The sequence below is a fragment of the Halomonas organivorans genome, assembly GCF_014192055.1.
GTDB classification, from domain to species: domain Bacteria; phylum Pseudomonadota; class Gammaproteobacteria; order Pseudomonadales; family Halomonadaceae; genus Halomonas; species Halomonas organivorans.
This window is the reverse complement of sequence record NZ_JACHXM010000007.1, coordinates 1-57671: the sequence shown is the minus strand read 5'-3', so window position 1 is coordinate 57671 and position 57671 is coordinate 1. Positions and strand designations below refer to the sequence as shown.

Genomic DNA, 57671 nt, shown 5'->3' with positions numbered 1-57671 from the left:
GACGGCTGTCATCCACGCCGATTTCTCGCGGCCGGCGCTTTCCAGTATCATGTGCGCTCATTGCCGCCGGCCGCGGCCCCCGTCTTTACTGCATTCTGCTAGTTTCAGAGGCCCCAGGATATGCTCGAACTGCGTGGCGCGCCCGCCCTATCCGCCTTCCGTCATGCCAAGCTGCTCGAAGCGTTGCACGCCGTGGCTCCCCAGGTCGAGGCGCTCGGCGCCGACTATGTGCACTTCGTCGACCACGAGGGGGAGCTTGGCGGAGAGGACCTGCGCCTGCTCGAGCGGCTGCTGGATTACGGGCCGGCTCATGACACCGGTGCCCAGGACGATGGTCGCCTGTTCCTGGTGGTGCCGCGCATCGGCACCCAGTCCCCCTGGTCGTCCAAGGCCACCGACATCGCCCGCAACTGCGGCCTTGCTCGGGTGCGCCGCCTGGAGCGCGGTATCGCCTATCGGGTGCGCTTCGCCGGTGAGCTTTCCGAGGAGGCCTATGAGGCCGTCGTCGCTGCGCTCCACGATCGCATGACCGAAACGGTGCTGTTCGACGCCTCCGATGCCGCTCGGCTGTTTGCCCATCACCAGCCGGCACCGCTGGGTCAGGTGGATATCCTCGGCGGCGGGCGTCCGGCGCTGGAGGAGGCCAACGTCGCCCTCGGCCTGGCGCTCGCCGAGGATGAGATCGACTATCTCTGCGAGGCGTTCCAGGGGCTCGCGCGCAACCCCACCGACGTCGAGTTGATGATGTTCGCCCAGGCGAACTCCGAGCACTGTCGTCACAAGATCTTCAACGCCGACTGGGTGGTGGACGGCGAGGCCCAGCCGCGCTCGCTGTTCAAGATGATCAAGAACACCTTTGAGGCCTCACCGGACGACATCCTCTCCGCCTACAGCGACAACGCCGCGGTGATCCGCGGCAGCGAGGCGGGGCGCTTCTTCGCCGCGCCGCTGACCGGTGCCGCCGCCGAGAAGGCCGTCTACGGCACCCACCGGGAGTCGGTCAACATCCTGATGAAGGTGGAGACCCACAACCACCCGACGGCGATCGCCCCGCATCCGGGTGCGGCCACCGGCGCCGGCGGCGAGATCCGCGACGAGGGGGCCACCGGCATCGGCGGCAAGCCCAAGGCCGGCCTGACCGGTTTCACCGTCTCCAACCTGCGCATCCCCGAGTTCGTCCAGCCCTGGGAGGCGTTCGACTACGGCAAGCCCGAACGCATCGTCTCGGCGCTCGAGATCATGCTCGAGGGGCCGATCGGCGGGGCGGCCTTCAACAACGAGTTCGGCCGCCCCAACCTGGCCGGCTACTTCCGCAGCTACGAGCAGGATGCCCTGGGGGCCGACGGCGTCGAGCGCCGCGGCTTCCACAAGCCGATCATGCTTGCCGGCGGTTACGGCAACATCCGCGAGGGGCACGTCCAGAAGGGCGAGATCCCGGTGGGCGGCAAGCTGATCGTGATGGGCGGTCCGGCGATGCTGATCGGCCTGGGCGGCGGCGCGGCTTCCTCCATGGCCTCGGGCACCTCCAGCGCCGACCTGGATTTCGCCTCGGTGCAGCGCGACAACCCCGAGATCGAGCGCCGCGTCCAGGAGGTCATCGACCGCTGCTGGGCGCTGGGTGACGACAACCCGATCCGCTTCATCCACGACGTGGGCGCCGGCGGGCTGTCCAACGCGCTGCCGGAACTGGTCAAGGACGGCGAGCGCGGCGGGCGCTTCGAGCTGCGCGAGGTGCCCAACGCCGAGCCGGGCATGAGCCCGCTGGAGATCTGGTGCAACGAGGCCCAGGAGCGCTACGTGCTCGCCGTGGCCCCGCAGGATCTCGACACCTTCGACGCCCTGTGCGCTCGTGAGCGCTGCCCCTATTCGGTGGTCGGCGAGGCTACCGAGGCCCACCATCTGGAGGTCCGCGACGGCCATTTCGATTCCAGGCCGGTCGACCTGCCGATGAGCGTGCTGTTCGGCAAGCCGCCCAAGATGACCCGCGAGTTCACTCGCGAGAGCCGCGAGCTGCCGGGCATCATGCTCGACAATCTGGATCTGCGCGAGGCCATGGACCGGGTGCTGAGCCTGCCCACGGTGGCTTCCAAGAACTTCCTGATCACCATCGGCGACCGCTCGATCACCGGGCAGGTGGCCCGCGACCAGATGGTCGGCCCCTGGCAGGTGCCGGTGGCCGACGTGGCGGTGACCACCGCGACCTTCGACACCCATGCCGGCGAGGCCATGGCCATGGGCGAGCGGCCGCCGGTTGCGCTGATCGACCCGGCGGCCAGCGCCCGCCTGGCGGTGGCCGAGACCATCACCAACCTGGCCGCGGCGCCGATCGCCAAGCTCGGCGACATCAAGCTCTCCGCCAACTGGATGAGCGCGGCCAGCCACCCGGGCGAGAACCAGGCGCTTTACGACGCCGTCCACGCCGTGGGCATGGATCTGTGCCCGGCACTGGGCATCGCCGTGCCGGTGGGCAAGGACTCCATGTCCATGCGCACCGCCTGGCAGCAAGAGAATGACCAGGGTGAAGACGAGGAGAAGAGCGTCACTGCGCCGCTGTCGCTGGTGACCACCGGCTTCGCCCCGGTCACCGATGCGATGAAGACGCTGACCCCGCAGATCAACCTGGAGCAGGACGAATCGGACCTGATCCTGATCGACCTGGGCGGCGGCAAGAATCGCCTGGGCGGCTCGGCGCTGGCCCAGGTCTACGGGCAGGTAGGCGACGAGTGCCCGGACCTGGACGATCCGGAGGATCTCAAGGCGTTCTTCTCGGTGATCCAGGGGCTCAACGCCGACGGCAAGCTGCTGGCCTACCACGATCGCAGCGACGGCGGCCTGCTGGTCACCCTGCTGGAGATGGCCTTCGCCGCCCATGCCGGCCTGGAGATCAAGCTCGACTGGCTGATCGACGAGACTCCCGAGGCCTTCAACGCGCTGTTCGCCGAGGAGCTCGGTGCGGTGATCCAGGTGGCCCGCGAGCACACCGAAGAGGTGCTGGCGCAGTTCGCCGGCGCCGGGATCGAGACCTGTGGTGTGATCGCCCGGCCGCGTTACGACGACCAGGTGCGCGTGACCCTGTTCGAAGAGCCGCTGCTCGAGACCACCCGACTGCTGGCCCAGCGCACCTGGAGCGAGACCAGCTACCGGATGCAGGCGCTGCGCGACAACGCCGAGTGCGCCAAGAGCGAGTTCGACGGCCTGCTCGACGGCCGCGACCCGGGCCTCTCCGCCCAGCCGAGCTTCGACGTGAACGAGGACATCGCCGCACCGTTCGTCAACACCACCAGGCCGGCGGTGGCGGTGCTGCGCGAGCAGGGCGTCAACGGCCACCTGGAGATGGCCTGGGCCTTCGACCACGCCGGCTTCGAAGCCGTCGACGTGCACATGAGCGATATCCTGGAAGGGCGCGTCGGCCTGGACGACTTCAAGGGCCTGGTCGCCTGTGGCGGCTTCTCCTACGGCGACGTGCTGGGCGCCGGCGGCGGCTGGGCCAAGTCGATCCTGTTCAACGACCGGGCCCGCGAGCAGTTCGCCGGCTTCTTCGGCCGCGACGACAGCTTCGCCCTGGGCGTATGCAACGGCTGCCAGATGCTGGCCCAGCTCCGCGAGCTGATCCCCGGCGCCGAGGCTTGGCCGCGTTTCGTGCGCAACGAATCCGAGCAGTTCGAGGCCCGCGTGGCCATGGTGCGCGTCGAGGAAAGCCCGTCGATCCTGTTGTCCGGCATGCAGGGCTCGCTGCTGCCGATCGCCGTGGCTCACGGCGAGGGCCGCGCCGAGTTCCGCGACAGCGCCCACCTGCGCAACATCCAGAGCAGCGCCCAGGTGGCGCTACGCTATGCCGACAACTATGGCCAGGTGACCACCCGGTATCCGGCCAACCCCAACGGCTCGCCCTCGGGCATTACCGGGCTGACCACGCCGGACGGCCGCGTGACCGCCATGATGCCGCACCCTGAGCGTGTGGTGCGTGCGGTGACCAACTCCTGGCGCCCCACCGAGTGGACCCGGGACGGAGCCTGGATGCGCCTGTTCCGCAACGCCCGGACCTGGCTCGGCTGAGGCCGGATACCGTGACGCGAGGCGCCCGGGCATGGCCCGGGCGCTTTCGTTTCCGGAGGTGGATCAGGGCGCGCCGTTGTTCGAGGGCTCGTGTTCCTTCAGGTGGGCTTCGAGCTCATCGAGAACATGACGGAACTGCGCCTGGAAGTAGTCGAAGCGGCCGAAATCATGGCCGCATCCGTCGCAGTAGACGTGATACTGGTCTTCGCGCCCCGGGGGGAAGCGTTTCACACGGCTGCCACACTTGGGGCATTCGGGGCGGGTCTGCACTTTCATGGGCGGCTCTCCTTTACTCGGCGATGGGCGATCCGTTCGCGCGACTGTCCTTTAGGTATCATGGTTGCCCATGATGAGGTCAAGTCACGACGGTTGAATGACAGTTAATGGAAAAAATTTCCACAAGTAGTTGCCTGGTGGGCCGCATCGGACTATAAGAGCGCTTCGAGGCGTCGGCATGGGAGCCGAACGCCCGGGATGGAGCGCGTTAAGGATGCATGAGGGGCTGAGTCTGCTGTACGTGGGGGCGGTGCTGGTGCTCAACGGTTTGTGGCTGTCGGGGCGCATCGAGGACCGCGAGATCCAGGTGATCAACTTCTTCGCTGGCGGGGTCAGCCTCGCCGTGGCCGCCTATGCGGCCTTCGGGCCCGGCGCCGATGCGGCCAGCGTCCGCACTGCCGCCATGACCCTGTTGTTCGCCTTCACTTACCTGTGGGTGGCGATCAATCGCCGTAACGGCAGTTCCGGCCATGGCCTCGGCTATTTCTGCCTGTTCGTGGCCCTCACCGCTCTGCCGACCGGCCTGCTGCGTCTCGCCGTGGCCGAGGGGATCTGGGGCTGGTGGTCCGGCGCAAATTGGCTGGCCTGGGCGGCGCTGTGGTTCGGCTTCTACCTGATGCTCTGCTATCGCCCGCGCCTGCAGCCGTTGATGGCTCGGGCGTCGCTGGCCCAGGGTCTGGTGACGGCCTGGGTACCGGGCTACCTGCTGCTGCAGGGATTGCTTGGCTGAGTGCCGGCGTTCCCTGTCTCTACGCTCGGTCATCGTCTGTCTTGGCGTGCCTTGAGCACAGGTCCAGGATCATCCTCCCTCTGCATAGGGGGGCAAGGGCGTGGGCGGCAGGTCGAGATCGCCTTGCCAAGGGGCAGGGAAAAACCGCAGATAGAATTGCACGGCATTCGGAGAATAGCCCTCCGACTCCTGGGCATCGAGGGCCAGGCCGACACGCCAGTGGGTGGAGAGGCGGCGTTCGACGGCAGCGGCGGCGGAAAAGCCGGTTCCTCCCCCGAGGCTGCTTGCGTCTCGGGCTGTGGCATCAGGCAGTGAGGCCGAGTAAGCACCGTCGAGCGGGTAGCGGTTGCGGGGGCCGCTCTCGGTCCAGGAGTGGGAAACGGCGGCCTCCAGGGACCAGCTCCAGTCGGATGTACGCTGTCGATAGCCGATCGGCAGGCTGAGCGACAGGTAGCGGCGCGGGCTGTAGTAGCCGCCCTGGCCGAGCGAGTAACCGCCGAGATTCTCGCGGTAGTGCATGGCCATGGCATTGAGCCCGATGCTCAGGCGCTCGTGGGACGCGTTGATCAGCTTGCGGTAGATGCCGCCCATCAGCCGGACACGTTGGTTGTCGGGCACGTTCTCGCCGTCCAGATGGTGAAGGCCGACGTTCGACCAGACGCCGTTGGGCCCGCCCTGATCGTAGCCGAGGCCGACATCGACGCCGGTGGTGCGGACGCCACCCCAGGTGATCCCCGTATTGGGGTCCTCGGTACCGGCGTAGCTGAGCAGCGAGTCGGCGAGCGGGCGTCGTGAGAGGCCGGCTGTCGTCCAGAGTGGGCCGAGCTCGCCGCTGTATTCGATGCCACCGACCCAGTCGGTCACGGCGAAGCCCAGCGGAGTGGTGCCGACGTCGATGCGCCAGGTGTCGTCATACCAGCCCACGCCGATGCTGACGCCGCGGTCTTGCTGGTCTAGGCCGCCTCGACAGCCCACGGCGGCGCAGGTGCCGAACTCGTCGCGATTGAGGCCGTCGGCGTCACGTCCCAGGCGACCGGCATTCAGCGTGACGCGATCGAAGCGTACGAAGCCGCGTCCTTCGCCAAGCGGGGTATCGACGTCGAGCATGTCGGTCGTGGTGGTCAATGCAGAGACGCCGTCGGTGCCGTTCTCGTTCTGGACCAGGCGGTCGGCGCGGACCCGCGTGTGGCGTGAGCGATACAGCTCTGCGGCGTCCGCGCGCAGGCTTGAGGCCAGCCAGTCATCGTCTTCCCGAGTACGCAGTGCCCGGGTGAATCCCGCATCGCTGGACAGCGTGCTCGGCTCGGCCAGCTCGGCGGCCGCCAGCGCCTGGCGATAGCGCGCCAATGCCGTCGTGTGGTCGCCGGCCATGGCCGCGATACGTGCCGTATCGCGTAACAGCAGCGCATCATCGCTCGCCCCGGACGTCGCGGCGAGGGCGTCGGCCTGGCGCTGTGCGTGGTCAAGCTCGCCCAGTGCCGCCCAGGCATTGGCAGTATGGCGCCGGGCATCGAGATCATCGGCGGGAGGATCGACGCCAGCCAGGAGGGTTCTGGCGGCAGCGTCATCTCCCTGGGCCAGCGCTGCATCCACCAGCCCCAGCCGGGCAGCGACGCTATCGGGAGCCAGCGTCAGTGCCTGCCGGTAATGACGCTCGGCCACCATGGGCTGGTCGTCGGCCAACGCCCAGTCGCCCAGTCGTCGCTCGATATCGGCGTCGTCGGGCTGGGCGGAGAGCAGGCGTCGTGCCTGTTCGGTTTGACCGGCCTCGCGCAGGCGGTCGGCGCGGGCAAGGACCTGGGCCAGAGCGAGACGCCGCTGCAGGGCGCGCATGTCGGCGTCGCGCTGGGCTGCCGGAATCCGTCCCAGGATGGCCAGGGCTGCCTGATCGCGTTCATCGCTGGCCAGGTAGAGCGCCTGGGCATAGTGGCCCTGGGCCATCGCTTCCGGAGTCTCGAGGCGCGTCAGCAGGTCCGCGAAGGCGTCGTCGGCACGAGCCGTCCGTGCCTGCTGTCGCAGTGCCTGGGCCAGGCTATAGGTCAACCAGACGTCGTCGGGTACCAGGGATCGGGCCTCGGTGAAGCGTTGTGCCGCCGCTTCCCAGCGCCGTTCGGCGGCCAGCCGATCGCCCTCGGCGCGCAGGGCGGCGACGCGTAGCCGGGTGCGAACGTCGGCTAGCAGGCGTTGCTGGGCGGCAGGCAGGCCATCGATGAACTCCACCCCGCGCTGTGGTGACTGTGAGGCATAAAGCTCGGCCAGCCTCGTCAGTACGTTGGCCGAGCCGGGAGCCCGACTCAGGGCCTGGCGGTAGGCGCGCTCGGCGGCTCCCGTCTTGCCTCGCCGTTGCGCCACGTCGCCCAGCCCCAGCCAGGCCTGGGGATCGTCCACGAGCACTTGGCTGGCGCGTCGATAGGCCTGTTCGGCTGGCTCGAGCGCATCGTTCGCCAGTGCGGCATCGCCTTGTCGAATCTGCTGCCAGTAGCGGGCGGTGTCGATCAACGCGGACCATTTGTCGCCGCTCAGGCTGCCGGTATCCAGGGCCTGGGCGCGCTCGAACTGGGCCAGGGCTGCCTTGTGACGGCCCTGTCGCAGGCGAATGATACCCAGCGCGCCGATCAGTTCGACGTCGTCGGGATATGCCGCCAAGGCGCGCTGGATATCGGCTTCGCCGGCGCTGCCCTGCTGCTGGGCAAGACGCGCCAGGCCGCGCTGTCGCGCCCGATAGGCGGGATTGGCCAGCAGGCGTCGCTGCTCGGCCAGGGTTTGCCGTGCCTCGTCGGCATATTCGGTATTGCCGAAGTGGCTGAGAAAGCGCTCCCAGGCGGCCACATTGGCGTCGCTGGCCGGGGCGTCGCGTAGTGCATCGCGCCACAGCCGGGCCGCGGCGAGACGCGAGCCCGAATCCTCGGAGAGGCGGAACAGATAACGCTCGGCCTCGGCGTTGCGCCCTTCGGCGAGCATCAGGCGTGCCAGGGCGAATTCCAGCTCGGCGCTTTGCGGATAGCGTGTATCCAGCGACTGAAGTTCACGGATGGCACGGTTGGCGCCGCCCGGCAGGCGTGCCACCAACTGCCAGTACTCCAGCGCAAGCGCCAGGGTGGGAAGCCCCTCGGCGAACAACGCATCGTAGGCATCCTTGGCCTCCGCGAGCCGGCCCGCCGTGGCAAGCAGGCGGGCCTGCCCCAGGGCGCTACGGGCCTCTGGGCGTGCCAGCGTCAGATTGAGGCGCGCCAGTCGGTACGCCTCGCTGTCCGGCGCCACTCGGCCCAGGCGCTCTACCAGCCGCGAGGCCTCGTCGACATCCTGGCGGCGCAGGGCCTGTCGGGTTCTGGCCTCCAGCACACGGGGATCGTCCGGGGCGATGGCGCTCAACCGCTCCAGGGCCTGGTCGGTGATCGCCTCATTGTGCCGTGCCTCGCCGAGGCGTACCTGCTCGAGCAGCCAGGCGGCGGGCGCGACACGGGTCTCACGAGGCGCGTCGTCGGGCAGCGGTTGTGCCGACAGGGGCGATGCCATGCCACCCAGCAGGAGACACAGCACGGCGGAGGGCACCAGGTCGGTATCTCTCATGGTGCCTCCCAGGCCGGATGCAACGAACCGTCCGGGGCGAAGCGGTAGCGTCCCTGGTCCCAGCCGACGCCGAACAGCATCAGGACCTGGCTGTAGTAGGCGTCGTCGTCGGGAGGGGCGCCAGCGATACGGCGTCGCTGCGCCGCCGCCAGCGGAGCGTCGTGATCCTGGGCGGTGGCCACCAGGAACGGCAACAGGGCGGCGGAAAAGCTCACGTTGGCGATGCCTGTTGACTCGCCGCTGCGGGCATCGATGTGTTCCGGCGGGACGCCCAGGGAGGCGGTCAGGTCGCGCATGGGCTGGAAGTGCGCGAGCAGCGTCTCGCGGTAGGGAGCATCGTGGGCGAGCATGCCCAGCCACAGGTAGACGCGAATGGCATCGTAGTCGCCGGCGGCGCCATGCTCGGGGTCCGGCTGCCAGCCACTGTCTGTCCGCCAGGCCACCCAGTCCGGTGCCAGGCCCCGGGGGGCGCTGCCCAGGAGCAGCTTGGGAACCAGCTTCGCTACCTCGGGCCAAGGGCCGCCCAGTGCGCTCAGGCGGGTCAGCAGCTGGGGCGGCAGATAACTGGGATTGACGCGCCAGCTGGCGTCGCCCACGAATCCCGTGCGCCCCGGCAGCAACATCTTGCCGAAACCGGGCAGCTCGGCGACTTCCTGCTCGGCAATGCGCCCGGCCAGGCGCTGGCCCAGCACGCGATAATCGCGACGCTGCCACAGTCGGCCGGCTTCCAGCAAGGTGTAGGCGAGCCACAGGTCGGAGTCGGCGGCGCTGTTGGCGTCGATCACGCCCCAGCGGTCATCGTCGCCTCGTCCCCAGAGCCAGGCGGGAAGCGTTGCCCCCAGGTCGCCCTTGGCCAGGTTGTTCTGCGTCCAGTCGAGCACGCGCTGAAAGGTATCGCGATCGTCGGCCACCAGGGCGAATAACAGCGCGTAGCTCTGGCCTTCCGAGGTGGTGATCCGGCGCTCATCGGACGGGTCGATGACGCGCCCGTCTTCACTGATCAGGTTAGCCTCGAAGCGGCTCCAGGCGGGCCAGTCGTGCTCGGCGGCCTGGAGCGGAAGCGCCATGAGCTGCATGCTCATTGCCAGTAACAAGGTTCGCAGCATGGCCTATTCTCTGCCGGCCGCCAGACGACGGGCGCCGAGGCGTCGCAGGATGCGCCATAGCAGGAAGGCGACCAGCAACACGGCGAACACGGCCACGCCGGCGATCAGCCAGGGATGCGTGGACAGGTGGTACCACAGCCAGGTGGTCCATGGCAGGTGACCGATGTAGTAGCGTTCGCCCACCATCTGGCTGTTCACGCCCGAGTCGCGGATCAGGCTGACCGAGCCATGAATCTGGGCGATGCGTGCCGGGTCGTTCAGGGCCGCATTGAGCAGGCGCTGGTCGGCGGGCTGCGGTGCCAGCATGGCGACAACGCTGCGCTCATCGAAGTACGGCGAGGGCATCTCGAGAATGGCGGCCAAGGCGCCGTGGGCGCGTACGCTGACGTCGCTGTCGGCCTGGACTTCCTTGGCGCCGAGGCCGTCGCGAGTCATCGCGTCGCTGGCGATACGCAGACGACTCCGGGCGTCGGTGCCGAGGGCCACGATCGGCTGAGGATCTTCCAGGGTGTCGGGGAGGCTACCGATGGCCAGGATGTCGGCGTCGATGTCACTGGCGGAGTGCCAGTCGTCGGTCAGCCTTACCGCGACGCCGGGGTAGCCGGTCTGGGCGCCGATCCGGCCCAGGTTGTCGAACAGCGCCGACAATTCATCGGCCGAAGGGGCCGCAGGCATCACGACCAACGTCTGCGACAGGTCGGCGAGGCGACTGAACGGGAAGCCGGCATTGGCAAAGGTTCGCAGTGCCGGCATCGCCAGATAGTGGGGGAAGCCCGAGAGGTCGATGGTCGACTGTTCATCGATGCTGACCTGGTGTGCCACTGGCAAGACGGTGCTGCACTCGTCGTGGGACGTGCCCCCCACGCGATTGGCATAGGCGAAATCGAAGCGCAGCTGGTTGAGGGCACCCAGGGTGAGAGAGGGGATGTCAACGCGACGCTGTCCGCCTAGCCAGTCCTGCAACAGCGGCACCTGGAAACGATCGGTTTCGGCGTTGCCGCCATCGGTCTTGAGCGGAAACGACTGCAGGTACTCGCCGTTGATGCTCACGTCGAGACGCGAGCCGGCATCCACTGACGGCGGGCTATAGCGGTAGCCGAGTTCGAGGTCGACCTGCTCGTCGTTCCAGACGAACAGGTCCGGGGGAATGCGCAACGCCAGGTTCAGCGGTGCGGGCTCCATGCCATCGGCATGGAGCTGGGAGGGATAGTCGATCAGCTCGTCGAAGCGCACGGGGCGGTCGGTGGGAATCCAGGCTGGTGCATCATAGGGCTGGCGGGGGGCCAGGGTATCCAGGGCCTCGACGCTGGCGCTTTGTCCGCGCAGCAACACGTCGCCCAGGGCAAGGGCGCGGGCGGCCTCGACAAGGTCGTCATCATCGCGGCCCAGTACCAGCAACATCTTGGCATAGGGCGATTCGGGATGGCTGATCAGTTCGAGGGTCGGGCCGTCGACCGCTGGATAATCGGCGAGGAAGTCGGGGCGTCGATCATTGGTGGCCAATACCACCGAGTGCCGCCGTGGAGGCGTATCGAAGGACACCGGGAAATGCTGCCCGCGCCAGTCTGCATGGATGCCGAACCAGGAGGCGATGATGCCGCCGGCGCGTTGCATCTCGAGCGTCGGTTCGGCGGGCAGTACGAAGGGAACTTCCAGCGATGCGTCGTCGCGCGGATAGAAGAACGGGCGAGGAAGGCGTGCCAGATCGTTGGCCAGGGGCAGTGACTGCTCTTCCAGCGTCAGCGTGCTATCGCTGCCCAAGGCGAGCCAGATGCTGGAATGGGAAGGATCTTCGCAGATATCCGTGTAGTGACCGACGAGTTCCAGCCGCAGGCGGTTGAAATCGCCGATGAGGCGAGGATCGAGATCGAGTCGTGCACGCTGGGCATTGCCTGGTGCTGCCGTGGATGACAGTGGCACTGAGCCCATCAGGTCGTCATTGAGATAGACCTTGAGATGCGAGACATCCCCGAGCAGGGACGGGGAGGGCGTGTAGCGCAGATCCAGGGTGGCCCGGGTGACTAGCCGGTCGCCGCGGACGCCGAACTCGAGCTGACGAGCCGGGCTCAGTCCGCTCAGCTCGAGCCCGCTTCGGGCAAGGTGCTCGAGGCGAAGGCTTCGCTCGGTGACCGGGGCGGCATCGTCGGCGAGCATGGAAGGTGCCTGCGATGCCTGAGGCTCCATGACCGGTGTCGTCTGGGCCTGGGCGGGCAAGGCAAGGGCGAGTAGCAGGGAGAAAAGCCAGCGATGGCGCATCGAAACACGATCCTTGTCTAACGGTATTAGCGCCCCCCGACAGGGGTGATGGTCACCCGTCGGGGGAGGAAAGAACCCAGCCAGCCGAGGGGGCCGCGAACCGACGCCGGGGCGTGCAGGAACAGGCGGCGATACCCCTCGAGCCCCAGCCCCAGTATGTCGCGAAGGCTTTGCATCGGCCGATCCGCAGCGATATCGTCGCGCCACAGCGTCCAGGTGTCGGCGCGGGCGAAGGTGCACTGGATATAGGCGATGTGCTGCGGCAGTGACATCGGCGCCAGTGCCAGGCCGGCGCGAGTGCCATTAAGGTTGACCACGCGGGCCTCGAAGGCATGCTCCTGGCGGCCGCGCCGGAGGAGCAGCGTGACGGTCTCGTCCGCTTCGAGCAAGCCCGGCCTGGGCAGGCTAAGGCCGACCCCGGCTTCGGCGTAGTCGTTGAGGATGCAGGGAAAGGTATGGCCGTCTTCGCGTGCCACGGCGGCATCCTGGGCCACTTGCACGCGATGGTGGCGACGCACCTGGCGAGCTTCGGCGGCGACGGCGACCGCTCCTCCCAGGATCATCAGGTTGTAGAGCGTCCAGCCCAGGCTCACCAGCACGGTGGGGATCTCGTCCGTCGGCCCGGCGTAGAGTCGCCAGCCTCCGGCCGCCACGCCGGCGATGTTGAGCAGGATCAGCAGCAGATAGGGGCGCGAGATCGTCCAGTCGAAGTATCGGCTGCTGACCAGGCCGCCCTTGGCGGTGACATTGAACTTGCCCTTGCGCGGATTGATCAGTGCCATCGTGGTCGGACGGGCGATGTACCAGGCGAGCACGGCGTCGTAGATCTCGCTCCAGAAACTGTGCCGATAGCGTCCCTGGATGCGCGAATTGGTCATGCCCGAGTGAAACATGTGCGGTGCGACGTAGAGCAGGATGGCGATCGCTGGCGCGTAGATGATGTAGGCGTGCAGCAGCAGGAAGGCCAGTGGGGCTGTGAGAAAGATCAGCCGTGGGATGCCGGCCAGGAAGTGCAGCATGGCGTTGACGTAGCACAGGCGTTGGCCCAGCGATAGTCCGCGCCCCAGCAAGGGGTTGTCGAGGCGGAAGATCTGCACCATGCCGCGCGCCCAGCGAATTCTCTGGCCGATATGCGCCGACAGGCTTTCGGTGGCGAGTCCGGCCGCCTGAGGGAGGCGCAGATAGGCCGAGGTATAGCCGTGACGATGCAGGCGCAGCGAGGTGTGGGCGTCTTCGGTGACTGTTTCCACGGCGAAGCCGCCGATGGCCTCCAGGGCACTGCGCCTGAGCACGGCACAGGAGCCACAGAAGAACGAGGCGTCCCACAGGTCGTTGCCGTCCTGCACCAGTCCGTAGAAGAGCGTGCCCTCGTTGGGCATCTCGCGAAAACGCCCGAGGTTGCGCTCGAACGGGTCGGGGGAAAAGAAATGGTGCGGCGTCTGCAGCATGCCCAGGCGTGGTTCCTTGAGGAACCAGCCCAGCGTCATCTGCAGAAAGGAACGCTGTGGCACGTGGTCGCAGTCGAAGACGGCCAGGAATTCGCCGTCGGTGACGCTTAGCGCGTGGTTGAGGTTGCCGGCCTTGGCATGGCGATTGTCGTCGCGGGTGATGTAGTTGATGCCCACCGATCGGGCGAAGTCGTGCAGGGCTTCACGCCGGCCGTCATCGAGCAGATGAATGCGTAGCTTGTCGCTTGGCCAGTCGATGCCCAGTGCGGCCAGCACCGTGGGGCGCACCACGTCGAGAGGTTCGTGGTAGGTGGGAATCATCAGGTCGATAGTGGGCCAGCGCGACGTGTCCTCGGGCAGCGGAACGGGGCGGCGATTGAGCGGCCAGATGGTCTGGAAGTAGCCGAGAATCAGGATCAGCCAGGTATAGGTTTCGGCGCCGAGGAGCAGGAGGCCGCACGTCATGTCCAGCGGGTCATTCCAGTTCAGCGTCGAGGTGTATCGCCACCAGAGGTAGCGGCACGACACGGTGACCGACAGCACGATCAGTACCAGGGTCGCCAAGCGCCCGGGAATGCGCCTCACGATCAGTGCGATCCCCCAGAGCAGCGCGACGAACACGGCCTGTGCCGCGAGCGAGAAGGGCTGGGTGATCACCAGCAGCATCAGCATGGCGGCCAGGGTGCCCATGGCCAGTAGTGGCCAGGACGATGCCTCGGCGGATGCCTGGAGGGGGCGTGACGCGGCGGGCATCAGATGCCGGGGGAGTGCACGAAGCGCTTCGCGATACGTGCCCCAAGCCTGCTTCGCCCATGAGGGCGCGCGCGACCTGGCGGCCTCTGCCGGCTGGGGGCGGCAGCGACGCGGGCGCAGCACGGCCAGCCAGACGATCTGGATCAGATAGCGCAGGGGATCGGCCAGCCCTGGACGGCGCCGGTGTAAATGGCGAAAGGCGTGCCCGTGGCTGGCGAACAGTCCTTGCCAGGCCGGTGACTCGAAACGCAACAGTCCCCAGCCGAGCAGCCAGAGTAGCGTCAGCAGCGAGGCGGTCAGTGGACCGGCGCCGCGCTTGTGGCGTAATGCCCGGTAATGATGCGACAAGGGCCTCATCAAGTTGCGGCGCAGCAGAGGGCTCATGAGGGCGAGGCCTCGTGCTGTGCCAGCAGCCAGGCCGCCAGTCGGTGGATGTCCTGGCTGGCCAGGCTGTTGGGGCGATGGCTGACCACGCCGCGTTTGTGGGCCAAGGCCTCGAACATGGCTTCGTCGCGATGAATGCTGAGAGGCACCAACCAGTCGCCATGCTGCCTCTGCCACAGGGCGTGCAGATCACCTTGAAGGGCGCTGCGGGCCGCGAGCCGATTGATCAGCAGATACTCGCCGACGCTGACGGTATGTGCCTCGAGCAGGGCATGGCAGGCAGGATCCGCCTGGGCGACCACCAGCCAGGTGTCCGCCGCACGGCGAGCCTGGCGTTGCGTGTCATGGGCGTGGGCGGGCACGTCGATCAGTACCCAGCGATAGGCATCGGCCTCGAGGGCCGCCAGTCGTTGCTGCCAGATCCCGGGATCGTCGTCGCGCGAGTCGCACTGCTGGTGATCGGTCGCGTCTAGCAGGCCGTGGGGGAGAAAATGTAACTGCGAACCCAGCACGAAGGCGGGTTCGTGCCAGGCGTCTCCCTCTTGTCGGGCCCTTGCCCATCCACGAGTGTCCTCCCAGGCATGGTTGAAATGCAGGCGCAACAGGTTGCGCGGGTCCATGTCGATGCACAGCACGGCTTCGCCGGCCTGGGACAAGGCTTCGGCCAGGCCGGCTACTACCGAGCTGGCGCCAGTTCCGCCTCGGAGTCCTTGCACGGCGACGACGTTCAAGTACCGTGCTCCGAGCGGGCCTGCGTTGTTTCGACCAGCAGCGGCCAACGGGCCAGGTCGGCGGCCAGTTGCTCCTGCTCGGCAATGTTGCGGTAGGGAAATCCGGTCAGCCCAGCCTTGTGGAGTAGCGCTTGGATGTCATCGTCGTAGCGCGGTGCGACGGGGGCATGATGCGGAATGATCAGATCGTGGGTCGACATGCATTACCTTGGTGGCTGGCGGTGTGACGTGGCGAGTCCAGAGCAGCAGAGAATCAATACTTTAATATGATAAGCTTATTATAATATGAGTATGAAAAGTAACAGCCATGGCATGCGTTCAGGCTAGGGAATTGATCCGTCATATCAAAGGAAGTGCTTAATGTCGATCTCGTCGGATCCGTCGCCCATGCGCACCGAGCGTCTCCACTACTCACTGGGCATCGAGGGGCTGTGGCCGGAGTTCGCTGCTTTGCGCTGCCCCGGCGTCTATTGGCTGCTGGCCGACCGAGCCGGGCATGCCGATGCCTTGATTCTCGGCATGCTGGCGAGCGCTGCGCCAGAGATGCGAGTCGACTGGGTCGCCGCCGTGGACCATGCCCGCCAGACCGCGGCGCGCCTGCCTCCTGAACGGGGGCCTGGGCGGCTGACTTTCTTCGCACTGCCCGAGATCATGAACGCCGAGGCCTGGCTTCGTCTGCCCGGGGAGCTCGCCCGTGGGCGCCGCTGGAGGCGCCAGTCATCCCGCATGCTCATTGTGGAGATCGAAACGCCTGATCTCGATGGTGCGCTGAGTGATGACGAAGAACTCGCCCTGTGGTGTCGGCAATGGCGTGATTGGGCCGTGGCGCATCGGGTCTGCGTGATGATCGTCAGCCATGGATCGCGTGGGCTGGCGCTGCGGGGTCGCCTGCACCCGTTCAACGATGCGCTGGATGGCCTGGCGCATCTGCAGCCTATCGGCGATGAGGGGCGTTTCCTCGTTCTCCACTGGCGAAGTGATCTGCTGGTGTGCGGGGGACGAGACCTGACCCTGACGGCCAGGGGGCTCGGCTGGCAGCTGCTGTCCTCGATGACGCAGGACGAGATCGTGGGCAGCGATGACCATGAATACCTGGTGCAGCGCTGTGTGCTGGAGGGTGCGCCGGCGTTGTCCGAGCACTGGCATGTGCATGACTCGGCACGCGCAGTGGTGGCCCAGGCAGTCAACGCCCAGGCCGCGACGGTTGTCCTGGGGCTGGAGCATGCCGACGAGATCGAGGCGGTGGCGCGCTGGATGCACGGCTTGAGGGTCCAGCGCGGCAACGCCATCAAGCTGGTCGTTCGTGAGCTGGTGCCCTGCCTACGCTATCGAGACGAACGTCTGCTGTCACTGTGCGGTGTGACGCTGGTGATCGGCGCGGCAGTACCGCTATCGCGGTTCTTGAGTCGCCTCGACGGGATCCAGGGACAGCGTTTCACGCGCCAGATCAGCCTCGATTTCGAGGGGGTCGTCGCTTCCCTGCATCCGGTCACGCCCGGAGGCGCGGTGTCGTCGGCGACCTTTCTCGACCGTATCGAGCAGTGGCTGGACAGCTCGGCTGCCGAGGCCGTCAGCAGCCTGATGGTGGCCCTGCAGCCGGCCGGCGGGCTGTCGCCCGAGCAGGCGCTGCACCAGTGCCGCCTGAGCCGATACGGTGACATGGCCACGCTCATGGAGGGGCGGCTCTATCTTTTCCTGTTCGGCTGTCGATCGACCGATCTCGAGCCCGCACTGAAGCGCTTGTTCGGATTGCCCGACGCGGCGCTGTTCGAGTCGCATGACGTTTTCGATGACCCCGAGGCGGTGGCGATCGAAGTGCATCGTTTGATCGGGCGAGGCTGGGATGGCGTGAGTCAGACGTTTGTCACTTCGGCGCCGATGGCCGTGGCAGAGCAGGAGCCAACCCGCGATCATGACGCCGCCTCTCCGCGTCCCCTCGCGCTCCTCCTGCGTGCTGATGCCGCACCGGAGGGGCCCCGTTCATGACCTGGACCATCGCGCTGGCCGGCCTGGCGGGTATCGTCATCGGATTGGCCGCGAGACCCTGCCTGCGGCTCATCTTCGCGTTTTCTTCACGCCGTCCGCGTCTCCTGGTGCGTCAGGGAGTGAGACGGCGTCCTTCGGTCGTCAAGGATGCGTCCCGGCATGAGTCACTCTGAATCGATCGCCGCTACATCGCCCTTCCCGGTCAGTCGCTACTGGCGCGGGTTCGGGCTCTGGAACCTGTACTTCATCTTCAAGCTGGCGCTTTACTGGCGAGGTGCGATCGATTTCGATGCCTTGGCCAACCTGGTGTTCGCCGCCTTCCTGCTGCTGCCACTGCCGCCACGCTGGCTGCACCGCCTGCGACATCTGGTAGCGATTCCGATCGGGGTGGCGCTCTTCTACCACGATACCTGGTTGCCGCCATTCGAGCGTCTGATCGCCCAGTCGTCCCAGGTCGGTGCCATGAGTCCGGCCTACCTGCTCGAGCTTGCCAGTCGCGTTGTCGACTGGCAGTGGTTGGGGGTGTTCTTCGTGCTCGCGGTGGGATATGGCTTCGTCGCCCCCTGGTTTCGGGTGACCGTTCCCGTGGTGCTGGCGCTCGTCTGGCTGGGGGTGGCACCGCTGCTTTCGCAGGGCGCGTCGGTGCCGGTTCGCCCTGGCCAGGCGGTATCGTCAGATGTGCCGGCAGGCACAGAGCGTACCGCGACGCGTGAGGAAACGGTCATTCCCGCCCCGGCCGAAGAGGCCAGCGACAGCGTCCTCGATGACCGCCTGCAATCCTTCTATGCCAGTGAGCGTGAGCGCTACACGACGTTCTCGGCGCGGCCTGCCGGGGCGGTGCCCTTCGATATCCTGTTTCTCAACATCTGTTCGCTGTCGTGGGATGATATCGCCGTGGCCGGGCTGGAGGATCATCCGCTGCTCGACTACCTGGACGTTGTCTTCGACGATTTCAATTCGGCGACTTCCTACAGTGGCCCGGCTGGGCTGCGCCTGCTCCAGGCCAGCTGCGGGCAGCGATCCCACGCAGCGCTCTACAACGACGTCCCCGCGCGATGCCATCTGTTCGAGAACCTGGCCGAGCTGGGATTCGAGCCGTCACTGGTGCTGAACCACGATGGGCATTTCGATGATTACCTGGCCTTGCTGCAGCGTGAGGGCGGATTGGACGTGCCCATGCTGTCCTTGTCTGGATTGCAAGCGCCGATGGTGGCTTTCGATGATTCCCCCGTATATCGCGACCTCACCATGCTGCAGCGATGGGACGAGCAGGATGCCCAGGGGGCCAATGCGGTGTTCTATAACACGGTGACGCTCCACGATGGCAACCGCTTCGTCGGGCAGCGCGGCTTCGCCGATTATGACGTTCGTCTTCGTCAGCTGTTCGATGACCTGCTGACATTCCTGCAGCAACTCGAGGCAGAGGAGAGACGGGTTGCCGTATTCGTGGTGCCGGAGCATGGCGCTGCCCTGCGGGGGGATCGCATGCAGTTCCCGGGCATGCGCGAGATTCCCAATCCGCTGATCACTCACGTGCCGGTGGGGGTCAAGCTGATCGGCCTGGACTCGCCACGCCATGGCGAACCGCTTCACGTCACCGCCCCGAGCAGCTACCTGGCGCTGTCGGAGCTGACTTCACGGCTGGTCGCCAACGACGTGTTCGGCCAACCGCGGCTGGATTGGTCGACGCTGGTGGCCGATCTGCCCGTGACGCAGCCGATCTCGGAAAACGAGGGAGTGGTGATGATGCCGTTCGGGGAGGAGCCCTATATCCGTCTCGAGGGACAGGGTTGGATGCCTTATCCACAGTAATCCGAAGCGGCTTGGGTGAGGCGCTTCGCCTGGGTATCATGCATCAGCACTTCGATGGCGAACTCCCATGCAGGCAGCATCCCCAAGCGTCTCACCTCCCGAGCTTCGCCCCTATCAGCGGCAGGCCGTTACCCGGGTGGTGGAGCACTTTCGCCAGACGGACGACCCCGCCGTGGTGGTGCTGCCCACCGGCAGCGGCAAGTCGCTGGTGATCGCCGAGCTGGCGCGCCTGGCCCGCGGCCGCGTGCTGGTGCTGGCGCACGTGCGCGAGCTGGTCGAGCAGAACCATGCCAAGTACCTGGCCTATGGGCTGGAGGCCGACATCTTCAGCGCTGGACTGGGTCGCAAGGAGGCCGGGCGCCAGGTGGTGTTCGGCTCGGTACAGTCGGTGGTACGCAACCTCGAGCGCTTCGGCGCTTCCTCCGAGGGGCGGGGCGACTTCACGCTGTTGGTGATCGATGAGTGCCACCGGGTCTCGCTGGACGAGGACTCGAGCTATCGGCGGGTGATCGCCCGCCTGCGCGAGCACAATCCGCGGCTCAAGGTGCTGGGCCTGACCGCCACGCCCTATCGGTTGGGCCAAGGGTTCCTCTATCACCGCCACTATCACGGCATGGTGCGCGGCAATGACGACTGTTTCTTTCGCGACTGTGTCTTCGAGCAGCCGCTGCGGCTGATGGTCAAGCAGGGCTATCTGGCCGAGCCGCGACTGGTCGATGCGGCCGTGGAGCGCTACGACTTCTCGGCGCTCGAGCCAGGCAGCGGTGGCCTCTTCCAGGAGGCGGAGTTGAACCGGGTGGCGGCCGGCAACCGGGCGACCCCGGGCATCGTCGAGGAGGTGATCGGCCACGCCGCCGAGCGCGCCGGGGTGATGCTGTTCGCCGCAAGCCGGGCCCACGCCGAGGAGATCCTCGGCTACTTGCCCGCCGAGGAGGCGGCGCTGATCACCGGCGCCACGCCCGCCGCCGAGCGCGAGGCGATCATCGCCGCCTTCAAGGCCCGTGAGCTCAAGTACCTGGTCAACGTGGCGGTGCTGACCACCGGCTTCGATGCGCCCCACGTGGACCTGATCGCGATACTGCGACCTACCGAGTCGGTGGGCCTCTACCAGCAGATCGTCGGCCGCGGCCTGCGCCTGGCGCCGGGCAAGTCCGATTGCCTGATCCTCGATTACGCCGGCAATCCCTGGGACCTCTACGCGCCGGAGGTGGGCAGCCCCAGGCCTGCGGGCGATACCGAGCCGGTGCAGGTCGAGTGCCCGCAGTGCGGCCACGCCAACCTGTTCTGGGGGCGGCGCGACGGCGAGATCGTCATCGAGCACTTCGGCCGCCGCTGTCAGGGGCTTGTTGAACGCGCCCGCCCCCACGCGAAGAGCACAAGATCCACCAGGGAAGCGCTGGCGATGGAGCAATGTTCGTTCCGCTTTCGCTTCAAGGTCTGCGATCAGTGCGGCGCCGAGAACGACACCGCGGCGCGGCGCTGCCACGGCTGCGAGGTGCTGCTGGTGGATGCCGACGACAAGCTGCGCGAGGCGCTGAAATTACGCGACGCCCGGGTGCTGCGCGTCTCGGGCATGCAGCTCGAGGCCACCGTCAACGGCCGGGGGCTGCCGCGGCTCAAGGTCGTCTATCACGACGAGGACGGTGCCACCCTGGCCGAATGGTTCGCCCTGGAGACGCCGGCCCAGCGCGGCGCCTTCGCCGCGGTCTTCCTGCGTGACCATCTGCGCGCTCCTGGCACGCGCTGGTCGCCGACCACGCCGGAGGAGGTGATCCGCGAGCAGCGCCGGCTGCGCGCGCCGGACTTCGTGATCGGCCGCAAGGTGGGGCGACACTGGCAGGTGCGGCGCAAGCTGTTCGACTACACCGGACGCTATCGCCTCGCCGCCGAGGCGGGGTAAGTCGCGGCTTACCCTGGGACGCGCCCCTTGGTAGACTGTGCGGTCGATCATTCGCCGCCCCACCAGCCCGGAGGCCAGCCCCCGCGTGAGCGAGACGCCCCCGTCCATCGACACACCCGACGACGACCCGGGTAGCCCCGCCGACCCGCCCGTCGCCGACGGGGCCGGGGAAAGCGACGCCGAGCGCGAGGCGATCTCCCAGAGCGCCGAGGTGCTCGGGCGGCTGTTCGACGAGCCGATCACCCAGTTGCCGGAGGATCTGTACATTCCGCCGGAGGCGCTCAAGGTCTTCCTCGAGGCCTTCGAGGGGCCGCTCGATCTGCTGCTCTATCTGATTCGCCGTCAGAACCTGGATATCCTGGCCATCGACGTGGCGGCCATCACCCACCAGTACATCGAGTACGTGGAGCTGATGAAGGCCATGGAGATCGAGCTGGCCGGCGAGTACCTGCTGATGGCGGCCATGCTGGCCGAGATCAAGTCGCGCACCCTGCTGCCCAAGCCGCCGAAAGAGGGCGGTGACGACGAAGAAGAGGATCCGCGCGCCGAGCTGATCCGTCGCCTGCAGGAGTATGAGCGGCTCAAGCATGCCGCCGAGGCCCTGGCCGAGCTGCCGCGGCTGGGCCGCGACTGGTTTCCGGCCCGGGCCGGGCTGCCGCCGCTGGAGTCCCGGGTCGTGCATCCGGACGTCGAGCTCGACGAGCTGCTCGGGGCGCTGGCCGGCATCCTGCGCCGTGCCGAGCTCAACCAGGCCCACCAGGTCAGCCGCGAGGCGCTGTCGACCCGGGAGCGCATGCTGGCGATCATGGACAAGCTGCACCACGAGCGCTACACCGCCTTCGAGGCGCTGTTCACCCTTGAAGAGGGCCGTGCCGGGGTGGTGGTCACCTTCATGGCCATCCTCGAGCTGGCCAAGGAGGCGATGATCGAGATCGTGCAGAACGCCCCGCTGTCGCCGATCCACGTGCGGGCCCGCGGTGGAGCGCAGGACGATGAGGAAGAAGAGGCCTACGCTGACGACGAGGTTGAAGGGGAGAGCCCCTTCGCGGATGACGACGACCAAGGGAGCGAGTCGCCATGACCGCCATGGAATTCCCCGATACCCTGGACGAGATCCTCGAGGCCGCGCTGCTGGCGGCCGGAGAGCCGCTGTCGCTGGATCGCCTGGAAGGGCTGTTCGATGACCACGAGCGCCCGCCGCGTCGGGCACTGCGTGAGGCGCTCGGACGGCTCGAGGTGCGCCACGAGCGCGGCGCCATGGAGCTGCTGGAGACCGCCTCGGGCTACCAGCTGCGCATCCGTCCGCGCTTGTCGAGCTGGGTATCGCGGCTGTGGGACGAGCGCCCCCAGCGCTACTCCCGGGCGCTGCTGGAGACCCTGGCACTGATCGCCTATCGTCAGCCGGTGACCCGCGGCGATATCGAGGAGGTGCGCGGCGTCACGGTCAGCGGCTCGATCATGCGCACCCTGGTCGAGCGCGGCTGGGTGAGGGTGGTGGGGCATCGCGACGTGCCGGGGCGCCCGGCGGTCTACGCCACGACCCGGGCCTTTCTCGACGACTTCGGGCTCAAGACCCTCGACGAGCTGCCGCCGATGCACGAACTCAAGGAATTCGCCGAGCCGGAGGAATCGCTCGAGGACACTCCGCCGCCGCCCCAGCATGAGCTGCTGGCCCAGGCGGATGAGCCCGGGCAGGATGAGCGGGTCGAAGAGGCCCAGAGCGAAGGCGAGACGGAGGGGAATGATACCGCCGACGATATCGCACAGGATCACCTCCTCGACGCGACCAGGGCCGCCTCGACGCCCAAGCCGGGTGAGGCGGCCGGCAAGACGACAGCCGGGACGGCTGACGATGACCACGCCGGGACGGCGTCCGAGCGGACGGGGTTGAGCTTCGCCGACCTGGAAGCTCGCCTGTCCGAACGTGCCCGGGGCCGCGTCGACGATGACGCTGCTCCGGGGGCGGAACCCACTACCAGTGAGACAGACGACTGATGAGCACCACCACCGAGAAACTGCAAAAGGTCCTGGCCAGGGCCGGCCTGGGCTCGCGCCGCGAGATGGAAGCCGCCATCGCCGATGGCCGGGTCAAGGTCAACGGCCAGGTGGCGACCCTGGGTGATCGCATCGAGACCCGCGACAAGGTTGCCTTCGACGATCGCCCGGTGACCCTGCGCGCCGCCGAGGAAGTGCCGCGGCGGGTGATCATGTACAACAAGCCGGAAGGCGAGCTGTGCACCCGCAAGGACCCGGAAGGGCGACGCACCGTCTTCGATCGCCTGCCACGCCTAAAGGGGGAGCGCTGGATCGCCATCGGCCGCCTCGACATCAACACCAGCGGCCTGCTGCTGTTCACCACCGACGGCGAGCTGGCCAACCGGCTGATGCATCCCTCGACCCAGATCGAGCGTGAGTACGCCGTGCGGGTAATGGGTGAGGTCCAGCCGCAGAACGTCAAGGCCATGGTCGAGGGGGTGATGCTCGACGATGGCCCGGCGCGCTTTACCGACGTTCAGGAGTTCGGCGGCGAAGGCATCAACACCTGGTTCCATGTGGTGATCATGGAGGGGCGCAATCGCGAGGTGCGCCGGCTGTGGGAGTCGCAGGGCCTGACCGTCAGCCGCCTCAAGCGAGTGCGCTACGGCAACATCTTCCTCGACAAGCGGGCCAAGGCCAGCGAATGGGTGGAGCTCAGCCAGGAGGAGGTCGACGACCTGGCCGAAATGGCCGGACTGCCATCGCGCAAGGTGCCTGAGCTGACGCCCGACGAGAAGAACCGCTGGAGTCGCGACAAGCACAAGCGCCGTCCGGTGCAGGCGATGCGCAAGCCCAAGTCGCGTCGCTGAGCCTGAGGGTGGCGCTGTCGGTGCTCGTGCTGACGGCAAGCACGAGCACCGCCGGTCCTGCTGCCGGGAAAGTCGATCAAAGGCAAAAAAGTCCTTGCCAGGCCGGGGGCATATCCGTATTATCTGCACCCGTTCGGAGGGGTCGTTAGCTCAGTTGGTAGAGCAGTTGGCTTTTAACCAATTGGTCGTAGGTTCGAATCCTACACGACCCACCATCCGAACCTGGATTCATGGCGACTGAGCCGCCATGCATCACGGGTCGTTAGCTCAGTTGGTAGAGCAGTTGGCTTTTAACCAATTGGTCGTAGGTTCGAATCCTACACGACCCACCAGATTCGACGCCCCTGCCTCCCCGAGGCAGGGGCGTTTTTCATGCGTGAGCGGTCGACGACTCGGCCGGCCGCGGGCCTTGCAAGGGGATCATGACGGCGTCATGATCGAGGGCTGTCATTTTTCTTGCACGGTGCGGGCGCGGCGCGCGCGTTCCGGCTAGAATGGAGACGGGTCGGCCACGGCGGTAGACGCGACGGTTGACCCACGGGTGTGTCGCGGCGTGCGGAGCGCACGTGCGTTGGCACCTGGTGCAATGCAGGGGGAGCCCCTGCCGGTCACAGTGGTAGACACGATGACGATCATGACTTCCCGCGCCGAGCTGCGTGAGCAGCTGGCACGTTCCTATTGCCCCACGCGTATTCCCGCCGAGGATCAGGCCCGCATCGAGGAGATCAAGCGTCTGCTCGCGGCCAACAACGCCGTGCTGGTGGCCCACTATTACACCGACGATGCCATCCAGCAGCTCGCCGAGGAAACCGGCGGCTGCGTGGCGGATTCGCTGGAGATGGCGCGCTTCGGCGCCCGTCATCCCGCCGACACCCTGGTGGTGGCGGGCGTACGCTTCATGGGCGAGACGGCCAAGATCCTCTCGCCGGAGAAGCGCGTGCTGATGCCCACCCTGGAGGCGACCTGCTCGCTGGACGTGGGCTGCCCGGCCGACGAGTTCAGTGCCTTTTGCGACCAGCATCCCGACCGCACCGTGGTGGTCTACGCCAATACCTCGGCGGCGGTGAAGGCGCGTGCCGACTGGGTGGTGACTTCGTCGATTGCGGTGGACGTGATCGAGCACCTGAAGGCACGCGGCGAGAAGATCCTGTGGGCGCCGGACAAGCATCTTGGCGGCTATATCCAGAAGCAGACCGGTGCCGACATGCTGCTGTGGGACGGGGCCTGCATCGTTCACGAGGAGTTCAAGGCCAAGGGCGTCGAGGACCTCAAGGGCCTGTATCCCGATGCCGCGGTGCTGGTGCATCCCGAGTCGCCGGCCTCGGTGGTCGAGCTGGCCGACGTCGCGGGCTCTACCTCGCAGCTGATCAATGCCGCCAAGGCGCTGCCCAACGAGGAACTGATCGTGGCCACCGACCGCGGCATCTTCTTCAAGATGCAGCAGGCGGTGCCCGAGAAGACCCTGTTCGAGGCGCCCACTGCCGGCAACGGTGCCACCTGCAGGAGCTGCGCCCACTGCCCGTGGATGGCGATGAATGCCCTGGACAACCTGGCCAGCGCGCTGCGCGAGGGCGAAGGTGAGATCCACGTTGGCGACGAGCTGCGTCAGGCGGCGCTCAAGCCGCTCACGCGGATGCTCGAGTTCAATCGCTAGGCGTCGCCGGGAGCTGGAAGAGCGCCCGCCGGGCTTCGCCCGGAGCTTGAAGTCATAAGCTTGAAGCTGGAAGAAAACCCTTGACCCGATGATGGCGGGGTTCATGCTGTCTTCCAGCTTCCAGCTTCCAGCTTCCAGCTTCCAGCTTCCAGCTTCCAGCTTCCAGCTTCCAGCTTCCAGCTTCCAGCTTCCAGCTTCCAGCTTCCAGCTGTCAGCTGTCAGCTGTCAGCGAAAGTCCTCCATCGTCTCCCGATAGCCGACGAAGGCCTCGCGGCGCTGCTCGACCTTGGCCAGGGCGTTGGCATCGCCGCTTTCCTCGGCGACCTCCTTGGCCACGTCGAGCTGCTCGATGCCGCGGTCGATGTGGCCGGTCAGCTGCAGCTGTTCGGCGCGGGCCAGGTGTCCCCAGGCACGGTGGCCGCTGCGCCCGGCGGCCTCGGCCAGCAGCGTGAACACCTGCGGATCCTCCGGTCGCCGGGCGGCCAGCTCACGCAGTATCCGGTAGGCGTCGTCGGGATCGCGCTGCAGCAGGGCCTCGCCCAGCAGCAGGCTGGCCGGGACGTAGCCGGGCATCAGCCGCAGCTGGTGTCGGCTGCGATCGATAGCGTCGTCCACTCGTCCTGCGTCAAGCGCCACCTTGGCGGCGGATGCCGGGATCAGGGCCAGATCCGGCAGCTGCGAGGCCAGGGCGTCCAGGGTCGAGAGCGCGGCATCGGTGCGGCCTTCCTGGGCATCGATCAGCGCCGTCAGGTAGCGCCGGGCCGACTCCGGCGCGCCGCCTCGGGCCAGTCTTGTCTGCGCCTGACGGGGGGCCTGATCGTGGATGGCCAGCAGGGCCCGGGCACGCACCAGCTGGAATTCGATGTCGTCGTGCCGCGGCGAGGTGACGGAGAGCTGGGCTACCCGCGCCTGGGCGTCGCTGATACGCGATTCGGTCATCGGGTGGGTGAGCAGGAATTCCGGCGGATTACCGCCCTGCAGGGCGACCATGTGCTGCATGGTGCGAAACATCTCGACCATGGCCTGGGGGTCGTAGCCGGCGTCGGCCAGGGTCTGCAGGCCCAGCCGGTCGGCCTCGCGTTCGAAGCGTCGCGAATAGGCCAGTTGATCCTGCACGAGCGCGGCCTGCGAGCCCATGGCGGCGGCGATACCGGCGTCGCCGCCGCCGCCTGCGGCGATCAGCATGCCGGCGAGCATGGCCGCCATGGCCGGGATGCGGGTCTGCTCGGCGCGCGCCTGGCCGCGGGCGAAGTGGCGCTGAGAAAGATGGCCGAGTTCGTGGGCGAGCACCGAGGCCAGCGGGGCCTCGCCCTCGGCGAAGGCGAACAGCCCCGCATTGACGCCGATCACGCCGCCGGGCACGGCGAAGGCGTTGAGGCGCTCGCTGGCGACCAGAGTGATCACCGGGTCGATGCCGCCGACGTGACTGTAGGGCAGTAGTCGCGCCACCAGCGAGGCCAGGTAGTCGGCGGCGATGGGATCCTGCCATAGCGGGGCGTGGGCGCGGAACTGGCGCAGCCAGGCCCGGCCCAGCCGGACCTCCTCGCCGCTCACCGCCTGGGTGCTGCCGCTGACCAGGCTCGGTAGCTCGAAGGTCGGCTGCTCGTCGAAGGCCGAGGTGGTCGTCGCCCGGTTGGGGAGATCGAGTGCCAGCTCCTGGTCGAAGGCCGAAGCGCTCAATGCCTGGCATAGAGCGAGGGCGGGCAGGCAGGGCAGGAGTCGACGCAGCATGGTCATCCTCGTCGGGCGCGAGCGGGAGCGGAATCCCTCCGACATTGATTCGGGGGGGAAAGTGCCTTTAAATCGCAGGCAATCATGCCACATGCGGCGACTGCCGCGTCGGCATGCCTCAGGCATTCTCCCGGGAGACATCATGGCTGTGCAACCCGACGACGTCCTCGATGCACGGGGACTTCCCTGTCCGCTGCCTTTGCTCAAGGCCAAGCAGGCGCTGTCGCGCCTTGCCCCCGGCCAGGTGCTGGAGGTGATGGCCACCGATGCCGGCTCCTGGCGCGACTTCGAAACCTTCATCGCCCAGAGCGGGCACGAAATGCCGGCCAGAGAGGAGCGGGGCGAGGTCTACCATTACTGGATCCTCAAGGCTGGGGAGGCGTCCCGATGACGCTGAGATCGGTACTGCGCGGCTGGGTCGACCATTACCTCTCCGACGAGGAGGCGGTGATCCTGCTGGTGGTCCTGGTGGTGGGCTTCGCGGTGGTGATCTGGCTGGGCAGGATGCTCGCGCCGTTCCTCACTGCCCTGGTCATCGCCTTCCTGCTGCAGGGCGGGGTCAATGCCTTGACCCGCCGCCGCGTGCCGCATTTCCTGGCGGTGATGCTGGTCTACCTGGCCTTCATCGGCGTGCTGCTGGCCATGGCGCTGATCCTGCTGCCGCTGATCTGGACCCAGCTGGTCAACCTGGTGCAGGAGACGCCGAGGATGTTCGCCAGCGGCCAGCAGTTGCTCGACAACCTCCAGACCCGCTATCCGCAGTTGATCACCCCGGACCAGATCCAGAACTGGGTGGGCATGGCCGGCCGCGAGGTGACCCAGCTCGGCCAGCGGGCGCTGTCGCTGTCGCTGGCCTCGCTGGGCAATATCGTGGGGCTGATCGTCTACCTGGTGCTGGTGCCGATCCTGGTGTTCTTCATGCTCAAGGATCGGGATCGGCTGGTGGGCTTCGCGGTGTCGCTGCTGCCGCGCCGGCGCGGGCTGATGACGCGGGTGTGGCAGGAGATGGACGCCCAGATCGCCAACTACGTGCGCGGCAAGGTTACCGAGATCGTGATCGTCGGTACCGTGGCGTTCTTCACCTTCGCCTTCTTCGGCCTGCCCTATTCGGCGCTGTTGGCGGTGCTGGTAGGGCTGTCGGTGCTGGTGCCCTACATCGGCGCCGCGGTGGCGACGGTGCCGGTAGCGGCGGTGGCCGGTTTCCACTTCGGTGTAGGCGAGCAGTTCCTCTATGTGCTGATCGCCTACGGCGTGATCCAGGCGCTGGATGGCAACGTCCTGGTACCGGTGCTGTTCTCCGAGGCGGTGAACCTGCATCCGGTGTCGATCATCCTGGCGGTGCTGTTCTTCGGTGGCGTCTGGGGATTCTGGGGGATCTTCTTCGCCATCCCGCTGGCTACCCTGCTCAAGGCGCTGGTCTACGCCTGGCCCCGGGGCATCCAGCAGCATCGCCAGGAGGAGGCGGCCACCCAGCCCGAGGCGATGGAAGAGTCCTGAGGCCGCCATGTCGGCGGCCTCAGGGTCCGCCGGCGGGCGCTCATGCCTGCCGTGCGTCGTGCCTCACTGGCCGCCGTGCAGCGCCTGGGCGGCCGCCAGCACCTCGTCGGCGTGCCCCTTGACCTTCACCTTGCGCCATTCGCGAGCCAGCTTGCCGTCGGCGTCGATCAGGAAGGTGCTGCGCTCGATCCCCAGGTGCTCCTTGCCGTAGAGCTTCTTGAGCTTGATCACGTCGAACAGCTTGCACACCACCTCGTCCTTGTCGGAGAGCAGGGTGAAGTTGAAGGATTGCTTGGCCTTGAAGTTCTCCTGGGCGCGGATGCCGTCCCGGGAGACGCCGACGATCACCGTGTTGGCGGCGTCGAAGTCATCCTTGCGGTCGCGGAAGTCGCCGCCCTCGGTGGTACAGCCGGGCGTGCTGGCCTTGGGATAGAAATAGACCACTACCTGGCGACCGCGCAGTTCCGAGAGGCTCAGGGTGGTATCGCCGGTGGCGGTGGCGGTGAAGTCGGGCACCGGCTGGCCGAGGCTGACGCTCATGGGCATGTCTCCAATCGGGGGGAATGAAGGGAACGATTACACGCAACCCGCCGGCGACTGTAAAGTCGCCGCTGTACAGGCTCTCGAGCCCTGAGTACCATTTGACCCTTGGCATCGAGCCCGCGGGTGAAAGCGGGTATCCCATGGCGACCGAGGCGCTGCGGTCGTCCGGCAGGTAGCGAGAGGACAAGAAGAGGATGATCACGGGTAGCATCGTCGCGCTGGCGACACCGATGAAGGTCAATGGCGATATCGACTGGGAGGCCCTGCGGGCCCTGGTCAACTTCCATCTGGACAACGGCACCGATGCCATCGTCGCGGCGGGCACTACCGGCGAGCCGACCACCATGTCGTTCGCCGAGCACTTCGACGTGATCCGTGCCGTGGTCGAGGAGGTCGGCGGGCGCATCCCGGTGATCGCCGGCACCGGCGCCAATGCCACCTCCGAGGCGGTGGAACTGGCGCGTTACGCCAGCGAGGTGGGGGCGGACTACTGCCTGTCGGTCTGCCCCTACTACAACAAGCCCACCCAGGAAGGCCTCTACCAGCACTTCAAGGCCGTGGCCGAGGGCAGCAACCTGCCGGTGATTCTCTACAACGTGCCGGGACGCACCTGCTCGGATCTTTACAACGAGACCGTGCTGCGGCTGGCCGAGGTGGATAATATCGTCGGCCTCAAGGATGCCACCGGCAACCTGGAGCGGGCAGAGGACCTGATCGCCCGACTCAAGGGCAGCGACTTCATGCTCTATTCCGGCGACGACGGCACCGCCTGCGACTTCATGCTGATGGGCGGCCACGGCGATATCTCGGTGACGGCCAACGTCGCTCCCCGCGCCATGCACGAGCTGTGCGCCGCCGCGGTCGCCGGTGAAGCCGACAAGGCTCACCAGATCAATACTCGCCTGATGCCGCTGCACACCAACCTGGGCATCGAGGCCAACCCGATTCCCGTCAAGTGGGCCCTCAACCGCATGGGGCTGGCCGAGGCGGGCATTCGCCTGCCGCTGACCTGGCTCTCCGAGAAATACCACTCCACCGTCAGCGAGGCCCTGCAGCTGGCCGGTGTGATCGACGATTGAGCGGTGCACGGCGCCGCAACCTGGACAACTTGAGCAAGGTGGACGCATGAGCTCTGCGCTGAAATGGATGCCGCTCGTGGCGGCGCTGGCCCTGGCCGGCTGTGCCCGCGATGGCTATTACGACGACCGAGGCGTCGATTACGCCGAGGCCGAGCCGAGCGCGCCCCTGGTATTGCCCGATAGCCGTGATAACCGTCGCTATCGCGATGCCATGCCGGTGCCCAAGGCGCAGGGCGCCTTCGTCTCACAGGGCGATGAGTTTCGGGTGCCGCCGCCTCGTGCCATGGGCGCCGGCAGCGGCGTGGAAGCCGGCGGTGTCGCCATGCGCGAAGTCGGCAACCAGCGTTGGCTGGTGGTGGGCGCCGAACCCGGCGTGGTGTGGTCGGAGCTCGAGGATTTCGTGGCCGAGCGCAACCTGGCGGTGACTCGCCGCGACGCCGATGCCGGGCTGCTGGTCACCGACCAGGCACGCTTCAGCGTTCGCCCCGGATTGCAGAGCGGTGCCAGCGAGCTGCGCTGCGAGCAGGGCGGGGGCCCCCAGGAAGGCTGCCTGCGCGCCCTGCAGCGTCGCTTCGAGGCACGCGGCGCCACCGCCAGTGCTTCCTCGCTGGCAGTTCAGCGCCCCGAGGATCGTCCCCGTCCCCTGCTCACCCAGCAGGCCGGCGAATGGCGCCTGGAGCTGCCCTTCGACCTGGAACGCACCTGGGCCGAGCTCAGCTATCAGCTCGAAGCGGATTTCGCATTGGAAGGACGCCGCGAGCTGCTCGAGCAGGATGTCGACGCGCATGTCTTCCTGGTCGACTACCTGACGCTGAGCGCGCGCAGCGAGGGCATGTGGGAGACCCTGACCAGCTTCGGCGGCGAGGATCCCCAGCGCATCCGTCTGTCGCTGGAGGCCGTGGGGCCCGAGCGTACCGTGCTGCATGCCCGCTCCGCGGACGATCGCGAGCTCACCGCCGAGGATCGGCGCGAGCTGCTCGAGCGGCTGGCGGGCCTGCTGGGCTGATGACGGAGGTCTCGGCCAGGGAGGTCCCTCCGGGGCGGCTGCATTTCGCCTCCCTGGGCAGCGGCAGCAAGGGCAATGCCACCCTGGTCAGCGATGGCGAGACGCGGCTGCTGGTCGACTGCGGCTTCGGCCTCAAGGAGACCGAGCGTCGCCTGGCCCGCTTCGATCTCCATCCCCGCCAGCTCGACGCCGTGCTGGTGACCCACGAGCACGGTGACCATGTGCGTGGGGTCGGTCCCCTGGCGCGGCGACATGGCGTGCCGGTGTATCTCACGCCCGGCACCTGGCTGGCGGGCAAGCTCGGCGAGGTGCCCCACCGGCACTGGATCACGCCCCAGGCGCGCTTCAGCGTCAAGGGCATCGAGATCGATCCGGTCACCGTGCCCCACGATGCTCGCGAGCCGGTGCAGTTCCGCCTGGGCGCCGCCGGGCGCCGGCTGGGCCTGCTCACCGACCTGGGTCACCCCAGCGAGCATGTCGTCGAGGCCTTCCAGGGGTGCGATGCCCTGATCCTCGAGTGCAACCACGACGTTCACCTGCTCGAGACCGGCCCCTATCCGCCCAGCCTCAAGCGGCGCGTCGGCGGCCGCTGGGGGCACCTGGCCAATGGCCAGTCCGCCTGGCTGCTGCAGCGCCTGGGGCTGGATCGCCTGCAGCACATCGTCTGCTCGCACCTTTCCGAACACAACAATCGCCCCGAGCTGGCGCTGGCGGCCCTGTCGCCCCTGCTCGATGGCGACGATTCACGCCTGACGGTGGCGGCCCAGGACCAGGGGCTGGACTGGCAGGCGATCACCTGAGATTCCAGAATTCCATCTGACAGTTGCCTGTGGAGGCTCCCCATGGAAAAGCGTCAAGAACTCTACGCCGGCAAGGCCAAGTCCGTCTTCGCCACCGACGACCCGGATCGCCTGATCCTGCACTTCCGCGATGACACCAGCGCCTTCGACGGCGAGCGCATGGAGTCGCTGGCGCGCAAGGGCAAGGTCAACAACCGCTTCAACGCCTTCATCATGGGCAAGCTCGAGGCCGCGGGCATCCCGACCCACTTCGAGGGACTGCGCTCCGATACCGAATGCGTGGTCAAGAACATGGACATGCTGCCGGTGGAGTGCGTGGTGCGTAACATCGCTGCCGGGGGCCTGGTCAAGCGCCTCGGCGTGGAGGAGGGCAGCGAGCTCAATCCGCCGACCTTCGAGCTGTTCCTCAAGAACGACGCCCTCCACGATCCGATGATCAACGAATCCCTGGCCGAGACCTTCGGCTGGGCGACGCCGGAGCAGTTGGCCGAGATGAAGGCGCTGACCTTCAAGGTCAACGAGGTGCTCAAGCAACTGTTCGCCGACGGCAACCTGCTGCTGGTCGACTACAAGCTCGAGTTCGGACTGTTCAAGGGCCAGATCGTGCTGGGTGACGAATTCTCCCCGGATGGCTGTCGCCTGTGGGACGCCGAGACCCGCGAGAAGCTCGACAAGGATCGCTTCCGCCAGGGCCTGGGCGGCGTGATCGAGGCCTATGAAGAAGTGGGCAAGCGGATCGGCGTCGACTTCGACTGAATTCGCGAGTTCGCGAGTTCGCGAAGCGGTCATGGGAAGGCGGCCCTCGGGCCGCCTTCCTGCGTTCTGACGGTGTCTGCAGGCCGGTTCCAGCCTCTTATTCTTTGGTCGCAATTCAGACTCTCGGGTAAATCAGCCGATGCTCGGGCCAAACTCCAGCCCGTCGGGCAAGGCCGAGTGATGCATAGCTCCTTAGACTCCTCTCCAGATGGCAACCGAATCCGACAAGGCCATCGTGGAGAGGTGAATGAACACTTTCGAGCCGACCAGATGGGAGGGGCAGTCGGGCCGGATTGGCCGGCGGCAGCAGCGTGTCGAGGACGATGCTCTGCTGCGTGGGCACGGCCGATATGCCGACGACCTGGCGGTGGCGCCAGGCACTCTGCACGCCGCGGTATTGCGCTCGCCCCATGCCCATGCACGCCTGCTCCAGGTGGATGCGTCAGCCGCGCTGGCCATGAGTGGCGTGCACGAGGTGCTCACCGGAGAAGACATCAAGCGCTGGGCGCGGCCGTTTCCGGTTGGTGTGCGCCAGCCCATGGAGCACTGGTGCCTGGCGGTCGACAAGGTGCGCCATGTCGGCGAGCCGGTTGCCGTTGTGATGGCCGAGAGCCGTTACCTTGCCGAGGATGCCCTGGAGGCCATACGCGTCGAGTACGAGATCTTGCCTGTCGCGGTGGACACCGAAATGGCCGTCGCCGAAGACGCTCCACTGCTCCACGAGTCAGTGGGAAGCAACGTGGTCAGCGAGCGCCACTTCCGCTATGGCGATCCCGAGCGGGCCTTTGCCGAGGCCGAGCATCGGGTCTCGCTCAAGGTATGCGTGCCGCGCAGCTCCTGCACGCCGATGGAGTGCTATGCAGTCCTCGCCGAGTATGAACCGGCCAGTGCCAGTTATGACGTGCTCTCCAACTTTCAGGGCCCCTACGCACTGCACTCGGTGATGGCACGTGCACTCAATGTGCCCGGCAACCGTCTTCGCTTGCGCACCCCACCGGACTCCGGTGGCAGCTTCGGCATCAAGCAGGGGGTCTTCCCCTATGTGGTGATGATGGGCCTGGCCGCGCGCAAGGCAGGCGCTCCGGTCAAGTGGGTGGAGGATCGTCTCGAGCATCTCCAGGGGGCCTCCTCGGCCACCAATCGCGTCACCGAGATCGAGGCGGCGGTGACCGGTGATGGCCGGGTCACCGCGATGCGTTGGGACCAGATCGATGACTGTGGCGCTTACCTGCGGGCACCGGAGCCGGCGACTTTCTATCGCATGCACGGCAACCTGACAGGTGCCTACGCCATCGAACATCTCCAGGTGCGCAACCGGGTGGCGCTGACCAACAAGACGCCCACCGGCCTCAACCGTGGCTTCGGTGGCCCCCAGATTTACTTCGCCCTCGAGCGGCTGATGCAGCGCATCGCCGTGGAGCTCGAGCTGGACCCTCTCGAGGTGATCCGCCGCAACCTGGTGCCGTCCGGGAGCTTCCCCTACCGTGCCGCGGCCGGGGCGTTGCTCGACTCAGGCGACTATCCCGCCTCGGTAGAGCAAGGCGTTCGTGACGGCGGGTTGGACGAGCTGTTGGCGCGCCGCGATGCAGCACGACGTGGAGGTCGACTCTACGGCATCGGCTACACCGTGGCGGTGGAGCCGTCGATCTCCAACATGGGCTACATCACCACCGCCATGACGCCCGAGGAACGGCGCAAGGCCGGCCCCAAGAACGGGGCGGTAAGCACCGCCACGATCAGCGTCGGTCCGCTAGGCGACGTCAGCGCCCATGTCTCCTCGACACCCCAAGGGCAGGGGCACCGCACTGTGGTCGCCCAGGTGATCGCCGAGGTGCTCGGGGTGCCGCTGGAGTCGATCCGCGTCAACGTCGAGCTCGATACCGGCAAGGATGCCTGGTCGATCGCCTCGGGCAACTACTCCAGCCGCTTCTCCGGCGCCGTGGCCGGCGCCGTCTACCAGGCGGCGATGAAGGTGCGCGATCGCCTGGCCGGCATCGCCGCCGCCCAGTGGCAGGTGGAGGCCGCACGCATCCGCTTCGCCGAAGGACAGGTGAGGGTGGACGGTAGCGAGTTGACGATGCCCTTCGGCCGCCTGGCCGGCGCCACGCACTGGGCGCCGGGCACCCTGCCCGAGGGCGAGCCGGGCGGGTTGCGCGAGACGGCCTTCTGGTCGCCGCCTCAGCTCGAAGCGCCGGACGATGACGATCGTATCAACAGCTCGCTCTGCTACGGCTTCATCTTCGACTACTGCGGCGTGGAGGTCGACCGCATCACCGGCAGGGTGACCCTCGATCGTTACGTCACCCTGCATGACGCCGGCCGCCTGCTCAATCCGGACCTGGTCGATGGCCAGGTGCGCGGAGCCTTCGCTCAGGGACTCGGTGCGGCACTGATGGAGGAGTTTGCCTACGGCGACGATGGCAGCTTCCAATCCGGCACCTTCGCCGACTACCTGGTCCCGACCAGCGTCGAGGTGCCTGAACCACTGATCCTGCACAGGGAGACGCCGTCGCCGTTCACCCCGCTGGGTGCCAAGGGGGTCGGCGAGGGCAACAACATGAGCACCCCGGTGTGCATCGCCAATGCCGTGGCCGACGCGCTGGGTATCGCGGACATCGAGCTGCCGCTGACGCCGTCCAAGGTGCGCACTCTGATCGGCATCGAGGAGCCTCCGCGGCCCCAAGGAGTGGGCGAGGATCAGATGGCGCCCGCAGCCGGTGGCGGCTCGCGGCTCACCGCCAGCGACTCGGTGACGCTGCCGGGCAGCCCTCAGGCGGTCTTCGACACCCTGCTCGATCCCGAGACCCTGCAGGCGATCATTCCTGGCTGCCATGCCTTGGAACTTACCGGCGAGAACGCCTACCGCGCCGATGTCACCGTCGGCGTGGGGATGATCCGGGCGCGTTTCGATGCGCGGGTGGCGCTCTCCGACCTCGACCCCCCGCACGGCCTGCGGCTCTCCGGGGCCGGCACCAGCGCCATGGGCTCGGCAGAGGGCAGTGCGCGGATTCGGCTGACCGAGATCGAGGGCGGCCAGACGCGACTCGACTATGACTACGACGCCACCGTGGGCGGCAAGGTTGCCTCGGTGGGCGGGCGCATGCTGCAAAGCGCCTCGAGGATGATCATTGGCCAGATTTTCGCGCGCCTGGCCCAGCGCATGGGCGGCGCCGCACCACGGCCGTCGCTGTGGCAGCGCCTCAAGATCCTGCTCACCGGCCGGGGAGGTCGCTCATGAAACCTGCTGCTTTCGATTATCTGCGCCCGTCAAGCCGTCGCGAGGCCTGCGAACGACTGCATGAGGCCGGGGACGATGCTCGACTGATCGCCGGGGGGCAGTCGCTGATGGCGGTGCTCAACATGCGCCTGGCGCAGCCTAAGTGGCTGATCGATATCGCCGGTATCGAGGACCTGCACTACATCGAGCGGCGTGACGATCATCTAGCGGTGGGCGCCGGGGTGACTCAGGCCGAACTACTCGAGTACCTCGGCCTCGCCGAAGCGGTCCCGTTGCTGGCGCAGGCAATGCCCTGGATCGGCCATTGGCAGACCCGTAACCGCGGCACGGTATGCGGTTCGATCGCCCACGCCGATCCCAGCGCCGAGTTGCCGCTGTGTCTGGCCACCCTGGGTGGTGAGGTGGTGCTCGAGAACCGACGCGGCAAGTCGCGCCGAGTCCTGGCCCGAGACTTCTTCCAGGGCGTACTGACCACCGATCGCCGTCAGGACGAGCTGATCACCGAGGTGCGTTTCCCCCTGGCGAGGCCGGACGCGGAGTACCGCTTCCAGGAAGTGGCCATGCGCCATGGCGATTTCGCAATCGTCGCGCTGGCGGGGGTGGTCGACAGCGACCGAGTCGTCCTCGGCGTGGGCGGCGTCGCCGACCGTCCAGTGTGTCGCGAGCTCGCCCGCCACGAGGACCCGGGTGAGGCCCTAAACACCCTCGCCTGGTCCTTGGGCGCCGAGGACGATGCCCATGCCACGGCGGCCTATCGCCGCCAGTTGATCCGTGAGCTCGGCCGGCAGTTGATCGCCGGTGGGCCAGGTGACGAGGAGATCGCCCATGCACGCCAAGGCTGACCAGCGCATTCGCGTGACCCTGACTCTCAATGGCCGCGAGCGCAGCGGCTACGCCGAGCCCCGTACCCAGCTGTGTGACTTCCTGCGCCACGAACTGGGGGCCACCGGCACGCACGTGGGGTGCGAGCACGGCGTGTGCGGGGCCTGCACGGTGCGCGTCGATAGTCGCGCCAGCCGCAGCTGCCTGATGCTCGCGGTACAGGCCGAGGGGCGGCGGCTCGACACCGTCGAGTCGCTGGCAGGAGAGGAGGGCCTTTCCGATCTGCAACAGGCGTTCCGGCGTCATCACGCCCTGCAGTGCGGCTTCTGCACCGCAGGCATTCTGATGTCCTGCGAGGAGTTCCTGGACCGTGTGGCCGACCCCAGCGAGGCCCAGGTGCGCGACATGCTGTCGGGTCATCTGTGCCGTTGCACCGGCTATACCGGCATGGTCCAGGCGGTACTCGAAGTGGCTCGGACGCGCCGCGAGGCGGCCGTGCCCGACAGTCAACTGGAGAACAACGATGTTTGATCTTGGTCGCAGTTTTCTTGCCTCGGTGGAACGTCGCCCTCGGGCGATCGCCATGTCCGATGGCGAGTTTCGCAAGACCTATGCCGAGTGGTTCGCCGATATCCAGAGTGTCGCCAGGAGCCTTGAGGCGATTGGCCTGGCCAAGGGGGATCGCCTGCTGGTGGTGATGCAGAATCGCTGGCAGATGGCGACCCTGCACTGGGCCTGCCAGTTCGCCGGGATCGTGGTCACCCCCCTCAACTGGCGATCCACGGCCCGGGATCTGAGTTACTGCATCGAGGATGCCGAGGTCAAGGCAGTCGCCTATGACGCTTCGGTGGCCGAAGCGGTGAACAGCTGTCCCGAGGCGCAGCGGCTGCCGCGCATCATTGCCGGAGAGGTCGAGGACATCGGCGCTCATGACTTCGACGCCCTGCTCGGTGTGGAAGGTGAGCTGGTGCTACGTGCCGGCGCCGAGGATGTCTCGCTGATGCTTTACACCTCGGGCACCAGCGGCAAGCCCAAGGGCGTGCCACGCTTGCATCGCGCCGAGCGCACCGCAGCGCTGGCCCATGTGGCCCAGAACCTCTATCGCCATGACGAGTGCACCCTCGGCGTGATGCCGCTCTATCACACCATGGGCGTGCGCTCGCTGCTGTCGATGGCGCTGATCGACGGCCACTTCGTCTGCGTGCCGAAGTTCGATCCTGCGGCAACGCTGGACGCCATCGAGCGTGAGGGCGTCACCAACCTCTATCTGGTGCCGACCCTGTATCACATGCTCATCGAGCACCCCGAGTTCTCGCCATCACGGGTAGCCAGCGTCGACAAGCTGGGCTTCGCCGGCGCGCCGATGAGTGCGGGGCTGATGGCCCGTGTTCAGGAAGCCTTTAAGCCCAGCCTGTTCGTCAACCACTACGGCAGCTCCGAGATCTATACCTTCACCATCGACCAGCGGACCAGTGACAAGCCGGGGTCATCGGGTCGGCCTGCGCTCAACCAACGCATCCGGGTGGTCCGGGTGGGCGCCGAGTCGCCGGACGAGATCCTGGGCGTGGGGGAAGAGGGCGAAATCATCGCCGATATGGCCGGCGACGAGGCCTTCCAGGGCTACTGGCACCGCCCCGATGCCGACCGCAAGGCGCTCAAGGAGGGCTGGTACTTCACCAGCGACACCGGTTACTTCGACGCCGATGGCGACCTCTTCGTCACCGGCCGGGTCGATGATCTGATCATCACCGGCGGCGAGAACGTCAGCCCGGTGGAGATCGAGAATGTGCTCTCGGTGCACCCTCAGGTGGAAGAGGTCGTGGTGGTGGGGCTGGCCGACGAGCAGTGGGGTGAGGTGGTCACCGCCTTCGTCAAAGCCCGGCAAGCCATCGACGAGGGCGAACTCGACCGGCACTGCGTCGATTCCGGCCTGGCGCGCTTCAAGCGCCCGCGGCGCTACGTCTTCGTCGACGAGATTCCCAAGTCCCCGGTGGGCAAGATCCTGCGCCGCGTGCTGCGCGCACAGGATACCCCCAGCGCACAACCCCACTAATCAGCAAACCGACAAGGAACCAAGACATGACTATCACCGACGTGAACACCATCCTGGCCAGCGACTTCGACGGCTTCAGGGTCCAGGTCGACGCCGAGGCCGAGCGTGCCGACATCATCCTCGGCCATCCACCGCTCAACGTGATCTCGATGCCCCAGCGCGACGAGTTGCGCCGCGTGTTCGAGGCGCTGGATGCACATGACGGCGTGCGTGTGATCGTGCTGCGTGCCGAGGGCGAGCACTTCTCCAGCGGCGGCGACATCAAGGGGTTCCTCGAGGCCTCACCGGAGCATGTCTCGAAGCTTGCCGACAACGTGGCCGCTCCCGCGCGCTGCTCGAAGCCGGTGATCGTCGCCAACCGTGGCTACACCTTCGGCGTCGGCTTCGAACTGTCGCTGGCCTGCGATTTCCGCATCGCCTCCGAGACCACGCTCTACGCGCTGCCGGAGCAGAAACTGGGACAGATCCCTGGGTCCGGTGGCTCGGCCCGATTGCAGAAGATCATCGGCATCGCCCGTACCAAGCACATGGTGATGCGCGCCAAACGTATTAGCGGTCACCAAGCGCTGGAATGGGGTATCGCCACCGAGTGCGTCCCCGACGATCAACTCGAAAGTGCCACCCAGGCCCTGGTGGATGAACTGCGTGGCTTCTCGCCGCTTGCCCAGCGCACCGCCAAGCGCCTGATCAACGACAACGAGGATGCGCCGCTTTCGGTGGCGATCGAGATGGAAGGCCACTGCTACAGCCGGCTGCGCTCCTCCCGCGACTTCCGTGAAGGTGTCGAAGCCTTCCATGGCAAGCGCAAGGCCGTGTTCACCGGAGAGTGATCGTCGGTCCGTGATACAACAACAACCTCTTGGAGATATCGCATGCAAGTACACGACGATAATCGGGCAGGCCCCACGTCAGCGGCCACTCCCTCCAGCAAACGCCTACTATTGGAGGACCTGGGACGGGCCTTCACCGCCAAGTCGATCAGCGCGGGCATCGTCGCGGCGCTGTTCGGTTGCTCGGGGCCGGCGCTGATCGTGATCAGTGCCGCCGAGGCCGGCAACCTGAGCAATGGCCAGACCGTGGCCTGGCTGTTCGCCATCTACTTCCTGGGTGGCCTGATCAGCCTGATCATGGCCTTGCGCTATCGTCAGCCGATCACCGGCGCCTACTCGATTCCCGGGGCGGCGATCATGATCACCGCCCTGGCGACGATTCCCTTCAGCGAGGCGGTCGGCGCCTTCATCATGAGCGGGGCGATCGTGCTGGCGCTAGGCGTGAGCGGGGTAGTCGGGCGCATCATGCGCTGGCTGCCGATGCCCATCGTCATGGCGATGATCGCTGGCGCCTTGATCCGCTTCGGCATCGGCGCGGTGAACTCGGTGGGCGCAGCCCCGTGGATCGCCGGTACGGCGGTGGTGACCTTCTTCCTCAGCTCGCGCTTCATCAAGGTGGTGCCACCGATGCTGGTGGCGGCGGTGGTCGGCCTCGGCGTCGCGGTGGCGATGGGCGCCGTGCAACCCGCCGACGTGGATATCGCCTTCGTCGCGCCGCAGTTCACCGCACCGAGCTTTACTCTGGGGGCCTTCCTGGCGATCTCCGTACCGCTGGCAGCACTAGTGATCGGGGCCGAGAATGCCCAGGCCACCGGGGTGCTGCTGGCCGAGTCTTACCGTCCCCCGGTCAATGCCATGACCATCATCAGCGGTATCGGCGGCATGCTCGCGGGACTCCTCGGTGGGCATAACGCCAACATCGCCGGACCAATGACGGCCATCTGCTCCTCCGAGCAGGCCGGCGATGACAAGAGTGCGCGCTATGGTGCCACCCTGGTGAACGGCGTGCTGTTCTGTGCCTTCGGCCTGTTTGCCGGTGCGGCGGTGCCCGTCATCCTGGCGTTGCCCAGCGCCCTGATCGGCAGCGTGGCCGGCCTGGCGATGATCGGCGTGCTGTTGGCGGCCTTTCAGCATGCCTTCTCCCGACATCGTGGCCATCAGATCGGTGCCTTTGTGGCGCTGGTGGTGGCGATGAGTAACATCACCCTGCTGGGAATCAGCGCTCCTTTCTGGGCACTGGTCTGTGGGATTGCGGTCTCCCTGCTACTGGGCGAGAAGACGCTCGATCCCGAGGCAGAGAAGACCCAGGTCGCAGACTGAGAGCGGTGGAGCAGGAGGGGGGAGTGATGCACGACCTCGATACCCAGGTGATCACCCAGGCGCTGGCCTGGGTCCGTGATGGCCACCCCATCTGGCTATGCACCGTGCTCTCGACCTATGGCTCGGCGCCCCGTGGGCCGGGCTCCATGCTAGTGGCGCGTCGCGACGGTCAGTATGTCGGCTCGCTATCCGGTGGCTGTGTCGAGGAGGCCTTCCTCGAGGAAGTCGTCGCCGGCGACTTCAAGCGACCGGTGACCCTTCGTCGCTACGGCGAAAGTCGCGAGGAGAGCCGACGCCTCGCCCTGCCCTGTGGTGGGGTACTGGAGGTGCTGATCGAGCACCACGCTGCCGACGATGCCTGGCTGGCGCATCTCGAGGCGCTGCAACTGGCTCTGTCGGGACAGCGCCGGCTGAAGCGTCGGGTCGATCTCGAGTCCGGCACCATTCGGGCCGATAATGATGAGGAGCCTGGAGGGCCGAGCGTGGCACGGCACCCCGGGGCGGTCGACATCCGTATCGGGCCCGTGTTGCGCTTGCTGCTGGCCGGCATCTCGCCGGTGGCCGAGGCCTGTGCCGGCTTCGCCAAGATGTTGGGTCATGAGGTCATCGTTTGTGACCCCCGCGCGGAGGCACGCGAAGGGTTCCACGTCGAGAGCGTGACGGTTGTACCGCAATTGCCTTCGGCCTACATCGCGGCGGGGGGATGCCATGCCGCGACGGCCGTGGTGGCCCTGACCCATGATCCTCGCCTCGACGATCTGGCGATGATCGAGGCGGTGCGTACTGAGGCCTTCTACATCGGCGTGATGGGTTCACAGCGGACCTCGGATGCCCGTGCCACACGGCTGATGCGCTCGGGAGGGCTGTCCCAGGTAGAGATCGAGCGGATCCATATGCCTATCGGCCTCGCCATTGGCAGCAAGACCCCGGCCGAGATCGCCCTGGCCGTGGTAGCGGATATCGTACGGGTCTACCACGGGAAATCGCGTGATGCGCTCTGACGGCGTCGTTGCCTTGGCATTGGCGGCAGGCCAGGCCGCTCATTGTGCGACTTTGGTCTGGCTGTGACCGGGGGGCTGAGAAGAGATGGTACGCTGGCTTAAACCAGCAACCCTACAATTCTACTGACGAGGACGTCATGTCGAGTGCCCATCGCATTTTGCATGGCGAGTTTGGTCGCGTTGCCCTGCTGGACATGGACGACTCGCTGGTGCCCCACGCCCATTCCGAATGCCATGTACTGCTCAAGGTCTCCGGAGAGGATACCTACTTCTCGGTGCGTGACCGCAGGTTGCCGCTGACCAACAGGACGGCGGTGCTTATCAACGCCTGGGAGCCTCACTTCTACGACCACCAGCGTGGTGCCGCCGATACCCTGATCCTGGCGCTGTATATCGAGCCGAGTTGGTTGGCGGCCTTGCAGCGGGGATTGGCATTAAGTGGCCGACCCGATTTCTTCTCCACCCCCTGCATCGAACTCTCGCCTCGCATGCGACACCATGCCGACCTGCTGGTCGACGCCATGTTCTGTTTCGGTCTGGTGCCTCAGGACAGGCTGGAAGAGTTGCTTTGTGATTTGATGATCGGCATCACCGAGAAACATTCCGACTGGCGCCACTTGGCCAGGCTGAGGGTGGGGGTTGCCAGCGACTTCTACGATGCAAGAATTCGCCAGGCAAGCCAGTTCATCCTCGACCACCCCCAGGGGGAACTCGACATGGAGGGCATTGCCCGCCAGTGCGGCCTTTCCCGCGCACATTTCTTTACCCTGTTCAAGAAGAACACCGGCATGACGCCGCAGATGTTTGCCAATATCGGCAAGATGCAGATGGCGTTTCGCGGTCTATCCGACAATCGCTCCGGCACCCTGGGTAACTTGTCTGAAACCTTGGGATTTTCTGAGCAGGGCCACTTCACGCGCTTCTTTCGCCGCCATATCGGGGCCTCGCCCAGCCAGTACCAGAAGGCGATCGATGACTATTCTGCCCGTGTATCATGAGCCACCCGAGAATGCAGAGAATGACGACGCCCTAAGGCATTATTCGCAGGGGACCACCGTAAGCACTCGTAGCTGCACGATGCCACTTCCTTCAACCACGGCCCGGAAGCGCACGTCCACGTCGCGCAGACGCACCCCATAGACGCGCTCCTCGGCGCCCTTTCGATAGGCGGGGCGGGGGTCCTGGGCCAGCACCTGATGGATAAGTGCGCGCAGCGAGTCGCCGTCGGGACGGGCGCACAGGGCCGCTTCGGCGGCCGGGGCGAGGCTTACGGGCAGGGCGGTCGGAGCGGCTGGGGCGAAGCCGGCGCGGGCTTCGGGGCGGGCTTCCGCCCAGGGCAGGTAGGGCTTGATGTCGAGCACCGGGGTGCCGTCGACCAGGTCGGCGCCGCGCAGCGTCAGGCAAACGCCGTCCCGTGTATCGATGTTCTCGAGCTCGACCAGCGACAGCCCCAGGCGATTGGGGCGATGGGTGCTGCGGCTGGCGAACACTCCGACCTTGGCGTTGCCGCCCAGGCGTGGCGGGCGCACCAGCGGCGTCCAGCGCTCGGGACTCAGGTGGAAGACGAAGGTCAGCCACAGGTGGCTGAAGGCTTCCAGACCGCGCACTGCCAGCGGGTCGTCGAAGGGCGACAGCAGCACCAGGCGGGCTCGCGCGGCGTCGGCGAGCCCCGGCTGGCGGGGAATCCCGAACTTGTCGGGGTAGTCGCTCTCGATGTGCCCAACCGGCGTCAGGGCGAAGGCGTCGGAGGTGTCGTTCATGCGGGAATCCGGTGGCTGTCGCGGTAAGGCATTGGCGCGGCAGCGCCGCTTCGGTAGTCTCTTGGCGTCTTCATCATCGCAGGAAGTCCTTCATGGGTCATATCGACACCGCACGCGGGGAAGCCCCTGCCACCGCCAGGACACCGCGCATCCTCTACCGCGAGGCTCGGTGCCAGGACGGCGCCGACCAGGCCGAGGTCTTTCACCACGCCGTCATGCAGGGCGCCATGGGCCACTATGAGCTGTCCGCCCGGGAGGCTTGGGCGGCGGTACTGCCCCGGGAGGGCAGCGCCTGGGTCGCCCGCCAGGCCCTCTACACGACGCTGGTGGCGACCTGCGACGGCCGCTGCGTGGCCTTCCTCGAACTGGATGAGCCCCGAGACTACGTGGAGTCGCTGTACGTCTGGCCGTCGCTGGCGCGCCGCGGTATCGGCAGCGCCCTGCTCGGGCATGCCGAACGGCTGCTTCGCGAGCGGGGCGCCGAGCGGATGAGCATCGACGCCAGCCTGGTGATGGCCGACGGCCTCGAGCGGAAGGGCTGGGCGCGGGTGCGAGAGGAGTGGGTCGAGCGTGGCGGCCAGCGGCTGCAGCGTCGCCACCTCGAGAAGCCGCTGGCGCTACGCGACGCCTGAACCCTCAGGCGTCCTGCTCGACGAGGCGCATCGACAGGTCGATGGCCTTGACGTCCTTGGTCAGCGCGCCGCTCGAGATGCAGTCGACGCCGGTCTCGGCGATGTCGCGCAGGGTGGTCTCGTCGACGTTGCCCGAGGCCTCCAGGGTGGCGCGCCCGTCGCCGCGGCGCACCGCCTCGCGCATGTCGTCGAGCGAGAAGTTGTCGAGCATGATGATATCGGCGCCCGCGGCCAGCGCCTGGTCGAGCTCCTCGAAGGTTTCCACCTCCACTTCCACCGGCAGGTCGCGAGCGATGCGCCGGGCTTCTTCGACCGCCGCAGCGATTCCCCCGCAGGCGGCAATATGGTTTTCCTTGATCAAAAAGGCGTCATAGAGGCCGATGCGGTGGTTGTGCCCGCCGCCGCAGGTCACGGCGTATTTCTGGGCCAGGCGCAGGCCGGGCAGGGTCTTGCGGGTGTCGAGAATGCGCACCCCGGTGCCGGCCAGCAGGTCCACGTAGTGTCGCGTCCGGGTGGCGGTGGAGGACAGCGTCTGCAGCAGGTTCAGCGCCGCTCGTTCGCCGGTGAGCAGGCTGCGCGCCGGCCCCTCGAGCTCGAGCAGGCCTGCGCCGGCCTCGAGCCGGTCACCGTCGGCGGCCTGCCAGCGCAGCAGTACCCGCGAATCCAGGCGCCGGAACAGCTCGTCGACCCAGGCCACGCCGCACAGCACCATCGGCTCGCGGGTGATCACCCGGGCCCGGGCCCACTGTTTTTCGGGGATCAGCTCGGCGGTGATGTCGCCGGGGCCGACGTCCTCGGCCAGCAGCCGGGCGGCGCTGTCACGGATCTCTTCGGCGAGGGCATCCTGATAGTGCATGGTGGCGTGATCTCTGTGCTGTGAAGCTTGGGGCGTTCATTATAGGGGAAACGCCAGGGCCGACGTCAGGGGGAAAGATGCCGATTCAAGAGGGCTGGCTCGCGGGAGCCCGCCGGGTGCCGTCACCCAATCACAATGCGCGACCGGACGGCGAGGTCTCGCTGCTGGTGCTGCACTCCATCAGCCTGCCGCCGGGAGAGTTCGGCGGTGATGCCATCGAGCGGCTGTTCACCAATCGCCTGGATCCAGCCGGGCATCCTTTCTTCGCCGAGATCGCCGACCTGCGGGTCTCGGCGCATCTCTTGATTCGCCGCGACGGCGAGTGCGTGCAGTTCGTGCCCTTCCACGGCCGGGCCTGGCATGCCGGACGCTCGCGCTGGCGCGATGGCGGCGTCGAGCGCACCGGCCTCAACGATTTTGCGGTCGGCATCGAGCTCGAGGGTGACGAGGTATCGCCCTACACGGCGGCCCAGTACCGGACCCTGGCACGCGCCACCCGGGCGCTGCTGGACGCCTATCCGCGCTTGACGCACGAGCGGATCACCAGCCATGCCCATGTTGCGCCACTACGCAAGACCGATCCGGGGCCGGCCTTCGACTGGGCCTATTTCCGTCAGTGGCTGTCGTCGATGGACATTTCTGCGTAATAAAACGTTTTTATGGTATCCAGCGACGTCGCTGTGACCGATGAGGTGAATCACAGAGCTCTTGCGGCGGGCATCGCCGTCGATCATGTCGCCATAGCCCCGGAGTCGGGCATGTCGGGCCGATATTTGGTTTTGAAAATGTTTTCCAGTTCTGCTTCAATTGGCAGCCGCCAGCGTTTGCGGTATCGTCAGCGCACCCGACGATAACGGTCGCGCTGACTTGTAAAACGACTACAACCTTGGAAAACCGGCATGGAGGTGATCCTTCCATGACCGCCACTCAAGCGCCACACCCCCTTGCTGCGGGGCTGTTGCCCCCAACGTCATTCGGAGAGACGTCTATGAGTCTTGAGACAAGAGAAGATCTCGATCCGGTCGAAACCCAGGAATGGCTGGATTCCCTGGAATCGGTTCTGGATCACGAGGGCGAGGAACGCGCCCGGTACCTGATGACTCGCCTGGCGGATCGCTACCGCCGCGACGGTATGCAGGTACCTTTCTCGGTCACGACGCCGCATCGCAACACCATTCCGGTGCACCGCGAGGCGCCGATGCCGGGCGATCTCTTCATGGAACGTCGCATCCGCTCGCTGATCCGCTGGAACATGGCCGCCATGGTCACCCGCGCCAACAAGGCGAACAAGGGCATCGGCGGTCACCTGGCCAGCTTCATGTCCTCGGCGACACTCTATGACGTGGGCTTCAACCACTTCTTCCGCGCGGCCAACGGCGACTTCCAGGGCGACCTGGTGTTCATCCAGGGCCACAGCTCGCCGGGCATCTATGCACGCTCCTTCCTGGAAGGCCGCCTCACCGAAGATCAGATGGACAAGTACCGCCAGGAGGTGGACGGTGACGGCCTGTCGTCCTATCCGCACCCCTGGCTGATGCCGGACTACTGGCAGCTGCCGACCGTGTCCATGGGCCTGGGCCCGATCATGGCGATCTATCAGGCCCACGTCATGAAGTACCTGGATCAGCGTGGCCTGCAGCCCATGCACGACCGCAAGGTCTGGGCCTTCCTGGGCGACGGCGAGTGTGACGAGCCCGAGACGCTGGGGGCCATTCACCTGGCCAGCCGCGAGAAGCTCGACAACCTCAATTTCGTCATCAACTGCAACCTGCAGCGTCTCGACGGTCCGGTGCGCGGCAACTCGCGGATCATGGACGAGCTCGAGGGCGTGTTCCGCGGCGCCGGCTGGAACGTCATCAAGGTGGTCTGGGGCCGCCTGTGGGATCCGCTGTTCGAGAAGGACAACAAGGGCGTCCTGCAGAAGCTGATGGACGAGACCGTCGACGGCGAGTACCAGAACTGCAAGGCCAACGGTGGCGCTTATACTCGCGAGCACTTCTTCGGCAAGTATCCCGAGACCGCCAAGATGGTCGAGGACCTGTCCGACGAGGACATCTGGAAGCTCAATCGCGGCGGCCACGACCCGTTCAAGGTCTATGCGGCCTATCATGAGGCCTTCCACAATGCCAACGGCCGTCCCACCGTGATCCTGGCGCATACCGTCAAGGGCTATGGGTTGGGCGCCGCCGGCGGTGAGGCCGACAACGAGGCCCACCAGGTCAAGTCGATCGACGATCAGGACGTGTTGAAGAAGTTCCGCGACCGCTTCGGCATTCCGGTGTCCGACGAGGCGATCGAGAACGAGATGCCGTACTACAAGCCGTCGGACGACTCGCCTGAGATGAAGTACATGCATCTCCAGCGCGAGCGCCTGGGTGGCTACCTGCCGGCGCGTAACCCGGACTTCCAGGCACTGGACATCCCGGGCCTCGACGACAAGATATTCTCTTCCCAGACCGGCGGTTCCAAGGGGCGTGAAGTCTCCACCACCATGGCCTTCGTGCGCATCCTGACCGGCCTGGTCAAGCACAAGGGCTTCGGCAAGCAGGTAGTGCCGATCGTGCCCGACGAGGCGCGTACCTTCGGCATGGAAGGCATGTTCCGCCAGCTCGGCATCTATACCTCCGAGGGCCAGAAGTACGAGCCCATGGACAAGGGCCAGCTGATGTTCTATCGCGAGGACAAGGCCGGCCAGGTGCTCGAAGAGGGCATCACCGAGGCGGGCGCCATGTCCTCGTGGATCGCCGCTGCCACCTCCTACAGCAACCACGGGCTGCCGCTGCTGCCGTTCTACATCTACTACTCGATGTTCGGCTTCCAGCGCATCGGTGACCTGGCCTGGGCCGCCGGCGACATGCAGGCTCGTGGCTTCCTGGTCGGCGGCACCGCCGGTCGCACCACCCTCAACGGCGAGGGCCTGCAGCACCAGGATGGTCATAGCCACCTCCAGGCCTCGATGATCCCCAACTGCCGCAGCTATGATCCGACCTATGCCCACGAGGTGGCGGTCATTATCCAGGACGGTCTGAAGCGCATGTTCGCCGACAAGGAGAACTGCTTCTACTACCTGACGGTGATGAACGAGAACTACGAGCAGCCGGCCCTCGAGGAAGTGCCTGCCGACGACATCATCAAGGGCATGTACCTGCTGCGCGAGACCGAAGGCAAGAAGGCGCGCGTCCAGTTGATGGGCTGCGGCACCATCCTGCGTGAGGTCGAGGCTGCCGCCGAACTGCTCAGCGAGGAGTGGGGCGTGGGCGCCGACATCTGGAGCGTCACCAGCTTCAACGAGCTGCGTCGCGAGGCCCTGGAGATCGATCGCCAGGCGTTCCTCAAGCCGACCGAGGAACCGGGCAAGCCCCACGTCACCGCCTGCCTGGAGGGCCGCCAGGGCCCGGCCATCGTCTCCACCGATTACATGAAGCTGTTCGCCGACCAGGTCCGCGCCTGGGTGCCGACCGACTACCATGTACTCGGGACCGACGGCTACGGCCGCTCCGATACCCGCGAGAAGCTGCGTCACTTCTTCGAGGTCAACCGCTACTTCGTCACCGTGGCTGCGCTCAAGGCGCTGGCCGACCGCGGCGAGATCGATCGCAAGGTCGTTGGCGAGGCCATCGAGAAGTATGGCATCGACCCCAACAAGCCCAACCCGCTCGAGGTGTGAGGCGTCGATCGACCGGTGGCATGGCGGGCCCGGTTGGCCCGCCCCCGTCAAGAGTTTGAAGGAGCGCGACCTTGAGTAGCGAAATCATCAAAGTGCCTGACATCGGTGGCGATACCGATGTCGAAATCATCGAGATCGCGGTGTCGGAAGGCGACGTCATCGAGCCCGAAGACACCCTGATCACCCTGGAATCCGACAAGGCCTCCATGGACGTGCCGGCTCCCAAGGGCGGCAAGGTCCTCAAGGTGCTGGTCAAGGAGGGCGATACCGTCTCCGAGGGTGACGACATCGTCGAACTGGAGGCCGAAGGGGGCGGCGACGCCGCGCCCGAGCAGCCCGCCGAGGCCCCGGCAGAGCAGCCTGCACCGGCGCCCGAGTCCAAGCCCGAGCCGGCCGCCAAGCCCGCCGCCGGCGGTAGCCAGACCATCGAGATCAAGGTGCCCGACCTGGGCGGTGCCAGCGACGTGGAGATCATCGAGGTGGCGGTCGCCGAGGGCGACGAGGTGGCCGAGGAAGATCCCCTGATCACCCTGGAGTCCGACAAGGCCTCCATGGACGTGCCGAGCCCCCAGGCCGGCAAGATCGTCACGTTCACCGTCAAGGAAGGTGACACCGTCTCCGAGGGCGACGTCATCGGCACCATGCAGGTCGCTGGCGGCGGCGACGAGGCGTCGGCCGAGGCCAGCGCTGCCGAGCCTGCCAGCGAGCCGGCTGCAGCCGCCGAGCCCGAAGCGGCGCCTCAGCCCGCTGCCAGCGGCGAGCCGCAGCGCCGCGAGGTGCGGGTGCCGGACCTGGGCGGTGCCAGCGACGTGCCGATCATCGAGGTCAGCGTGAGCGCGGGCAGCGAGGTCGACGAGGAGGAGCCGCTGATCACCCTGGAGTCCGACAAGGCCTCCATGGACGTGCCGAGCCCCTACAAGGGCAAGCTGGTCGAGCTCAGCGTCAAGGAGGGCGATACCGTCTCCGAGGGCGACCTGATCGGCTATATCGAGACCGCCGGCGAGGCGCCCGCTCCCCAGGCGGCGCCGCAGCAGGGCGCGGCCAGCCGCGAAGCCCCGGCCGAGAAGCCGGCCGCCAGCAAGCCCGCCGGCGGCAGCCCCAGCCCGGAAGCGCAGATGGCTGCCCACAAGCCGCGTGACGGCAAGCTGGTGCACGCAGGGCCTGCAGTGCGCATGCTGGCCCGCGAGCTCGGCGTCGACCTGGGGCTGGTCAAGCCCAGCGGCCCCAAGGAGCGGGTGCTCAAGGACGACGTCCACGCCTACGTCAAGCAGGTGATGGCGGGGCAGGCCAAGGCGCCGGCGGCAGCGCCTGCCGCGGCCGAGGGCGGCATGGGCATTCCGCCGATTCCCGACCAGGACTTCAGCCAGTTCGGCGAGGTGGAAGAGAAGCCGATGGGCCGCCTGATGAAGATGGGCGCCACCAATCTGCATCGCAGCTGGCTCAACGTGCCGCACGTCACCCAGTTCGACGAGGCCGACATCACCGAGCTCGAGGCCTTCCGCAAGTCGATGAAGGCCGAGGCCGAGGCCCAGGGCGCCAAGCTCACGCCGCTGCCGTTCCTGATCAAGGCCTGTGCCTTTGCGCTGCAGAAGTTCCCGCAGTTCAACGTCAGCCTGAAGAGCGACGGCGAGACCCTGGTGCACAAGAAGTACGTGCACATCGGCATCGCCGTGGACACGCCGGATGGGCTGATGGTGCCGGTGATCCGAAACGCCGACCAGAAGTCGCTGATCGAGCTGGCCAAGGAATCCGTCGAGCTGGCCGGCAAGGCGCAGTCGAAGAAGCTCAAGCGCGAGGAGATGACCGGTGGCTGCTTCACCATCTCCAGCCTGGGCTCGATCGGCGGCACCGCCTTCACGCCCATCGTCAATGCCCCGGAGGTCGCCATCCTCGGTGTCTCCAAGGCGTCGATGAAGCCGGTGTGGGACGGTGCGGCCTTCCAGCCGCGGCTGACCATGCCGCTGTCGCTGTCCTACGACCACCGGGCGGTCAACGGCGCCGACGCGGCGCGCTTCACTGCCTTCCTCGGCCAGGTGCTGACGGACATCCGTCGCCTGCTGCTCTGATCGAGGCAAGGTGAGCCACGACCGACGGCGCCGCGAGGCGCCGTCGGCGTTTGTGTCCGGGGAAGACCAAAGTGCTAGACCGGACAGCCCCTTGAGAGCGAAGGAATTTTCGGTTCACTCCGGGAGCTGCGTCTTCGTGTCGCTTGTGTGACGTCGATGGCCCCGGTATGGTTCGCTATTCTCGTTTTCTCGTCTCTACGAACCATCCCAATTCCAAGGAGCTAGTTTCGATGCGTGTGATCCTCTTGGGCGCCCCGGGTGCCGGTAAAGGGACCCAGGCCCAGTTCATCTGTGAGCGCTACGGTATCCCGCAGATCTCCACCGGTGACATGCTGCGCGCCGCCGTCAAGGAAGGCAGCGAGCTGGGGCTCAAGGTCAAGGAGATCATGACCACCGGCGGCCTGGTGTCCGACGACATCATCATTGCCCTGGTCAAGGAGCGCATCGCCCAGCCCGACTGCGCCAACGGCTTCCTGTTCGACGGCTTCCCGCGCACCATTCCCCAGGCCGATGCCATGAAGGATGCCGGCGTCAAGCTGGACCACGTGCTCGAGATCGCCGTGCCCGACGAGGAGATCGTCAACCGCCTGGCCGGCCGCCGCGTGCACCCGGATTCCGGGCGCGTCTATCACGTCGACCACAATCCGCCCAAGGAAGAGGGCAAGGACGACGTCACCGGCGAGGCGCTGATCCAGCGCGACGACGACAGCGAAGCCACCGTTCGCAACCGCCTGTCCGTCTATCACGAGCAGACCGCTCCGCTGGTCGACTACTACCAGCAGTGGGCCCAGCAGGCGCCCGAGGCCGCGCCGGCCTACCACCGGGTGGAAGGCGTGGGTAGCGTCGACGACATCACCAACCAGGTGATCGCCGCCCTCGAGAGCTGAGAAAAGGCCAAGCGGTTTCTGTGCTCCGGCGGCGGGCAGGCTAGGCGCCCCACCTGTCGTTGCTCGCGATGGAATCCCACGCTTTTCTGCATCCCGGTAACGGCCCGCATTGCGCGGGCCGTTGTCGTATAATGCCCCGACACTTTCCGCACCGTGTTAGAGACCCATGCCGATCCTGCTGGCCCTGGATGCCTCCTCGAGCGCCTGTTCCGCCGCCCTGCTGCGGCGTCGCGAGGGCGCCGACGACGAGTTGATCTCCCGCTTCGAACTCACCCCCCGTGCCCACACCCGCCGGCTGCTGCCGATGGTCGACGAGGTGCTGGCCGAGGCCGGCATGGCGCCGGCCGATCTGGACGCGGTGGCCTACGGGCGTGGTCCGGGCTCCTTCACCGGCCTGCGCATCGCCGCCGGCACCGCCCAGGGCCTGGCCTTCGGCCTCGACCGTCCGCTGCTAGGCGTCTCGACCCTTCAGGCGCTGGCGCTGGGCGCCCATCGCCGCCACCACTTCCGCTACCTGATCACCGCCCTGGACGCGCGCATGGGCGAGGTCTATGCCGCCGCCTGGCAATGCCAGCGGGGGCGGGTCGAGTGCCTGGCCGAGGAGGCGGTGCTGCCGCCCGAGCGACTGCGCCTGCCCGCCGGTCATGATGATCATGACTGGGTTGGCGTGGGCTCCGGCTGGACGCTTTGGGATGACATGCCCGCCGAGGTGCAGGCGGGGCTCGGACAGTGCCTGCCCGACCTGGACGCCGCCGCCGAGGACATGGCGCTGCTCGCCGCCGAGGCCTTTGCCGCCGGGGAGGGGCGCCCCGCCGCCGAGGTTCAGCCGGTCTATCTGCGCGATCGGGTCGCCTGGCAGAAGAGCCGATGAGCGCAGTGGCCGTGGCGGATGACGCGGCGCTGGCCGCGCGCTGGGGGCTGCCCGGCCTCGACGCGTTGTCGTCGGGCGAGGTGCCGCCGCTGACGCTGCGCCGCGAGGATGACCGACTGGTGCTGGCCGGCGACGCCAAGGTCTACGGCAAGCCGCTGGCGGTGGATTTCGTCGAGGGCCGCGCGGCCCATCGGCGTCGCTTCGGCGGCGGTCGCGGGCAACTGATCGCCAAGGCCTGTGGGTTCGGCAAGGGCGCGACGCCTACGGTGGTAGACGCCACCGCCGGACTCGGCCGCGATGCCTTCGTGCTGGCCACGCTCGGCGCCGAGGTGCTGATGGTAGAGCGGGTGGCGGCCATCGCGGCCCTGCTCGATGACGGCCTGGCCCGCGCCCGGGCGGATGTCGACACTGCCGGGATCGCCGCTCGCCTGCATCTGGCCCATGGCGATGCGAGCCGCCAGCTCGCCACCCTGGTGGCGGAGGCCGGCATCGCGCCCCAGGTCATCCACCTGGACCCCATGTTTCCCCATCGCGAGAAGTCGGCGCTGGTCAAGAAGGAGATGCGGCTGTTCCGCGAGCTCGCCGGCGACGATGCCGACGCGCCTCGGCTGCTGGAGGCGGCGTTGGACGTGGCGACTCATCGGGTGGTGGTCAAGCGCCCGCGCAAGGCGCCGCCCATCGACGGCCCGCCCCCCCGCCATGTGCTGGAAGGCAAGACCAGCCGATACGATCTCTACGTCCACCGCTCCCTCAACGACTGATTCCCGCTAGTTGCCCAGCGTCGCCTCGTCCTTCCCGGAGTCGCCGCCTCGGGCGGCAATTCTTTCCAGCCGATGTCGCAGCGCCGGGTCGAACAGCGTCCGGCTGCGACGCGCCGCCTCGCGCAGGCTCTCGTCGTAGTGCAGGCGATGATCGTCGTGGACCGACAGCCACCCCTCGTGTTCCAGGCTCTCCACCAGGCCGTCGAACAGCCGCGGATCGAAGAACTCCGGGGCGTCGCGACCGGTCAGCTGCGCCAGGCGTTCGGCGAGCTGGCGGGCGTGATTCGCCAGCTCGACGTGGTCGAAGTGGCCCGGTGCCTCGCCGAGCAGGGCGGCGACCAGCAGATAGCCTCGTTCCAGCGATGGACGCATCAGCCGCCCCAGCATGCGCAGCTGCTCGGCCTTGGCCAGATCCTCGGCGCGCTTCCAGCCGTGGCCGTCGGCGACCAGCAGCCCGACCTCGGCGAGCCGCTCGAGGGTCGCGTCCAGCGCCGCGCCGAACGCGGCCGGCGGCTCGATCGAGAGTTCGTTTACCAGCACCGGCCAGCCCGGTGCCAACAGGGATTCCAGAGCGTCGCGCCGGTGGCGGACATGGTGGCGGACATGGTGGCGGAAGGCGAAGGCGACCAGCCCGGTCAGGGCAAACAGGTGCAGCACATTGTTGCGGTACCAGCTGAGCCGGACGGCCTGGCGCTCGTCGACGGTCACCAGGTCACCCAGCGGATGGGGGCGGTAGGCCAGCAGGCCGAGGGAGCGGGCATGATCGATCCATTCCCGCGGCGTGCCGTCGGGGAGACGCTGGCCCTCGTCGCCCGGACGGGGGCGCCTGAGATCGGCGAGCAGTGCCAGCTGGCGTTCGAGCAGCTCCGCCTCGATGGCCCGATGGGGCGTGGCCAGCAGGCTCAGGGCGACCAGGTTGACCGGGTTGAGGCTGGCGGCGGCGTTGATGCGCCGCGACAGGGTACGGCCGAGTCGCGATACCGCCTGCGTGCGCCACGCCGGACGAGGCTCGCCGAGGGCCTGCCGCCAGTCGGGCTGGACTTCGTCCAGGAAGGCGTCGAGAGCCAGCGGCTCGCCGACGTTCACCATGACCCGCCCGTAGGGCTGCTTCAGGCGACCCAGCACGCCGAGCAGCGCCAGCGGGCTCTCCTTGCGCTTGGCGCCGCCGCCCAGCTCGCGCTGGTAGCTGGCCTCCTCGAGGATCCGTTCGTAGCCGATGTAGACCGGAACGAACGACAGCGGGCGACCGTCGCTTGCCGGGCGACGCAGGAAGGAGCCCAGGGTCATGGCCAGCATCCCTGGGCGAGGCGTCAGCAGGCGGCCGCTGCGCGAGCGCCCTCCCTCGATGAAGTATTCAAGGCTGTGGCCACGCGACAGCAGGCGGTGCAGGTATTCGTCGAAGACCCGGGCATAGAGCGGCTGGTCGCGAAAGCTGCGGCGCATGAAGAAAGCCCCCCCGCGGCGTAGCAGGGGACCGATCAGCGGCATGTTCAGATTGCGGCCGGCGGCGATGTGCGGTGGCATCAATCCTTGCGAATAGAGCACGTAAGAGAGCAGCAGGTAATCGATGTGGCTGCGATGGCAGGGCACGTAGACCAGGGTATGGCGACCGGCCAGGGCGGTGACGCGCTCGATGCCGTTTACGTCGACGCCGTCGTAGAGCCGGTTCCATAGCCGCCCGAGCAGGCCGTCGAGAAAACGCAGCACCGGGTAGCTCATGTTGGCGGCGATCTCCCGGCCATAGCGCCTCGCCCGGCGGCGTAGCCGAGCCTGGGTCGCCGGGGCGTCGCCGGCCAGCCCGACGATGGTCCGCTCGACCTCGGGACTCGACACTACGCCCTCGATGAGGGTTCGGCGATGGGAGAGGTCGGGCCCCAGCACGCGGCTGCGGACGCGACGAAAATGGACCCGCAACAGGCGTGCGGCCTTGCGCTCGATGACGGCGGCGTCGCGGCCGTCGATGAGCTCCGAGAGCCGCAGTGGCGCGCCGAAGTGCACCTCCAGGTCGCGTCCGTTGACCAGCACTGCCAGCAGTCGGCGCAGGCGGCCGGTGAGTCGCCAGCCATCGGCGGCCAGCAGGTGCCAGACACCGAAGCGCTTGCCCGGAGCGCGCCCCCAGAACACGCTGACCGGCACTAGCTGTACATCCTGGCCGCTGTCGATCAGTTGCCGCAGCGCCGTGGGGCGTCGCCGGCGGCGAGGAGCGGGCAGGGCGATCAGCGTCCGGACGCCATGCGCGCCCAGCGAGTGGCTGGCCGCGGCGGATGGCAGGGCGTGGCGTTCGGTCAGGTCTTCCAGCAGCAAGGCATCCGATAGCGCAGGCCTGGGTAGCACGTAGAACGTCGGGATATCGGAGGGGAGGCCCAGCGTCTCGGGCGACGGCTCGATACGCCGTACCCGGACCCAGGCGGCAAGAAGCCGGCGCAGCGGGCGACGCCATGCTAGAGACGAGAAGGCCATCCGGTTGCCTGTGTAGTCGCATGTGCGGCCAGTATACGCATGCCCTGAGAGTTGGGGCAGGGGCGCCGATGGCCCTGCCCGGCGGCTGAGCCGAACGGAGGGCACGTGACAGGATGGCCGGCTTTCTCCTGTCAGGAAAACATGCGTCAATGAATGCTGTGATCGCGGCCAGGGAGGTGCCATGCACGGCATGTGGCGGGACGGTAACCATTTCGAGCTGCTGCCCGAGGCGGCACGCTTCCTGCCGGCCATGTTCGAGGCCGTGGACGGTGCCCGGCACTCGGTGCTGATCGAGCTCTACCTGATGGAGTCGGGGCGCCTGGCCAGCGAGGTGATCGAGGTGCTGAGCCGAGCCGCGGACCGCGGCGTGGCGGTCCTGCTGCTGCTCGACGGTTACGGTGCCATGGGGCTTGCCGCCGAGGATCGTCGACGGCTGGAGGCGGCCGGCGTGGCGCTGCGCTGGTTCAATCCCCTGGGCCTGCATTCGCTGGCGCGGAACCTGACCCGTGACCATCGCAAGCTGGTGGTGGTGGACGGCGCAGTGGCCTTCACCGGCGGATTCGGCGTGGTCGACGAGTTCCTGGAAGCCTGGTACGAGGTGGCGGTACGCATCGAGGGACCGGTGGTGGCCGATTGGATACGGCTGTTCTCGAGTCTATGGGATTCGCCAATGAGCCGCGGCGAGGGAGCCGCGGCGCTGGTACATGGTCTGGAAGAGGCCTCCGCCATGGGGCCAGGCTATCGGGGCATGCGCGGTCGGGTGGTATGGGGACAAGGCTATCGTTATCAGGCCATTCGCCATTCCCTGCAGCGTCAGGTTAGCGGTGCCCGGCGACGCATCTGGATCTGTACGCCCTATTTCGTGCCGACCCTGACGCTGCGTCGGCGGCTGCTGCGGGCCGCGCGACGGGGCGTGGAAGTGTGCCTGCTGCTGCCCGGCGACAGCCACGACCATCCCGGAGTCCGCTATGCCGGACAGCGCTTCTACGGACGGCTGCTGCGGGCCGGGGTGCGAATCTTCGAGTTCCAGCCGTCCTTCATCCATGCCAAGTTCACCCTGGCCGACGACTGGGTCAGCCTGGGGTCGTGCAACTTCGATCACTGGAGCCTGCAGTGGAACCTGGAAGCCAACCAGGAGGTGGAAGATGCCCGTTTCGCCGCCGAAGTGGCCGAGCTCTTCCAGCGGAATTTCGCCGCCAGCCAAGAGATTCACCGCGAGGACTGGGCCCGTCGCTCGCGTTGGCAGCGCTGCCGGGAGTGGCTCTACGGCACCCTCGACGGGCTGCTGACGCGGTTACGCTGACCCAGCCCGGGCTGCGCCGCTGAAGAGAGAAGATCGGCGCTTCGCGCCTGGAAGAGCCGGGCTTCGCCCGGAGCTGTAAGTTATCAGCTTGAAGCTGGGAGAAAACGCTTGACCCCATGGTGTCGGGGCTCATGCTGTCTTCCAGCTTCCAGCTTCCAGCTTCCAGCTTCCAGCTTCCAGCTTCCAGCTTCCAGCTTCCAGCTTCCAGCTTCCAGCTTCCAGCT

Annotated in this window: 44 protein-coding genes and 2 tRNA genes; 34 read left to right on the top strand and 12 right to left on the bottom strand. The window is 67.0% G+C overall.

What is annotated here, in order from left to right:
• Nucleotides 1-120: 120 nt before the first annotated feature.
• On the top strand, nt 121-4056 hold the full coding sequence (gene purL / locus FHR96_RS09365) for a phosphoribosylformylglycinamidine synthase (RefSeq protein WP_183387411.1): 3936 nt from the start codon (nt 121-123) through the stop codon (nt 4054-4056).
• A gap of 63 nt (nt 4057-4119) precedes the next feature.
• Here the strand turns inward: purL and FHR96_RS09360 are convergent, their stop codons facing one another.
• Nucleotides 4120-4332 (bottom strand): hypothetical protein, encoded by a 213-nt coding sequence (locus tag FHR96_RS09360; RefSeq protein ID WP_183387410.1) that lies wholly within the window; start codon nt 4330-4332, stop codon nt 4120-4122.
• Nucleotides 4333-4546: 214 nt separating this feature from the next.
• Between FHR96_RS09360 and FHR96_RS09355 the strand changes: the two genes are divergently transcribed.
• A complete protein-coding gene (locus tag FHR96_RS09355) occupies nt 4547-5062 on the top strand; it encodes an AmiS/UreI family transporter (RefSeq protein ID WP_183387409.1) in 516 nt (171 codons plus the stop codon).
• Between the two features lie 69 nt (nt 5063-5131).
• On the opposite strand, the gene bcsC is transcribed toward FHR96_RS09355, so the two are convergent.
• The 6 genes from bcsC to bcsR are packed head-to-tail and all read right to left on the bottom strand — an operon-like array spanning nt 5132 to nt 15510.
• Nucleotides 5132-8632, bottom strand: coding sequence for a cellulose synthase complex outer membrane protein BcsC (gene bcsC, locus FHR96_RS09350; RefSeq protein WP_183387408.1), 3501 nt, complete (start codon nt 8630-8632; stop codon nt 5132-5134).
• Nucleotides 8629-9738 carry a cellulose synthase complex periplasmic endoglucanase BcsZ gene (gene bcsZ / locus FHR96_RS09345; RefSeq protein ID WP_183387407.1) on the bottom strand — a complete coding sequence of 370 codons (1110 nt, stop codon included), beginning with the start codon at nt 9736-9738 and terminating at the stop codon, nt 8629-8631. The genes bcsC and bcsZ overlap by 4 nt, the downstream gene beginning before the upstream one ends.
• 3 nt (nt 9739-9741) lie before the next feature.
• Nucleotides 9742-11994 (bottom strand): cellulose biosynthesis cyclic di-GMP-binding regulatory protein BcsB, encoded by a 2253-nt coding sequence (bcsB, locus tag FHR96_RS09340; RefSeq protein WP_183387406.1) that lies wholly within the window; start codon nt 11992-11994, stop codon nt 9742-9744.
• Nucleotides 11995-12020: 26 nt separating this feature from the next.
• Nucleotides 12021-14579, bottom strand: coding sequence for a UDP-forming cellulose synthase catalytic subunit (bcsA, locus tag FHR96_RS09335; protein WP_183387405.1), 2559 nt, complete (start codon nt 14577-14579; stop codon nt 12021-12023).
• The gene (bcsQ, locus tag FHR96_RS09330) at nt 14576-15310 is read right to left on the bottom strand and encodes a cellulose biosynthesis protein BcsQ (protein WP_183387404.1); all 735 of its coding nucleotides are present in this window, start codon (nt 15308-15310) and stop codon (nt 14576-14578) included. Before bcsQ ends, bcsA begins: the two co-directional genes overlap by 4 nt.
• Nucleotides 15307-15510: a cellulose biosynthesis protein BcsR gene (gene bcsR / locus FHR96_RS09325; RefSeq protein WP_183387403.1), complete on the bottom strand. Its 204-nt coding sequence runs from the start codon at nt 15508-15510 to the stop codon at nt 15307-15309. The genes bcsQ and bcsR overlap by 4 nt, the downstream gene beginning before the upstream one ends.
• Nucleotides 15511-15670: 160 nt before the next feature.
• Between bcsR and bcsE the strand changes: the two genes are divergently transcribed.
• From bcsE to FHR96_RS09275, 10 genes are all read left to right on the top strand, one after another.
• Entirely contained in the window at nt 15671-17296 is a 1626-nt protein-coding gene (bcsE, locus tag FHR96_RS09320; protein WP_183387402.1) for a cellulose biosynthesis protein BcsE, read from the top strand.
• Nucleotides 17297-17455: 159 nt separating this feature from the next.
• The gene (gene bcsG / locus FHR96_RS09315; protein WP_183387401.1) at nt 17456-19108 is read left to right on the top strand and encodes a cellulose biosynthesis protein BcsG; all 1653 of its coding nucleotides are present in this window, start codon (nt 17456-17458) and stop codon (nt 19106-19108) included.
• Nucleotides 19109-19175: 67 nt separating this feature from the next.
• Nucleotides 19176-21008, top strand: a complete 1833-nt coding sequence (radD, locus tag FHR96_RS09310; RefSeq protein ID WP_183387400.1) for a DNA repair helicase RadD — start codon at nt 19176-19178, stop codon at nt 21006-21008.
• Nucleotides 21009-21201: 193 nt separating this feature from the next.
• Nucleotides 21202-22089: a segregation/condensation protein A gene (locus tag FHR96_RS09305; protein ID WP_183387525.1), complete on the top strand. Its 888-nt coding sequence runs from the start codon at nt 21202-21204 to the stop codon at nt 22087-22089.
• The gene (scpB, locus tag FHR96_RS09300) at nt 22086-23003 is read left to right on the top strand and encodes an SMC-Scp complex subunit ScpB (protein WP_183387399.1); all 918 of its coding nucleotides are present in this window, start codon (nt 22086-22088) and stop codon (nt 23001-23003) included. The genes FHR96_RS09305 and scpB overlap by 4 nt, the downstream gene beginning before the upstream one ends.
• Nucleotides 23003-23854, top strand: a complete 852-nt coding sequence (rluB, locus tag FHR96_RS09295; RefSeq protein ID WP_183387398.1) for a 23S rRNA pseudouridine(2605) synthase RluB — start codon at nt 23003-23005, stop codon at nt 23852-23854. The genes scpB and rluB overlap by 1 nt, the downstream gene beginning before the upstream one ends.
• Before the next feature lie 139 nt (nt 23855-23993).
• Nucleotides 23994-24069: transfer RNA gene (locus tag FHR96_RS09290), tRNA-Lys, on the top strand.
• Nucleotides 24070-24110: 41 nt separating this feature from the next.
• Nucleotides 24111-24186: transfer RNA gene (locus FHR96_RS09285), tRNA-Lys, on the top strand.
• A gap of 293 nt (nt 24187-24479) precedes the next feature.
• The gene (gene nadA / locus FHR96_RS09280; RefSeq protein ID WP_183387397.1) at nt 24480-25508 is read left to right on the top strand and encodes a quinolinate synthase NadA; all 1029 of its coding nucleotides are present in this window, start codon (nt 24480-24482) and stop codon (nt 25506-25508) included.
• Nucleotides 25509-25611: 103 nt separating this feature from the next.
• Complete coding sequence (locus FHR96_RS09275) at nt 25612-25764, top strand: hypothetical protein (RefSeq protein WP_183387396.1); 153 nt, start codon at nt 25612-25614, stop codon at nt 25762-25764.
• Here FHR96_RS09275 and FHR96_RS09270 read toward each other — a convergent pair.
• Nucleotides 25734-27245 (bottom strand): M48 family metalloprotease, encoded by a 1512-nt coding sequence (locus FHR96_RS09270; protein WP_183387395.1) that lies wholly within the window; start codon nt 27243-27245, stop codon nt 25734-25736. The two genes, FHR96_RS09275 and FHR96_RS09270, sit on opposite strands and share 31 nt — an antisense overlap.
• A 136-nt stretch (nt 27246-27381) precedes the next feature.
• Here FHR96_RS09270 and FHR96_RS09265 point away from each other — a divergent pair, with 136 nt between their 5' ends.
• Nucleotides 27382-27630 (top strand): sulfurtransferase TusA family protein, encoded by a 249-nt coding sequence (locus tag FHR96_RS09265; protein ID WP_183387394.1) that lies wholly within the window; start codon nt 27382-27384, stop codon nt 27628-27630.
• Nucleotides 27627-28736, top strand: coding sequence for an AI-2E family transporter (locus FHR96_RS09260; protein ID WP_183387393.1), 1110 nt, complete (start codon nt 27627-27629; stop codon nt 28734-28736). Before FHR96_RS09265 ends, FHR96_RS09260 begins: the two co-directional genes overlap by 4 nt.
• Nucleotides 28737-28799: 63 nt before the next feature.
• Here the strand turns inward: FHR96_RS09260 and FHR96_RS09255 are convergent, their stop codons facing one another.
• Nucleotides 28800-29276: a peroxiredoxin gene (locus tag FHR96_RS09255; protein ID WP_183387392.1), complete on the bottom strand. Its 477-nt coding sequence runs from the start codon at nt 29274-29276 to the stop codon at nt 28800-28802.
• 197 nt (nt 29277-29473) lie between these two features.
• Between FHR96_RS09255 and dapA the strand changes: the two genes are divergently transcribed.
• The 12 genes from dapA (at nt 29474) to FHR96_RS09195 (ending at nt 43182) form a co-directional block, all read left to right on the top strand.
• Complete coding sequence (gene dapA / locus FHR96_RS09250) at nt 29474-30358, top strand: 4-hydroxy-tetrahydrodipicolinate synthase (protein ID WP_183387391.1); 885 nt, start codon at nt 29474-29476, stop codon at nt 30356-30358.
• Nucleotides 30359-30404: 46 nt separating this feature from the next.
• Entirely contained in the window at nt 30405-31364 is a 960-nt protein-coding gene (locus tag FHR96_RS09245; RefSeq protein WP_246392875.1) for an outer membrane protein assembly factor BamC, read from the top strand.
• Nucleotides 31364-32164, top strand: a complete 801-nt coding sequence (locus tag FHR96_RS09240) for an MBL fold metallo-hydrolase (RefSeq protein WP_183387390.1) — start codon at nt 31364-31366, stop codon at nt 32162-32164. Before FHR96_RS09245 ends, FHR96_RS09240 begins: the two co-directional genes overlap by 1 nt.
• A gap of 42 nt (nt 32165-32206) precedes the next feature.
• Nucleotides 32207-32920 (top strand): phosphoribosylaminoimidazolesuccinocarboxamide synthase, encoded by a 714-nt coding sequence (purC, locus tag FHR96_RS09235; RefSeq protein ID WP_183387389.1) that lies wholly within the window; start codon nt 32207-32209, stop codon nt 32918-32920.
• A gap of 247 nt (nt 32921-33167) precedes the next feature.
• Entirely contained in the window at nt 33168-36158 is a 2991-nt protein-coding gene (locus FHR96_RS09230) for a xanthine dehydrogenase family protein molybdopterin-binding subunit (RefSeq protein WP_183387388.1), read from the top strand.
• The gene (locus FHR96_RS09225) at nt 36155-37000 is read left to right on the top strand and encodes an FAD binding domain-containing protein (protein ID WP_183387387.1); all 846 of its coding nucleotides are present in this window, start codon (nt 36155-36157) and stop codon (nt 36998-37000) included. Before FHR96_RS09230 ends, FHR96_RS09225 begins: the two co-directional genes overlap by 4 nt.
• The gene (locus FHR96_RS09220; protein ID WP_183387386.1) at nt 36984-37511 is read left to right on the top strand and encodes a (2Fe-2S)-binding protein; all 528 of its coding nucleotides are present in this window, start codon (nt 36984-36986) and stop codon (nt 37509-37511) included. Before FHR96_RS09225 ends, FHR96_RS09220 begins: the two co-directional genes overlap by 17 nt.
• A complete protein-coding gene (locus tag FHR96_RS09215) occupies nt 37504-39033 on the top strand; it encodes an AMP-binding protein (protein ID WP_183387385.1) in 1530 nt (509 codons plus the stop codon). Before FHR96_RS09220 ends, FHR96_RS09215 begins: the two co-directional genes overlap by 8 nt.
• Before the next feature lie 26 nt (nt 39034-39059).
• On the top strand, nt 39060-39863 hold the full coding sequence (locus FHR96_RS09210; protein ID WP_183387384.1) for an enoyl-CoA hydratase/isomerase family protein: 804 nt from the start codon (nt 39060-39062) through the stop codon (nt 39861-39863).
• Nucleotides 39864-39905: 42 nt separating this feature from the next.
• The gene (locus tag FHR96_RS09205; RefSeq protein ID WP_183387383.1) at nt 39906-41183 is read left to right on the top strand and encodes a benzoate/H(+) symporter BenE family transporter; all 1278 of its coding nucleotides are present in this window, start codon (nt 39906-39908) and stop codon (nt 41181-41183) included.
• Nucleotides 41184-41209: 26 nt separating this feature from the next.
• Complete coding sequence (locus FHR96_RS09200; RefSeq protein WP_183387382.1) at nt 41210-42184, top strand: XdhC family protein; 975 nt, start codon at nt 41210-41212, stop codon at nt 42182-42184.
• A 137-nt stretch (nt 42185-42321) separates the two neighbouring features.
• Nucleotides 42322-43182, top strand: coding sequence for a helix-turn-helix transcriptional regulator (locus FHR96_RS09195; RefSeq protein ID WP_183387381.1), 861 nt, complete (start codon nt 42322-42324; stop codon nt 43180-43182).
• Between the two features lie 39 nt (nt 43183-43221).
• Here the strand turns inward: FHR96_RS09195 and tsaA are convergent, their stop codons facing one another.
• Complete coding sequence (gene tsaA / locus FHR96_RS09190; protein WP_183387380.1) at nt 43222-43944, bottom strand: tRNA (N6-threonylcarbamoyladenosine(37)-N6)-methyltransferase TrmO; 723 nt, start codon at nt 43942-43944, stop codon at nt 43222-43224.
• A gap of 92 nt (nt 43945-44036) precedes the next feature.
• Here tsaA and FHR96_RS09185 point away from each other — a divergent pair, with 92 nt between their 5' ends.
• A complete protein-coding gene (locus FHR96_RS09185) occupies nt 44037-44576 on the top strand; it encodes a GNAT family N-acetyltransferase (RefSeq protein ID WP_183387379.1) in 540 nt (179 codons plus the stop codon).
• 4 nt (nt 44577-44580) lie between these two features.
• Here FHR96_RS09185 and nadC read toward each other — a convergent pair whose 3' ends face one another.
• The gene (nadC, locus tag FHR96_RS09180; RefSeq protein ID WP_183387378.1) at nt 44581-45432 is read right to left on the bottom strand and encodes a carboxylating nicotinate-nucleotide diphosphorylase; all 852 of its coding nucleotides are present in this window, start codon (nt 45430-45432) and stop codon (nt 44581-44583) included.
• 77 nt (nt 45433-45509) lie between these two features.
• On the opposite strand from nadC, the gene ampD reads away from it, so the two are divergent.
• The 6 genes from ampD to FHR96_RS09150 all read left to right on the top strand — a co-directional run bounded on the left by ampD (nt 45510) and on the right by FHR96_RS09150 (nt 53684).
• Nucleotides 45510-46079 (top strand): 1,6-anhydro-N-acetylmuramyl-L-alanine amidase AmpD, encoded by a 570-nt coding sequence (gene ampD / locus FHR96_RS09175; protein ID WP_183387377.1) that lies wholly within the window; start codon nt 45510-45512, stop codon nt 46077-46079.
• Between the two features lie 341 nt (nt 46080-46420).
• Nucleotides 46421-49099 (top strand): pyruvate dehydrogenase (acetyl-transferring), homodimeric type, encoded by a 2679-nt coding sequence (aceE, locus tag FHR96_RS09170; protein ID WP_183387376.1) that lies wholly within the window; start codon nt 46421-46423, stop codon nt 49097-49099.
• Between the two features lie 71 nt (nt 49100-49170).
• Nucleotides 49171-51165, top strand: a complete 1995-nt coding sequence (gene aceF, locus FHR96_RS09165; protein ID WP_183387375.1) for a dihydrolipoyllysine-residue acetyltransferase — start codon at nt 49171-49173, stop codon at nt 51163-51165.
• 230 nt (nt 51166-51395) lie between these two features.
• Nucleotides 51396-52052: an adenylate kinase gene (gene adk / locus FHR96_RS09160; protein ID WP_183387374.1), complete on the top strand. Its 657-nt coding sequence runs from the start codon at nt 51396-51398 to the stop codon at nt 52050-52052.
• Between the two features lie 166 nt (nt 52053-52218).
• Nucleotides 52219-52923 carry a tRNA (adenosine(37)-N6)-threonylcarbamoyltransferase complex dimerization subunit type 1 TsaB gene (gene tsaB, locus FHR96_RS09155; protein ID WP_183387373.1) on the top strand — a complete coding sequence of 235 codons (705 nt, stop codon included), beginning with the start codon at nt 52219-52221 and terminating at the stop codon, nt 52921-52923.
• A complete protein-coding gene (locus FHR96_RS09150; protein WP_183387372.1) occupies nt 52920-53684 on the top strand; it encodes a class I SAM-dependent methyltransferase in 765 nt (254 codons plus the stop codon). The genes tsaB and FHR96_RS09150 overlap by 4 nt, the downstream gene beginning before the upstream one ends.
• Nucleotides 53685-53690: 6 nt before the next feature.
• On the opposite strand, the gene plsB is transcribed toward FHR96_RS09150, so the two are convergent.
• Nucleotides 53691-56144 (bottom strand): glycerol-3-phosphate 1-O-acyltransferase PlsB, encoded by a 2454-nt coding sequence (plsB, locus tag FHR96_RS09145; RefSeq protein WP_183387371.1) that lies wholly within the window; start codon nt 56142-56144, stop codon nt 53691-53693.
• A gap of 181 nt (nt 56145-56325) precedes the next feature.
• On the opposite strand from plsB, the gene FHR96_RS09140 reads away from it, so the two are divergent.
• On the top strand, nt 56326-57447 hold the full coding sequence (locus FHR96_RS09140) for a phospholipase D-like domain-containing protein (protein ID WP_183387370.1): 1122 nt from the start codon (nt 56326-56328) through the stop codon (nt 57445-57447).
• The last annotated feature ends 224 nt before the right edge of the window (nt 57448-57671 follow it).

Coding starts and splice junctions, on each gene's coding strand:
- purL (WP_183387411.1), top strand. CDS start 121: ATGCTCGAACTGCGTGGCGCGCCCGCCCTATCCGCCTTCCGTCATGCC.
- FHR96_RS09360 (WP_183387410.1), bottom strand. CDS start 4,332: ATGAAAGTGCAGACCCGCCCCGAATGCCCCAAGTGTGGCAGCCGTGTG.
- FHR96_RS09355 (WP_183387409.1), top strand. CDS start 4,547: ATGCATGAGGGGCTGAGTCTGCTGTACGTGGGGGCGGTGCTGGTGCTC.
- bcsC (WP_183387408.1), bottom strand. CDS start 8,632: ATGAGAGATACCGACCTGGTGCCCTCCGCCGTGCTGTGTCTCCTGCTG.
- bcsZ (WP_183387407.1), bottom strand. CDS start 9,738: ATGCTGCGAACCTTGTTACTGGCAATGAGCATGCAGCTCATGGCGCTT.
- bcsB (WP_183387406.1), bottom strand. CDS start 11,994: ATGCGCCATCGCTGGCTTTTCTCCCTGCTACTCGCCCTTGCCTTGCCC.
- bcsA (WP_183387405.1), bottom strand. CDS start 14,579: ATGAGCCCTCTGCTGCGCCGCAACTTGATGAGGCCCTTGTCGCATCAT.
- bcsR (WP_183387403.1), bottom strand. CDS start 15,510: ATGTCGACCCACGATCTGATCATTCCGCATCATGCCCCCGTCGCACCG.
- bcsE (WP_183387402.1), top strand. CDS start 15,671: ATGTCGATCTCGTCGGATCCGTCGCCCATGCGCACCGAGCGTCTCCAC.
- bcsG (WP_183387401.1), top strand. CDS start 17,456: ATGAGTCACTCTGAATCGATCGCCGCTACATCGCCCTTCCCGGTCAGT.
- radD (WP_183387400.1), top strand. CDS start 19,176: ATGCAGGCAGCATCCCCAAGCGTCTCACCTCCCGAGCTTCGCCCCTAT.
- scpB (WP_183387399.1), top strand. CDS start 22,086: ATGACCGCCATGGAATTCCCCGATACCCTGGACGAGATCCTCGAGGCC.
- rluB (WP_183387398.1), top strand. CDS start 23,003: ATGAGCACCACCACCGAGAAACTGCAAAAGGTCCTGGCCAGGGCCGGC.
- nadA (WP_183387397.1), top strand. CDS start 24,480: ATGACGATCATGACTTCCCGCGCCGAGCTGCGTGAGCAGCTGGCACGT.
- FHR96_RS09275 (WP_183387396.1), top strand. CDS start 25,612: ATGCTGTCTTCCAGCTTCCAGCTTCCAGCTTCCAGCTTCCAGCTTCCA.
- FHR96_RS09270 (WP_183387395.1), bottom strand. CDS start 27,245: ATGACCATGCTGCGTCGACTCCTGCCCTGCCTGCCCGCCCTCGCTCTA.
- FHR96_RS09265 (WP_183387394.1), top strand. CDS start 27,382: ATGGCTGTGCAACCCGACGACGTCCTCGATGCACGGGGACTTCCCTGT.
- FHR96_RS09260 (WP_183387393.1), top strand. CDS start 27,627: ATGACGCTGAGATCGGTACTGCGCGGCTGGGTCGACCATTACCTCTCC.
- FHR96_RS09255 (WP_183387392.1), bottom strand. CDS start 29,276: ATGAGCGTCAGCCTCGGCCAGCCGGTGCCCGACTTCACCGCCACCGCC.
- dapA (WP_183387391.1), top strand. CDS start 29,474: ATGATCACGGGTAGCATCGTCGCGCTGGCGACACCGATGAAGGTCAAT.
- FHR96_RS09245 (WP_246392875.1), top strand. CDS start 30,405: ATGAGCTCTGCGCTGAAATGGATGCCGCTCGTGGCGGCGCTGGCCCTG.
- FHR96_RS09240 (WP_183387390.1), top strand. CDS start 31,364: ATGACGGAGGTCTCGGCCAGGGAGGTCCCTCCGGGGCGGCTGCATTTC.
- purC (WP_183387389.1), top strand. CDS start 32,207: ATGGAAAAGCGTCAAGAACTCTACGCCGGCAAGGCCAAGTCCGTCTTC.
- FHR96_RS09230 (WP_183387388.1), top strand. CDS start 33,168: ATGAACACTTTCGAGCCGACCAGATGGGAGGGGCAGTCGGGCCGGATT.
- FHR96_RS09225 (WP_183387387.1), top strand. CDS start 36,155: ATGAAACCTGCTGCTTTCGATTATCTGCGCCCGTCAAGCCGTCGCGAG.
- FHR96_RS09220 (WP_183387386.1), top strand. CDS start 36,984: ATGCACGCCAAGGCTGACCAGCGCATTCGCGTGACCCTGACTCTCAAT.
- FHR96_RS09215 (WP_183387385.1), top strand. CDS start 37,504: ATGTTTGATCTTGGTCGCAGTTTTCTTGCCTCGGTGGAACGTCGCCCT.
- FHR96_RS09210 (WP_183387384.1), top strand. CDS start 39,060: ATGACTATCACCGACGTGAACACCATCCTGGCCAGCGACTTCGACGGC.
- FHR96_RS09205 (WP_183387383.1), top strand. CDS start 39,906: ATGCAAGTACACGACGATAATCGGGCAGGCCCCACGTCAGCGGCCACT.
- FHR96_RS09200 (WP_183387382.1), top strand. CDS start 41,210: ATGCACGACCTCGATACCCAGGTGATCACCCAGGCGCTGGCCTGGGTC.
- FHR96_RS09195 (WP_183387381.1), top strand. CDS start 42,322: ATGTCGAGTGCCCATCGCATTTTGCATGGCGAGTTTGGTCGCGTTGCC.
- tsaA (WP_183387380.1), bottom strand. CDS start 43,944: ATGAACGACACCTCCGACGCCTTCGCCCTGACGCCGGTTGGGCACATC.
- FHR96_RS09185 (WP_183387379.1), top strand. CDS start 44,037: ATGGGTCATATCGACACCGCACGCGGGGAAGCCCCTGCCACCGCCAGG.
- nadC (WP_183387378.1), bottom strand. CDS start 45,432: ATGCACTATCAGGATGCCCTCGCCGAAGAGATCCGTGACAGCGCCGCC.
- ampD (WP_183387377.1), top strand. CDS start 45,510: ATGCCGATTCAAGAGGGCTGGCTCGCGGGAGCCCGCCGGGTGCCGTCA.
- aceE (WP_183387376.1), top strand. CDS start 46,421: ATGAGTCTTGAGACAAGAGAAGATCTCGATCCGGTCGAAACCCAGGAA.
- adk (WP_183387374.1), top strand. CDS start 51,396: ATGCGTGTGATCCTCTTGGGCGCCCCGGGTGCCGGTAAAGGGACCCAG.
- tsaB (WP_183387373.1), top strand. CDS start 52,219: ATGCCGATCCTGCTGGCCCTGGATGCCTCCTCGAGCGCCTGTTCCGCC.
- FHR96_RS09150 (WP_183387372.1), top strand. CDS start 52,920: ATGAGCGCAGTGGCCGTGGCGGATGACGCGGCGCTGGCCGCGCGCTGG.
- plsB (WP_183387371.1), bottom strand. CDS start 56,144: ATGGCCTTCTCGTCTCTAGCATGGCGTCGCCCGCTGCGCCGGCTTCTT.
- FHR96_RS09140 (WP_183387370.1), top strand. CDS start 56,326: ATGCACGGCATGTGGCGGGACGGTAACCATTTCGAGCTGCTGCCCGAG.